This window comes from Gordonia alkanivorans NBRC 16433 (genome assembly GCF_000225505.1).
GTDB lineage: Bacteria > Actinomycetota > Actinomycetes > Mycobacteriales > Mycobacteriaceae > Gordonia > Gordonia alkanivorans.
In genome coordinates, this window is record NZ_BACI01000015.1 from 1 (window position 1) to 49,323 (window position 49,323).

Genomic DNA, 49,323 nt, shown 5'->3' on the forward strand with positions numbered 1-49,323 from the left:
CGCTTGCGCACCTTCTTGATCGCGCGGGAGTTGAAGAACTTGAACAGCTTGAGCTGCTGATCGGTCATCTTCGAGTCCTTTGCCAGGAACGGCGGGGACATCATCTCGGCGACGGTGAGCGGCAGCGTCGAGAACGCGACCGCGCGGGCGTGGCTGAAGGTCTCGAAACCGGTCTTGCCGTGGTAGCCGCCCATACCGGAACGTCCGACGCCACCGAACGGCAGGTCGCCGCTGAACAGGTGGATGGCGAAGTCGTTGCCGTTGATCGAACCGCTACGGGTGTTGTCGGCCAGCTTCTCGAAGCGGTCGTTGCGATCGCCGCACCAGTACATGGTCAGCGGATGCGGGTGCGACGCGATGTGACTAATGACCTCGGACAGCTCGCGGTACGGGTACACGGTCAGCACCGGACCGAAGACCTCGTCCTCCTCGATCTTCATGCCGGCCTTGACGCCGGTGAGCAGCGTCGGCGGGATCTTGCGACGCTCGGCGTTCGGCAGCGGCTCCCCACCGGGGATGACCTGACGCTTCTCGGCGCCCAGCTCGACGGCGTCGTCGATCAGGCCGACGATGCGGTCGAAGTTCTTCTGGTTGATCGTCGCCGTGTACTGGTCGTTGTCGTAGATCGTCGGGAAGTGCTCGGTCCAGCGGGCGATGACCTTGTCGGTGAACTCGCCGAGCTTGGCCTCCGGGACGAAGACGTAGTCGGGGCACAGGCACACCTGGCCGCCGTTGACCAGGCGGGCGTCGGCGAGCATGTTCGCGGCCTTGTCGATGTCTGCGTCGAGGTCGACGACGGCCGGGTTCTTGCCGCCCAGCTCCAGGGTTACCGGGATCAGGTTCTTGGCGGCTTCCTGGGCCACCGAGGCACCGACCTCGGGTGAACCGGTGAAGAACATGTGGTCGACCTTCAGCTTCGCGAAGTCCGAGCCCGAACCGTGCTTCGAGGTGGCGATGGCCAGTTCCTCGATCGAGAAGTAGTCGGGCGCGTACTTGGCGAGCACCTCGGTGGTCTTGGCGGTGATCGACGACGGGCGCATGACCACGCGGTTACCCGCGGCGAAGGCCGATCCGGCGGGGACGATCGTCAGCTGCAGCGGGAAGTTCCAGGGGCCCATGATGCCGACGACGCCGAGCGGGTCGTGGCGGACGCTCTGCTTGTAGCCCAGCAGGCCCTGGACCTTGGCGTACTTGGTCTCGCCCATCCACTCCTTGACGCCACGACGCTGGTGCGTGAGGTCGATCATGCAGCCGGCGACGTCGGCGGCCAGCGACAGCTCGCGCGGACGTGAACCGTAGTCCTCGGTGAGCGCGGCGGCGATCTCGTCCGAGTGGTCGAGCAGCAGCGCGGCCAGACGGGTGATGCGGTCGATGCGGGTGTCGGCGTCGGGAATGCCGTCACGGAGGAACGCGGCTCGCTGGATCTCGACCAACTCGGTCAGTGTGTGCTCTTCGGACGAGACGCCGCGCTTCGCGATCGGCGCCCCGGTGCTGGTGTGCTCAGCAGGCTTGGTCATCGAGATCCCCTCAGGTAGTTCTTGCTGCAGGTCGGACTTGCGGCGATGTGGACTTTGAAACAAAAACGTCCGCTTGTCCCACACCATAGTATGCGCCAGATCACAAGTACATGTGGGCACGTCGGTTGCCAGAAGGGTACGACCGGTACGGCGAAAGGTCGAGACCTCGCCCGAGGGGATGTCCGGGGAGGTCCCGACCTTTCGGTTGGAACGTGTCAGTTCGCGCTGGGAGTCAGCTGAGCCGTTCGATGATGGTGACGTTGGCGGTCCCGCCGCCCTCACACCCGCGGCTGACCGCCTGTCTCAGCTGAGCCGTTCGATGATGGTGACGTTGGCGGTCCCGCCGCCCTCACACATCGTCTGGAGGCCGTAGCGGCCGCCGGTGCGTTCGAGTTCGTTGAGCATGGTGGCGAACAGTTTGGCACCGGTGGCACCGAGCGGGTGACCGAGAGCGATGGCACCGCCGTTGGGGTTGACCTTGGCCGGGTCGGCGCCGGTCTCCTTGAGCCAGGCGAGCACGACCGGCGCGAAGGCCTCGTTGATCTCGACGACGTCGATGTCGTCGATGGACAGGCCGGCTTTGCCGAGGGCGTACTTGGTGGCGGGGATCGGCGCGGACAGCATCATCACCGGGTCGTCACCACGGACGGACATGTGGTGGATGCGGGCGCGCGGGGTGAGGTTGTGTTCTTTGAGAGCGCGTTCGGAGACCACGAGGGTGGCCGACGAGCCGTCGCAGATCTGCGAGGCGACGGCCGCGGTGAGGCGGGAGCCCTCGGCGAGGGGCTGCAGTCCGGCCATCTTCTCCAACGAGGTCTCACGAGGGCATTCGTCGACGACGCAGTCGCCGAGTGCGACGTTCTCGTTGTCGAAGCGGCCGGCGGCGATGGCCGCGCGGGCACGCTCGTGGGACTGCAGGGCCCAGTGCTCCATGTCCTCGCGGCTGATGTCCCATTTCTCGGCCATCATGCCTGCGCCGACGAACTGGGAGACCTCGGCGTCGCCGAAGCGCTCGCGCCAGCGCGCCGATTCTGCGGTGGGCGTGGTGAATCCGAATTCCTGGCCGGCGATCATGGCCTGGGAGATCGGGATCGCGCTCATGTTCTGCACGCCGCCGGCGACGACGACGTCCTGGGTGCCGCTCATGACGCCCTGTGCGGCGAAGTGGATGGCCTGCTGGCTCGATCCGCACTGTCGATCGACGGTGGTGCCGGGGATGTCGAGCGGCAGGCCTGCGGCCAGCCACGCGGTGCGGGCGATGTTGCCGGCCTGGGGGCCGATGGCGTCGACGCAGCCGAACACGACGTCGTCGACGACGTTGGGGTCGATCCCGGTCCGCTCGACGAGTGCGGAGATGATGTGTGCGCCGAGGTCGGCGGGGTGGACCTTGGCGAGCGAACCGTTGCGTTTGCCGACGGGGGTGCGGATGGCGTCGACGATGTAGGCCTGCGGTGTGGTCATGGGCGGTACTCCTTGGGGTGGGCGGCGCTGGAGGGCAACCGGTTCAGGCTCGCTGGCTGGAGATCGAGATGACCTCGCCGGTGAGGTAGGTGGTGTAGTCGCTGGCGAGCATGGCGACGGTCGCGGCGACCTCCCACACCTCGGCGGCACGACCGTAGGCCTCCTTCGAGGCCAGTTCGTCGAGCAGGTCGTCGCTGGTGACCTTCGCGAGGAAGGGGTGTTTGGCGATCGACGGCGCGATCGCGTTGATCCGCACCCCCATGTCGGCGGCTTCGAGGGCCGAGCACCGGGTCAGGGCCATGACGCCGGCCTTCGCCGCCGCGTAGTGCGCCTGTCCGCGCTGGGCGCGCCAGCCGAGGACCGAGGCGTTGTTGACGATGACGCCGTTGTGTTCGACCGACCCGAAGTAGCGGAGTGCGGCTCGGGTGGCGCGGAAGGTGCCGGTGAGGGTGATGTCGAGAACTCGGTCCCACTCCTCGTCGGTCATCTCGGCGACCGGCGTCTCCCCGCCCAGTCCGGCATTGTTGACCAGGACGTCGATGCGGCCGAGTTCGGTTGCGGCGTCGGCGATCAGGGCGTCGACCTCGGCGGTGACCTGGACGTTGCAGGTGCGCTGGGCGATCGTGCGTTCGGGGAATTCGGCCGCGAGCTTCTCGGCGGCCTCACCGAGGCGGCGTTCGTGCCAGTCGCTGATGAGGACGTCGGCGCCTTCGAGGAGCGCACGACGCGCGGAGGCGAATCCGATGCCGGTGCCTGCGGCGGCGGTGACCACGACCTTCTTGCCCAGCAACAGGTTGTGGCCGGGGATCTCGGCTGGCGGGGTGGCGAGCGGTGAGATCAATGGGGTACCTGCATCCGTTGCGGTCATTCAGCGTGCCTCTCGGGGAAGGCCGAGCACCCGCTCGGCGATGATGTTGCGCTGCACCTCGTTCGAGCCGCCGTAGATGGTGTCGGCGCGCGTGAACAGGTAGAGCCGTTGCCATTCGTCGAGTTCGACGTGTTCGGGGTCGGCGATGTCGTTGGGCTGCCCCTCCGCGGTGGCGTCGGGTCCGATCAGCGCCGGCGCACCGACGACGTCCATCGCCAGTTCGCCGAGGTCGCGATGCCAGTTGGCCCACAACAGCTTCGACACCGACGCCGCACCTGCTTGCGAGGTGACGTCACCGTCGAGCGTCCGCTGGGCATGTGCCCGCATGACTTTCAGTCCGATGTCGGCGCGGGCCAGACGTGAGGCGAGTTCGGGATCGGCGACCGCGCCACTGGCCCGGGCCACCTCGGTCAGGTTCTCCAGCTCGCGGGCGAAACCGACCTGCTGGCCCAGCGTCGACACGCCGCGTTCGAACTGGAGCAGACCCATGGCGACCTTCCAGCCGTCGCCCGGTTCGCCCACGATCAGATCGGCGTCGGTCGTCGCGTCGTCGAAGAAGACCTCGTTGAATTCCGATGTGCCGGTGAGCTGTTGGATGGGGCGCACGGTGACGCCGGGCTGCTCGAGCGGGACCAGGAGGAAGCTGAGGCCGGCGTGCCGCGCCGATCCCTTCTCGGTACGCGCGATCACGAACACCCACTGCGCCACGTGAGCGAGCGAGGTCCAGATCTTCTGCCCGTTGATGATCCACTTGCCGTCGTCCAGGCGAGCGGAGGTCGAGACGCCCGCGAGGTCGGAGCCTGCGCCGGGTTCGGAGTAGCCCTGCGACCACAGTTCGGTGACGTCGACGATGCCCGGCAGGAACCGCTCCTTCTGCTCGTCGGTGCCGTACTCGATGAGCGTCGGGCCGAGGAGTTCCTCGCCCAGGTGGTTCACGCGGGCGGGCGCGTTCGCGCGGGCGTACTCGCGGTGGAAGATGATGCGCTGCTCGAGCGTCGCACCGCGGCCGCCGTATTCGGTGGGCCAGCCGATGCAGGTCCAGCCCGCGCTCGCGAGGTGCCGGTCCCATGCGAGCCGCTCGGCGAAGAACTCGTGCTCGCTGCCCGGTCCGCCGCGCCCCTTCAGGTGGGCGAAGTCGCCCGTGAGGTTCTCGTCGAGCCAGGACCGCACCGCGGCGGCGAACTCGTCGGCGGCGTTCGGTGTCGACTTGGCCCATTCACCCAGGTCGACACCACGATCCGCAAGGTTGATCGAGGTCATGGCGCTAGCATAACCCACCAAGCAAGTGCTAGGTTGGGCCGCATGGCGCAGACCTCCCGGGCAGGGACTCTCTCCGTGACGACGACGCCGGCCGCGTTGCAGCGCGCAGCGCGCAGCTGGCCTGACGGTATCGCCATCGTCGACGGCCAGTGGCTCCCTTCGACAGATCCGCAGCTCGAACTCACGTGGGCGCAGTTCCACGACGCGGTGCGCACCTTCGCCGCGGCGCTGGTCGCCTCGGGTATCGAGGCGGGCGACCGGGTGGCCATCTGGTCGCCGAACAGCTTCCACTGGCCGATCGCGGCCCTCGGCGTCCACTACGCCGGCGCGACGCTGGTCCCCCTCAACACCCGCTACACCGCGGGCGAGGCCGTCGAGATCGTCGAGCGCTCCGCCGCGCGCGGGCTCGTCGTGTCCGGTGAGTTCCTGGGTGCCGACCACGCGGCCGAACTCCTGCGCGACCATCGCGGCAAGCTGCCGGATCTGGTGATCCGGGTGCCTCTGTCGGGCGGGTCGTCGACCCCCGACGGCGCGGTGGACTGGGACGACTTCCTCGGACGCCAGACCGACGAGGCGCTGACCGAGGCGGATCGTCGAGCCGCCGCCGTCTCCCCCGACGACATCTCCGACATCCTGTTCACCTCCGGCACCACCGGGAAGTCCAAGGGAGTGTTGGCGACCCACCGCCAGACGCTCAACGGGTCGCACGGGTGGGGCTCCAACGCAGGCCTGCACCCCGGCGACCGGTACCTGATGGTCAACCCGTATTTCCACACCTTCGGCTACAAGGCGGGCATCCTGCCGTGCGTGCTCTTCGGCGTCACCATGCTGCCGCTCGCGGTGTACTCGCCGACCGAGGCGATGAAGCTCGTCTCCGACGAACGCGCGACGGTCTTCCCCGGCGCGCCGACGATCTTCCAGACCATCCTCGACGACCCGAAGCGCTCCGATCACGACCTGTCCAGCCTGCGCATCGTGATCACCGGGGCGTCGATCGTGCCGGTCGTCCTCGTACAACGACTGCAGAACGACCTCGGCGTCGACACCGTCATCACCGCCTACGGCCTGACCGAGGCCAGCGGGTTCGTCTCCACGTGTACCCCCGACGACGACGATGAGACCGTCGCCAACACCTGCGGCCGAGCCTTCCCCGGCATGGAGATCAAACTCTCCGACGTCGGGGAGGTCCTCGCACGCGGCGAGAACGTGATGGTCGGGTACCTCGACGACCCGCAGGCGACCGCCGAGACCATCGACGCCGACGGCTGGCTGCACACCGGCGACATCGGCACCCTCGACGAGCACGGCAACCTCACGATCACCGACCGGCTCAAGGACATGTACATCTGCGGCGGCTTCAACGTGTACCCCGCCGAGATCGAGCAGACTCTCGCACGCCTCGACGGTGTCACCGAATCGGCCGTCGTCGGCGTCCCCGACGACCGGCTCGGCGAGGTGGGACGGGCCTACCTCACCGTCCACGACGGCGCCGACCTCGACGAGGCGAAGGTCATCGCCTTCGCCAAGCAGCATCTCGCGAACTTCAAGGTGCCCCGGTCGGTGGTGTTCGTCGACCAGTTCCCGCGCAACGCGTCGGGCAAGATCCTCAAGCGGAATCTCACCTAGCCGTTCTATAGCTCGAACTCGCGCTCACCGCGGGTTCGAGCTATGACTTGCGGGGAGGGAACCGGACGCCGGTCTGCCGCGTCGAAGTTGCGTGCCCGACTTCGACAAGTTCCGCGAGCTGGTCGCCGCTCACGACGGCGTGTTCACGTCCGCCGACGTCACTGCCTGCGCCATCAGCTCCGACACCGCGTTCCGGCGGGTGAAATCGGGCGAGTGGGTTCGGGTCTGGCGCGGCGTCTATCACGTCGGAGACCGCAGCCTCGACGACCGCATGCGCGCCCGCATCGCGGTGTTGTCGACGTCGCCACGAGCGGCGTTGTGTTCCGAATCCGCCTACTGGTGGCACGGCTTCACCACGAAGGCGCCCAAGCAGATCCATGTCGTCACGCCGCAGGGACGCCACGGACGCGCCATCGACGGCGTTCGCATCTGGCATCGGACGGTCGCACCGCAAGACCTCACCGAGGTCGACGGACTCCAGATCACGACGAAAGCACTGACCGTGCTCGACGCGGCCGTCGACGGCGGTTCCCGCCTGCTGGATTCGGCCCTGCTGCGCGAGCACACGAAGGTGGCCGACGTCGTCGACGCCCAGATCCGCAACAGCGGTCGACGCGGGTCGCGGAGGTCTCGCGAGATGGTCGCCGCGATCACGGACGGCTCCCGCTCCGAGGCCGAGAGGAAGGCGCTCGCCTTGCTCCGGTCCGCGGAGATCACCGGCTGGACTGCCAACGCGAAGGTGTGCGGCTATGTGGTCGACATCGCTTTCATCGACCAGAAGGTCGCCGTCGAGATCGACGGCTTCGCCTTCCACAGCGACGCGGCGTCGTTCCAGCACGACCGCACGCGGCAGAACGTCCTCATCGCCAACGGATGGACCGTGCTGCGGTTCACCTGGCAGGACATCACCGGCCAGCCGGCGTCGGTGCTGGCCAACGTGCGCAGATCGATAGCTCGAAGCCGCGGTGAGCGCGGTTTCGAGCTATAAAACGGCTAGGTGCGGGGCTTCACCAGCGGGAACAGGATGGTCTCGCGGATGCCGAGGCCGGTGAGGGCCATCAACAGGCGGTCGATGCCCATGCCGGTGCCGGTGGTCGGGGGCATTCCGTATTCCATCGCGGCGAGGAACTCCTCGTCGAGGACCATCGCCTCGTCGTCGCCGGCGGCGGCCAGGCGGGCCTGGTCGACGAAGCGCTCGCGCTGGATGACGGGGTCGACGAGCTCGGAGTAGCCGGTGGCCAGCTCGAAGCCGCGGACGTAGAGGTCCCACTTCTCGACCACACCCTTGACCGACCGGTGGGAGCGCACCAGCGGCGAGGTCTCGACCGGGAAGTCGCGGATGAACACCGGCTCGCTCAGCTTCTCGCCGACCATGTGCTCCCACAGCTCCTCGACGAGCTTGCCGTGGCCGTACCCCTTGTCCTTGGGAACCTCCAGGCCGACGCGCTTGGCGATCGCCAGCAGCTGCTCGACGGTGGTCTCCCCCGGATTGCCGGCGGGCACGATCTCCTCGCCGAGCGCCTCCGACAGCGACGGGTACATCTCGAGGGAGGTCCACTCGCCGGAGAGGTCGTAGGTCGAACCGTCGGGCATGGTCGGGGTCTGGGTGCCCAGCGCAGCCTGCGAAACCTCTTGCACGAGTTCGCGGATCATTCTCGCGGAGTCGTCGTAGGTGCCGTAGGCCTGATAGGTCTCGAGCATCGCGAACTCGGGCGAGTGCGTGGAGTCGGCGCCCTCGTTGCGGAAGTTGCGGTTGATCTCGAAGACCCGCTCGATGCCGCCGACGACGCACCGCTTGAGGAACAGCTCCGGCGCTATACGCAGGAACAGATCCATGTCGAAGGCGTTGGAGTGCGTCACGAACGGACGCGCCGCGGCACCGCCGTGCAGTGTCTGCAGCATCGGGGTCTCGACCTCGAGGAAGCCCCGACGATCCAGTGCCGCACGGAGTTCGGCGACCACCGACACGCGCGTGCGGGCGATACTGCGGGCCTCCGGACGCATGATGAGGTCGACGTAGCGCTGCCGCACCCGGGTCTCCTCGTTCATGTCCTTGTGGGCAACGGGCAACGGACGCAAAGACTTCGACGCCATCTGCCAGCCGTCGGCCATCACCGACAGCTCACCGGTACGGGAGCTGATCACCTCACCGGAGATGAAGACGATGTCGCCGAGGTCGACGTCGGACTTCCAGCGGCCCAGCGCATCCTCGCCGACGCCGTTGAAGCTGATCATCGCCTGGAGCTGCGTGCCGTCGCCCTCCTGCAGGGTTGCGAAGCACAGCTTGCCCTTGTTCCGCAGAAAGATGACGCGCCCGGAGACACCGACGTGCTGACCGGTCTCGGTGCCGGCCTCGAGATCGGGGTAGGCGGCGCGGATCTCGCCGAGAGAGTGGGTGCGCGGAATCGAGACCGGATACGCCTCGCGACCCTCGGACAGGATGCGCTCGCGCTTCTCGCGTCGGATTCGCAGCTGTTCGGGAGTCTGGTCGTCGGCGTCCGTGGTCGTCTCGGCCGCGGTGGAGGCGGTGCTGGTCGGGCTGTCACTCACCCCACGCACACTATCGGGGCCGGTCACCGACTCCCAACTCGCCGCACCTGCTGTGACAGCGGTGACAGGGACGGACGGGGCGGTTCAGCTCTCGTGCGCGGAGATCATGGCGAGCTCGTCCGGATGGATGCGGCCGTTGACCTTGGCCTGGCGCATCCGACGATGCCCGCCGACGACGAACACCGCACCGTGGACGCCCCGCGCCTGCAGGTGCCACGCCAGCCACTCGGCCTCGTGGCCGTCCTCGCTGACGAGAATCCAGCGGGAGTCGGCGCGGGCCGCGGTCAGCGACTCGGAGGTGCCGGGGGTGAGCCGGTCGAGTACCTCGACGGCGTCGATGGCGAGCGCGCCGAACAGTGCGCCGTCGATCTGGCGTCGGCGATGGGAGCGGACGTCCACCGGCGTGGCGCCTTCTGCGACAGCATTCGCATAGTCGCTGACCTGCAGGGACAGCGGTGCGGCAGGTGCCGGGGCGACGGTCGGCGCGGTCGCGGCGAAGATGGTGCGGGAAACGACAGAGGTGGCAACCGAAGCGGTCATGAGAGGGAGTCCTCAGGTGATCGAAAACGAGCGGGGAGCGCGAAGTAGGGCAGCCGCAGATGCGGTACTAGCCCTGACAACACTCCTGACAGCTCTTGATCACGGCGACGAGTATGCCACAGCTCCACGCCCGGGACCAGACTCCGGTGACGATCACCGCACGGGCGGTTGCCAATCCTGAATACGCCGCAACTGTCTGTTGAGCGCCGCGTCGGGAGCGGCCCGCATCGCCAGATCGCGCAGCCGGACCGCGGGTGCCGACCGCCACTGCCCGACCTTCCCGATGGCCGACGCCTGGCGCGCGATGCGTTGGGTACGACGCCGACGCAGACGGTCGTAGGTACGCAGAGCGTCGTCGACATCCATCCCTGCGCTGCCCAGCAGCGCGGTGAGGGTCGCCGCGTCCTCCATCGCCTGGTTCGCCCCCTGCCCGAGGTTCGGGGTCATCGCATGAGCGGCGTCGCCGACGAGCACGCATCGGCCCCGCACGAAGGTGGGGAGGGGGCGCGCCAGTTCCTCGATGGGCAGCACCCCGACGTCCGCCGGATCGGTCACCTCGAGGATCTCCCCGATCGGCGCGTGCCATCCCGAGAAACGTTCTCGCACTTCGTCGATGCCGCCCGTTTCGACACCCTCGTCATAGTTGACCGCGGCGAACCAGTAGACGTGCCCGTCCGGTAGCGGCGCGATACCGAACCGTTGCCCGTGCCCCATCGTCTCGCCCGCCGCGTCGAGGTCGACCGGCCGCGCGGTGATGGCCCGCCAGGCGACGTAGCCGCTGTAGGCCGCGCCCGGGTCGTGGGTGACGGCGGGACGCACCCGACTCCGCAGACCGTCCGCTCCGACGATCACGTCGCAGCCATCGATCGTGGTGTCGTCGTCGAGCTGGACGGTCCCGCCGCGCACCTCGCGCACGCCGGTTCCGGTCCGGATCTCCACGCCCGATCCGACCCGGCCGAGGAGTGCCTCGTGGAGGTCGGTCCGCCGCACCACCCGGAGTTGCTCGATGGCCGACGGGTCGAAGCGGGTGAGCCATCGCCCATCAGGACGGCGGGTTCCGTTCAGGGTGGGCGAAACCCCTCGGGCGCCGGAAACCACAGATCGGAGACCGAGCGATTCGAGCGCTCGGAACCCGTTGCCGAACAGGCTGAGCCCCGACCCTCCCCCACGAACCTCGGACGCACGCTCGAGCACGATGACCTCCGCGCCCGACGACGACAGCCCGGCCGCCGTACACAGACCGGCGATGCCCGCGCCGACCACGGCGACCTTCACGACGTTCTCCTCCGCATGGAGAAGAGGCTAGATCGCCGAACGCCGACCACGATCCTGCTCGGGCTACCGCACATGTTCGGCCGACCCCGACGACGTACTGCCGGGTTCGATCAGTTCGTCGCCGAGCGCCCTCAGATGGCCGGCCAACTCGTCCACGCCCGGTTGCTCGACCGGGAAGTGACCGCAGCCGGTGAGCAGGTGGATGTCGGTTCGCGCTGCGATCCGTTGTGCGAACCGGATGCTGATGTCCGGCGGCGTCCAGGTGTCGGCCGCCGGATGGACCAGCACCACCCGCGGCCCCCGATAGTCCTCCGGCACGGGAACCTCGTGGGTCATCAGGTCCGCCAGGAACCCCAGAGAGACAACCGAGCCCGCCCCACGCGGATCGTCGATGCAGGCCTGCGACACCGCGGGGTCGTTACTGATCCGCGCCATCGGCGCGACCCACCTGATCGGGAACCGCAGCCGAGCCGGCACCCCGATCCGCGCCGTGGCCGGTATCAGCGGGATGAAGCGCGCCAGGGCAGGCGTGCGGGCGACTGCTCGACGCGCCGCCGGATCGCCGGCGAGGTCGAGGAAGCAGGTGGCCACAACCGCGGCGACCCGCGCACCCCGTGCCGCGACGTCGTAGCCGAGCATGCCGCCGAGACTCGCACCGAACACGACGATCGGCCGGGGATCGCGCTCGGTCTCCGCGGCGATCAGATCACCGACCAGATCGATCCAGTCCCGGTACCGCACGCGACCGGGATCGGCGACGCGCGTCCGTCCGTACTGCGGGAGGTCTGGTGCCAGCACGTCGTACCCCTCCCCCGCGAGCACGGCACCCAGTGGCCAGACCAGCGCGCTGTGCCCACCACCGCCGTGAAGCAGGAGCACCCGTAGCGGCGCCGCCGGCCGCGACGCCCGCAGGATGTGGACGTCCACCGGGCCCGACGCGCGCGTCTCACTCGCCGGCCACCGCCACCACGACGACGTGGCATCGATGCCCGCGGCGGCCGAACGCCAGGGTTCGGGTAGGAAGCGTAGGTACGATCCGTAAGTCACCCATCAATCGTCGAGCGCCCGCGAACCCGGCACAACTCGCATTCACCGGAGACCTCGGACATGCGCAAAAGACCACGACAGCAACGATCTTCGTTCACCGTCGAGGTGATCCTGGAGGCGACGACTCAGCTTCTGGACACCGAGGGCGCAGCGCTCACGACCAATCGGATCGCCGAGACCGCCGGCGTCTCGGTCGGTTCGATCTATCAGTACTTCGGTGACAAACAGGCGATCCTCGACGAGCTCGCCGCCCGCCATCTCGCGGAGGCAGAAGCGCGGATGGTCGCGGTCCTCGACGCCCACCCGGTCCAATCGGCAGCCTGGCCGACCGTGCTGCGCGAGGTGGTCGCGGCTGCGGTGGCGGAGAACTCGAGTCATGGACGGGCACACGGCCGGCTGCGCGAACTGGCGAGCCCCACCGTTGTCGGAGACCTCTACACCGCCTTCGCGCAACGCCTCATCACCCGACTGGCCGACTATCTCGTGGCCGACGGTTGGACACCCGACGACGCGCAGGCCGACCTACGCCTCACGTTCCCCGCGCTCGACGCACAGATCCACCAACTGGCCGGCACCGGTCTCGACAAGCACGAGCTCACCGACCGGATCGCGGCGTACACCGAAGGGGCGCTGCGGAGCCGACGGTGAGGCGAGTCCTACTTGCCCCGCCGCGGACTGGCCTTGGACCGTTCGTGCACCAGTCGCAGCCCTTCGAGGGTGAGGTGCGGGTGGTGGTCGGTGAGGGACCGGCATTCGTCGTACATGAGCGGGGCGAGGTATCCGGTGGCGACCACGGTGACGTCGTCGCCGTCGAAGCCCGGCACGGTGTCGCAGACGCGGTCGACGAGGGCGTCGACCTGGCCGGCGAAGCCGTACAGGATGCCCGACTGCAGGGCCTCGACCGTGTTCTTGCCGAGCACGCTGCGCGGCGGCATCAACTCGACCTTTCGCACGGTCACGGTGTGCTCCGACAGGGCCTCGACCGCCAGGTTCACGCCCGGCGCGATGGCGCCGCCGAGGAACTCGCCCTTCGCCGACACGGCGTCGACGACGGTCGCGGTGCCGAAGGCCACCACGATGCAGGGTCCGCCGTATTCGTGATGTGCGGCAAGGCAATTGGAGACGCGGTCGGTGCCCACCTCTTTCGGGTTGTCCACGAGCAGCGGCACCCCGGTACGCACGCCGGGCTCGAGCAGGACGTGCGGGCCGTCGCCGAAGTAGCGGGGCAGCATGACCCGCAACTCCCGCAGCAACGACGGCACCGTCGACAGGGCACTGACGCCGGTGACCTGCTCGATGTCCGAGCCGAGCATGCCGCGGAAGACCCAGGCGAGTTCGTCGGCGGTGTAGTGCGGGTCGGTGTGGATGCGCCAATCACGCACCAGCCGTGCGTGATCCCCGGTCCCGGCATACGCGCCGAGGTGGATGTTGGTGTTGCCGACGTCGACGGTGAGCAGCATCGATGGGCTCCGTGTCGTTCGCCGGCGTCAGACCGTCGCGTCGGCGAAGACCGGGCCGTCGAGCTGCCGCGGGTCGAGGAGACCCGAGCCCTCGGGTGCGTGTGCCGGGTCGTCGCCGGATTCGAGGATGCGGTTGTGGTCGTCGACGAAGACGACGTTCGGCGCATACTCCTCGAGCTCGGCCTCGTTCAGCATGCCGTAGGCGATGATGATGACGAGGTCGCCGGGGTGCACGAGATGTGCGGCGGCGCCGTTGATCCCGATGACACCGCTGCCGCGTTCACCGGCGATCGCGTAGGTGACGAGACGGGCACCGTTGTCGATGTCGACGATCGTGACCTGTTCACCCTCGAGCAGTCCCGCGGCGTCGAGCAGATCCTGGTCGATCGTCACCGAGCCGACGTAGTGCAGATCCGCCTGGGTCACGGTGGCGCGGTGGATCTTCGAGGTCATCATGGTGCGCAGCATGGTCATCGTCCCTCTGTCGTGGTGGTGGCGGCGTTGTTCCAGGCGATTTCTTCTTCGAGTGCGGCGAGACCGCCGACGTTCACGCCGACGTTGTCGATGAGACGCGCCGTTCCGAGGCGCGCGGCGACGAGCAACCGGGCGGCCCCCTTCTCCGGCGCCTCCTCCAACTGACGGCCGCGAAGAGCAAGGTATTCGACGTCGATCTCGGGCACGGTGTCGAGCACGGCCCGCGCCGCCGCGACGATCGCGTCCCGGCCGCCCTCGGCGGAATGGGCGCCGGCGACCAGCGCTGCCGACAGCGTCGTGGCCAGCTCGCGCTGCTCGGGGGTCAGGTAGCGGTTGCGCGACGACATCGCCAGCCCGTCGGATTCGCGGACGGTCGGGACGCCGACGATCTCGACGTCGAGATCGAGGTCGGTGACCATCTGCTTGATCAGGACGAGCTGCTGATAGTCCTTCTCGCCGAAGAAGGCGGCATTCGGTCCGACGATGTTGAGCAGTTTGAGGACCACCGTCAGCATCCCGGCGAAATGCGTCGGGCGCGAGACGCCGTCGAGGATTCCGCCCGCCTCACCGGGGTGCACCATCGTCCGCTGCCCGTTGGGGTACATCGACGCGGCGTTCGGCGCGAAGACGAGTTCGACGCCGAGGGGCTCGAGCAACGCGAGGTCGGCGTCGAGGGTGCGCGGGTACGCGTCGAGGTCCTCGTTGGCGCCGAACTGCAGCGGGTTGACGAAGATCGAGACGACGACCACCGTGTTGCCCTTGGCCTTCGCCGCCCGTACGAGTTGCAGGTGGCCGGCGTGCAGAGCGCCCATCGTCGGGACCAAGACCACTCGCTTGCCCGCGGCGCGCAGCGCCCGGGTCACCCGGGTCAGGGTCGCCGGTTCGCGGTGCACGGTCATCTGACCGGCCTTGTAGGTCGGCGTCTCATCGGGCGGGGCGCTCACGGCATCTCCTTTGATCGGCGGTGTCGGATGGGTGGTCTGGCTCATCGCTCCTCCAAGAGGTCGAGGAGTGCGGCCGGGGCGTCGGTCCGCTCGGCGGCCCGGCGGGCGAGGGTCCGATAGGCCTCGGCGATCCCGTGCTCGCCGGACCCGCCGGGCACGGCACGGAGCGCGGCGAGGTGCTTGCGGACGGCCTCGGCGTCGCCGCGCGCCACCGGACCGGTGAGCGCCGACGGGCCGAGATCGAGCACGTTGTTCAACGACGCGGTGACGAGTGGGGTGAGGATGCGTTCGGCGAGGCGCGTGCCACTGCCGTCGACGGTCGCGACGTCGCGTCCGGAGTGGTCGATCGCGGCGTTCAGCGCGGCCACTGCGTCGGAGATCAGTGCGATCAGGTGATTCGCGCCGTGGGCGAGTGCCGCGTGGTAGAGCGTGCGGTCGGCTTCGGCGATCCGTACCGGTTCCCCGCCCATCTCCAGGACGAGCGACGACGCGATGGCCTCGCCGACGGGGTCGGCGGCGGTGATCGCGAAGCAGGCGTTGGTCAGACGCGCGGTGTCCTCCGCGCTGCCGACGAAGGTCATCGCGGGATGCAGGGCCAGTCCGAGAGCGCCGCGTGCGGTCACCGGCGCGAGGATGTCGACGCCCTGGGCGCCGGCGGTGTGCGCGACGATCGTGCCGGGACGCAGCGCGCCCGACGCCGCGATCTCGTCGATCACCGCGCTCAGCCGGGCGTCCGGCACGCTCAGCAGCAGCAGCTCCGAACGGGCGACGACGGCGTCGAGGGCGAGGATCTCCGAATCGGGGAGACGCTGGGCGGCGCGGGCCCGGGACTGCGGCGACCGGGCGACGACCGCGCCGACGACGTGCCCGGCCTTCTCGAGAGCCTCGCCGAGCGCGGTCCCCACACGGCCGGCCGAGACGATGCCGACCGTGAGGCGGGCGGGTGCAGGCAGGTTCGAGGTACCGGGAAAAGGATCGGACCGGACCGGATACGGGCGGTCACCGAAAGCGTCCGCGGCAGTGCTGCCGTGGGCGTCGTCGCCACCGGCCTGCCGTGCGAACGGCACGCCGGGATCACCGGTCGGTGAGGTCACCGCTGTCCTCCATGGTTCGTTCCAGTCCCGCCTTCGCCGGATTCCGCGTGGACGGAGTTCTCTCCACGGCGGCCTCGGCACGGGTACCAGACGTTGCAGAGCAAGGGTAGGACTCTCACCGCGGTCCGGGCCAACTGTGTGACAGGTGTCACCCGGGGCTCTCGTCCGCCGCCGACGGCGAGTCGACGGCCGTCGATGTCCATCGGCCGACAGACCCAGCTGTGACCTGGGCCGAACCGGCGTACGCTGAGGCCGTCCGAGGCGTTCATCGCTCCATCGCCCGACCTCAGGGGGTCCGCAGATGAGCCTGGAAGCGGGTACCCAGTTCGCCGGCTACACGATCGTGCGCAAGATCGGCGCCGGCGGCATGGGCGCGGTCTACCTCGCGCAACACCCTCGACTCCCCCGCCTCGACGTCATCAAGGTGCTCGCCGAGCACGTGTCCAACGATCCGACGTTCCGCGCGCGATTCACCCGCGAAGCCGACCTGGCCGCCCAACTCGACCATCCGTGCATCGTCAGCGTCTACGACCGCGGCGAGGTCGACGGCCGGCTGTGGATCTCGATGCAGTACGTGGCCGGAACCGATGCGGCAGCCCTCGTCAAGGCGTCCCCCGGAGGCCTTCCGCTCGACGACGTCGCGGCGGTGAGCGACTCGATCGGCGCCGCCCTCGACCATGCCCATCGCCACGGACTGCTGCACCGCGACGTGAAGCCCGCCAACATCCTCATCAGCGCAGCCGAATCCGACACCGGGGGCCCCGAGGAGCGTCGTATCCGGTTGGCCGACTTCGGAATCGCGCGGCAGACCGACGGGGGCACGTCGCTGACATCGGCCAACCTGGTGCTCGGTTCGTTCCCCTATTCCTCACCCGAACAACTCTCGGCGGAGGCCCTCGACGCCCGCAGCGACGTCTACTCGCTGGCCTGCTCGACCTTCGAACTACTCACGGGCACAGTCCCGTTCACCGCCCGTACACCGATGATGATGATCCATCACCACCTCACGACACCCCCGCCGGACGTGTCGTCCCTGCGGCCCGGTCTCCCGCCGGCCGTGTCGGAGGCGGTGCGCCACGGGCTCGCCAAGAATCCCGCGGACCGGCCGCCCTCGGCGGGCGCGTTCGCCGCCGAGTTCCGGTACGCGGTCGACACCACCGGCTTCTTTCCCGCCCCCGGCCCACGGCCTGCTGCCGCGGCACCGCCCCGAGCACGGCCGGGTGCTGGTACTCCGATCCCACCGCAGACCCGGACGATGCGTGTCCGCGGCGCCTTGCCGCCGACCGAGGCCGCGGGCCTGCGCACCTCGCCGGTGGAAGGGACACCCCGATCGCGGCCTGCCGACACCGGGCACGTACCCCCGGCTTCTTCACACGGTCACGGGTTCCCCGCGGCCACGGCGTACTCGGAACTCCCGGGTCAGACGGTTCCCGGTTCCGCCCTGGAGTCGACGATAATCCGGGCCTCCGGCGACCTGCACGTGATCGAACCTCCCCCGCCCGAGACCGACCCGGCACGATTCACCACGGCGTCGCTGGCCTGCGGCATCGCGGCGGTGCCACTCAGCGTCGTCGGGGGCCTCGGCCTGCCTGTGGGCGTTGCAGGCTGGTACCTCGCCGGACGCGGCCGCGCCTCGTCGGCGGCGCGACTGGCCCGAACCCTGTGCGTCCTGGGAATGCTCCTGAGCCTCGGATTGCTCGGGTTCACCATCGTCCGCGCCATCGTCCTGCAGTTCTGACGGCCCACCGGTGCGTCGGGTCAGTGTTCGTCGATCGAGTAGGTCGTCGGCTCGGGTCGGTCCTGTCGCGCCAGGGCACCGATCACCGCGTCGACGATCCACAGCGTCAGCACGCCGGCGATGATGTCGACTGCGTCGTCGAACGGCGATCGAAAACGGGGAGAGAAGGGATCGAGAACCTCGGCCGCGGGAACCCCCAGCAGATCGCCGGTGCCATCGACGATCGTGTCCACCGGATTCGTCGCCCACCCTTCGTAGGCATTGATCGCGAGCAACGCGATGACCGGAACTGCGAGAACCCACCAGAAATGTCGCCGGCGCGCGATCGACCACGCGACGATCAGCAACACGACCCACGCCGGCATGTGCTCGGAACAGAGATTGAGAATCCCGTACTCGCCCGACCGCACCAGCACCGGGACCTGACCGCCCCAGAAACCGAGTGCCCCGATCGCCCCGATCGGGACCGCGATCGCCGCTCGAACCATACTGCGTGACCAGAACGCGAGCACCAGGACAATGTAGACGGGCATCAACGCGGTGAGCGCCCAGATCAGGATCAGGCTCGTCGCCGGCCCGTTGGCGACATAGTCCGCGTAATACTCCGGGAACGGGGTCTCGTTGAGCGGATCGAAGGTGAACAGCCACAACACCATCGGCCACCATGCGAGCAGCGGCAGGAACAACGACGCACTGACCAGTGACCGTTTGATCGCGGTTCCGCGGTCGGTGTGGCGGAGCGGCACGTAGGGGGTGCCGGCCCGGTCGACCAGACCGGGCTCACCGCCTGCCAGAGCTCCGCTCATGCGGGCAGTCTAGGTCGACCGTCCAACTTCTACGGCGCGAATAAGCACCTACGTCACAGAACTGATCCAACCGGATGACGAAGCCGATACGAATTCGACGAATCGTCTGTCGACGGCAGAAGCGCGGCTGTCATCAGTCGCGTCGCCGGCGACCACCGCCGGTGGTCCCGGACTGCTGACGCAGCTGGTTGAGCAGTTCCGAGACGGGCAGGCCCGCCGAGTGCGCGGACTCGGAGTCGTCGTCGGCCGCTCGCCGACGGCGACCACCACCGAAGGTCGAGGCGGGGCGTCCGGCGTTTCCTTCGTGACGACCGGCGGCACCGAGGAACGCGGGGGCCTCGACGTCGGAGGTCGCGGTCTCTTCCTCTTCCGGTGCGGCGCCGGTCTCGCCGGTCTCGGCCGGAGCTTCGGCGCTCGCTCCGGTCGCCCACTCGTCGGTCGGCGTCTCGTCGGTGTAGGCGGCCGACTCGTCCGCACCGCGCGAATCGTCGACGACCTCCGCATCCGACACGTCCTCGGCGTCGGCGGTCCGGGACTCATCGGCGCGTGGGGCGAACGGCGTCGAACCGGCGGAGTGCTGGTCGACCTCCTCGACGGGAACCTCGGTGGCGATCCGACCGGAGATCGGATCGTCGGTGATGACGGGGATCACCTCGGTCATCTCGTTCGGGTCGACGGGCCCGGTGTGGCGGCCGTCGTCCGCGGTCGGCGCGGTGGCCGCGAAGTCGCGTGCGGCGCGCAGACCGTCGTCGTCATATGTCGAGCGGTAGGGCGGGACGCCGCCGAACTCTCCGCCGAAGGACCCCGCGTGGGCACCCGACAGACCGGAGGCCAGCTCACGCATCTTCTCGCTCGACAGCGCGGCACGCTGATCCGGGAGCGGTTCCCCGAGAAGCATTTCGAGACTCGACCGCAGTGCGAGCACCTGGGCCTTGAGCTCGGAGAGTTCCTCGTTGGATTCGGCGGTGATCTCCTTGCGGATGGTCGTCTCGACGTCGAGCTCGTACTGACGACGCGCGGCGATCTCCCGCTCGAGTTGCAGTTCGTAGACCAGTCGGAGGTCGCGGCTCTTGGCTTCCGCACTCTCGGCCTGCCGCCGGAACTTGGTCACGAGGATCGCGCCGATGACCGCCGCCCACAGGGCAGCGATGACCGCCAGCGAACCGAGGATCGACAGGCGATCGGTGAAGACCATCAGTACGCTGGCCGCCAGGGCGAGCACGATCAGCAGACCGAGCAGCCATTGCGCCGCCGACCGACTTGAGCGTCGCGAGTCGGCAGAACGGCCGTTCGAGGTCGTCATGATCGTGAACTTACCCGCTGTCAGTACATTCACACGCGAACCGGGTTCGGAGTTTCTCAGATCGGCGACGTGTTACGTCGCCCATATTTCGCCGTGTGCGCCGGAGTCGGTTCGGGTCCCCCATGCCGAGAATTCCTCTGTGGTGGCCGACGAGCGATGTCAGGAATCGCCGACGGCGGGCGGGTCCTCGGGCGCCCGGCAGCAGTACTCGAGCCACATCGCCGCGCATACCAACAACACGCCCCCGATCAGGCCCACGATCGCGCCGGGTCGGTCCTGGTCGGCGGCCGTCACGTTCTGCTGACCGAGGAGGAAGACGAGCAGTCCGGTCCACACGCCCACGGCGATCGCCCCGAGGATGGCAGAAGCCTTGGCGAGGGCCAGCACTCGTGCCGCGGTGAGCGGATGGAGCTGTCCGCGAGCACGACCCACGTCCCGGGACTCGACCCTCGACCGGACGACGAAGGCGATGACGACCTCGAGAGCGGCGAGCACGTAGAGCACGATCCCGGCCAGCAGCGGCAGCGGCGGGAAGTCGTTGTAGTTGTAGCGCACCAGAATCCACGCGGCGATCGCGGTGACGGCGGCGATGACGACGAGGTCGCGGAGCCGGGTGGGACCGAGGCCGGTCTCCTCGTCGTCCTGCCCCGGACGGCGTGGGTCGGGAAGCGTCATGACCCGCCACCCCCGCCCGGCCCGAGTCGCTCGACGGCACGCACCGCGTCCCGTTCGGCGGCGTCGAGGGCATCGATCAGCTCACGCACCGGCCGCTCCCCCTCCGGCGTCCACAAAGTGGCCTCCGGTTCGATCTCCAACCACGGGATGAGGACGAAAGCACGCTGCGCCGCCCGCGGGTGCGGAAGCGTCAGCACCGGGTCGTCGTCGACGACGACGCCCCCGGCCTCCGTGACGGAGATGACGTCGACATCGAGAGTTCGCGGCCCCCAACGGACTTCACGGGTACGGTCGGCGGCCTGCTCCAGTTCGTTGCCCCGGTCCAGCCATTGCCGCGCGCTCAGCGGCCCGTCGACGATGAGGGTGATGTTGAGGAAGTCGTCTTGTTCGATACCGCCCCAGGGTGGGGTCGCGTACACCGCGGACACCGCGACGAGTTCGTCTCCGAAACCCTCGACCACCGACCGCAGATGGCCCAGTGAATCCCCGACATTGGAGCCGGCCGAGAGAACCGCGCGACTCATCGCATGCCCTTCCTGGAGCGGCGGGTCACCACCGCGACGTCGTCGAAGGTCAGCGGGATCGGTGCCGACGGCTTGTGCACGGTGACCTCGCAGGCGGAGATGCGTTGGTCGGCCATGATCGTGTCCGCGACCTCCGCACCGACCGTCTCGATCAGGTTGCGGGGCTCGCCCCCGACGATCGCCGCGACCTGCTGGGCGAGTGCGCCGTAGTCGACCGTCTCGGCGAGGTCGTCGGTGTCGGCGGCGGCACGCAGGTCGAGCCACAGGGTGACGTCGATGAAGAAGTCCTGGCCGTCCTCGCGCTCGTGGTCGAAGACCCCGTGATTCCCACGGACCTTCAGTCCGCGTAGTTCGATCCGGTCAGCCATGCGACCCTCCTGCTCCGAATGTGGTGCGTGAGCCGCCCGCACGCCAGGCCTCGGCGACGGTCACGGCGTCGTAGGTGCTCGCCACATCGTGGACGCGGACGCCCCAAGCGCCGGCCGCGGCGGTGAGCGCCGAGATCGACGCGGTCGCGATGTCGCGGCCCGCGGGCGGACGGTCGACGCCGTCGCGACCGAGAAGTGTGCCGAGGAACCGTTTGCGGGAGGCACCGACGAGGACGGGGAAACCCAGCCCGATGAAGGTCGGGAGCGCATGCAGCAGAGCCCAGTTGTGTTCGGCCGTCTTGGCGAAGCCGAGTCCCGGATCGAGGATGAGCTGATCCGGGTCGACGCCTGCGGAGACCGCGGCGTCGACCTGCGCCAGCAACTCACCGCTGACCTCGGCGACCACGTCGCGGTACCCACCGACATCACCGATGCGGTGGGTGAACCGACGATCCGTGCTCTCCCCCGCCGGCCGCCAGTGCATCAGGATCCAGGGCAGTCGGGCGTCGGCGACCACGCGCGCCATGTCGGCGTCGGCACGACCGCCGGAGACGTCGTTGACGATCGAGGCACCGGCCTCGATGGCGGCGGCCGCGACCTCGGAGCGCATGGTGTCGACCGAGACGACGACGCCGTGTGAGGCGAGGGCTGCGATGACCGGGGCGACGCGCTTCGCCTCGAGGTCGGGGTCGACGCGGATGGCGCCCGGACGGGTCGACTCACCACCGACGTCGATGAGGTCGGCGCCCTGCTCGATCAGCTGGAGTCCGTGCGCGACCGCTGCGTCGGTGTCGAGGTAGCGACCGCCGTCGGAGAAGGAGTCCGCGGTGACGTTCAGGACGCCCATCACCAGCGTCCGGTGGTTCCCACCACCGGCCGGGACCGCGCTCGAGGGAGTCATCGGAGGATCGGCCGGGGTCACCGGGTGATCAGGTCGAGGGCTTCGCCGCGGGATACCGCACTGGTCTTGAAGATTCCCCGGACGGCCGACGTCGTGGTGGTCGCCCCCGGCTTCCGGATGCCCCGCATCGCCATGCACAGGTGCTCGGCCTCGATGACGACGATGACGCCGCGGGGTTCGAGCTTACGCATGACCGCGTCGGCGATCTGACTGGTCAGCCGCTCCTGGACCTGCGGGCGCTTGGCGTACAGGTCGACGAGCCGCGCCAGCTTCGACAGGCCGGTGACCCGGCCGGACGTCCCCGGGATGTACCCGACGTGCGCGACACCGTGGAAGGACACCAGATGGTGCTCGCAGGTGGAGTACATCGGAATGTCCTTCACCAGCACCAGTTCGTCGTGGTCCTCGTCGAAGGTGGTCGCGAGGACCTCGTCGGGGTCGGTGTACAGGCCGGCGAACATCTCGCGGTAGGCGTTGGCCACCCGCGTCGGGGTGCGGACCAGACCTTCACGGTCGGGGTCCTCGCCGATCGCCAGCAGCAGCTCGCGGACCGCGGCCTCGGCACGTGCCTGATCGAACTCCGACCGGTGCCCATTCACCACGGCGTCGCGCCCCTCGCTGATCGTCATGCGTCAAACCTTACGAGCTTCGCCCGTCATCACCCTCACCGGCACTGTCCGTCCGGGCATTCCCGTTGTCGCCGTGCCGGCCCCAGCCGTTGGTCCCGTTGGGGGCGGGACGATCGGCCGAGGGCTGCTCCGGCGGCCATCCCGGTGCCGACCAGTCGCGCGGCGCACCGTAATCCGGGCGGGTGCCGCCGGTGTACGGACCACCGGGCGGCGGAGCCGACTGACCGGGGTTCGGGTACTGGGGATTCGGATACCGGGGAGCCGGATTCTGCGCACCCGGATACTGCGCACCCGGGTACTGGGGGTCGGGGTACTGGGGATTCGGGTACTGGGGATTCGGGCTCCCCGATCCAGGCGGAACCGGTCCGCCCTGGGTACCCGGCTCGGGGTAGGTGGGCGGGTAGTTCGGGACCTGCCCCGGAACCTGCGAACCACCCGGGTAGCCCGCACCGACGGGCTCGGGGATCTTTGCCGCCTCCGGTGGGGGCCACGGCTCGCCGCGCTCGATGGCGAGCTCACCCGGAGTCTTCACCGGCGGCTTGTCGCTCGGGGTCCGCTCACCGAAGTCGTTGAAGGCGGTGATCCGCGGACGCTTGACGACGTCGGAGAAGATCTTCTCCAGGTCCTTGCGGGTCAGCGTCTCCTTCTCGAGGAGCTCGGTCGCGAGCACGTCGAGGGTGTCGCGGTACTCGGTGAGGATCGCCCACGCCTCGGTGTGCGCCGCCTCGATGAGACGCCGGACCTCGTCGTCGATCTCGCTGGCGATCTCCGCCGAGTAGGCCGACTGGGCACCCATCGAGCGGCCCAGGAACGGATCGCCCTGGTCCTGGCCGTACCGTACGGCGCCGAGCTTGGCGCTCATGCCGTATTCGGTGACCATCGCGCGGGCGATCTTGGTGGCCTGGTCGATGTCCGACGACGCGCCGGTGGTCGGCTCGTGGAAGACGAGTTCCTCGGCGGCGCGGCCGCCCATGGCCATCACCAGGCGCGCGATCATCTCCGACCGCGTCATCAGGTCCTTGTCCTGCTCGGGCACGGCGAGGGCGTGACCGCCGGTGCGACCGCGCGCGAGGATCGTGACCTTGTAGATCGGGTCCAGGTCGGGCATCGCCCACGCGGCCAGGGTGTGCCCACCCTCGTGGTACGCCACGACCTTGCGTTCGTGCTCGCTGATGATCCGGCCCTTGCGCCGCGGCCCGCCGATGACCCGGTCGACGGCTTCTTCGAGCGCCTCGGCCGTGATGGTCTGCTTGTTCTCACGTGCAGTGAGCAGAGCGGCCTCGTTGACGACGTTCGCCAGATCGGCGCCGGACATACCCGGCGTGCGCTTGGCCAGACCGTCGAGGTCGGCGTCCGAGTCGATCGGCTTGCCCTTGGCGTGCACCTTGAGGATCGCGCGGCGCCCGGCCATGTCGGGATTGCCGACCGGGATCTGACGGTCGAAGCGGCCAGGGCGCAGCAGTGCCGGGTCGAGGATGTCGGGACGGTTGGTCGCCGCGATCAGGATAACGCCCGACCGGTCGCCGAAGCCGTCCATCTCGACGAGCAGCTGGTTCAGCGTCTGCTCACGCTCGTCGTGGCCACCGCCGAGGCCCGCACCACGCTGGCGGCCGACGGCGTCGATCTCGTCGACGAAGATGATGCACGGACTGTTGTTCTTGGCCTGCTCGAACAGGTCTCGGACGCGGGACGCACCTACACCGACGAACATCTCGACGAAGTCGGAGCCGGAGATGGTGAAGAACGGCACCCCGGCCTCACCGGCGACCGCACGCGCAAGCAGGGTCTTACCGGTTCCGGGCGGGCCGAACAGCAGCACGCCGCGCGGGATCTTGGCGCCCAGGGCCTGGTAGCGGGCCGGATTCTGGAGGAAGTCCTTGATCTCGTAGAGCTCTTCAACGGCCTCGTCGGCGCCGGCGACATCGGCGAAGGTCGTCTTCGGCATGTCCTTGCTGAGCTGCTTGGCCTTCGACTTGCCGAAGCCCATGACGCCGCCGCGGCCACCACCCTGCATGCGGCTCATCACGAAGAAGAACAGACCGAACAGCAGGATCATCGGCAGGACGAAGATGAGGATCTGCCAGAGCACCGACTGCTCGTTGACGTTCGTCGTGTACTTGGTGCCGGTCTCCTGGACCGCGTCGAAGATCTGTTCGCCGGCCTGGGCGGGGTACTTGGTGCTGATCTTGTCCGCGTCGGCGTCGTCGACCTTGATCGGCGAGTTGAGCTCGATGCGCAGCTGCTGCTCGCGGTCGTCGATGCTGATGAACTTGGTGTTCTTCTTGTTCAGCTGCTCCAGCGCGACGGAGGTGTCGACGCCCCGGTACTCGCGGTCGGAGTCGCTCATCACGCTCCAGCCCCACAGTGCGAGCAGGACGAGCGCCAGGATGGCGAGGTTGCGGAAGACTGTCTTACGGTTCATGCCAGTTGGTGGGGGTTCGACCGGCGTGCGGGATCGAGTCCCGGCGCCCACTCCGTTCCCATGTCCTTCCCATCGACGTACACATTGAGGCTACCGGTCAACGATCATGCTGGTGAAACCGTTCCCGTCGCCGTTCCACCGCTTGGCGCGCAGGTCGCGGGCGGATTCGCGCTTTCGAAGGATCAGCTGCTGTAGACCGCGGGCTTGAGGCGCCCGATGTAGGGCAGGTCCCGGTAGCGCTCGGCGTAGTCGAGGCCGTATCCGACGACGAACTCGTTGGGGATGTCGAAGCCCACCTCCGCGACACGCACCGGTGACCGCACGGCCTCGGGCTTGCGGAGCAGGGTGCACACCTCGAGGCTGCGGGGCGAACGCGTGGCGAGGTTCTTCATCAGCCACGACAGGGTGAGACCCGAGTCGATGATGTCCTCGACGATCAGGACGTCGCGGCCCTCGATGTCGCGGTCGAGGTCCTTGAGGATCCGCACGACGCCGGACGACGAGGTCGACGAGCCGTAGCTCGACACCGCCATGAACTCCAGCTGGGACGGGATCGGGAGGGCGCGCGCGAAATCGGTCATGAACATGACCGCTCCCTTGAGCACCCCGATCAGGACCAGGTCGTCCTCGATGGCGGTGTACCGGGCGGCGACGGAGTGGGCTAGCTCGACGGTGCGCTGCTTGATCTGTTCCTCGGTGATCAGAACAGCGTCGATGTCAGCGGCATAGGGGTCAGCGGACTGCACCGTTACAGCTTGTCATGTTTCGCGCATCACATGGCCGATGGGTGGGACCGCCGACGGAAATTACTTCCGAGTAGCGAGTAGACCGTTCGGACCAATTTGCCGCTCCGGATCGTTCGATTACATAACAGTGAGATAACGAAATTTAACATTCGTCTCATGTGAAACATTTTTGGACATTTGTTTTGCCAGGTTTGTGACCGTTGGTGAACCCGCCAGCAACGTGGGTAGCAGGGGCAATTCGACCTGTGAATATGATCGATCACAGTTCCCCTATTCCCTTCCTCGGGGAACTTCCCTTCATGGAAAGAATTCCTTCATGTCAACTGAACGACAGGACGGGGCCTTGTCGCGCAAATACACGCGCACATTGGTCGCTGTTGCCATATCCCTTGCCACGGTTGTGATCACGGCACTCGCCGGGACCGCACAGGCCGCCCCCAAGCAATTCGGGCCGGCCACCTACGATGCGACCTGGAATCAGTCGTCGCTGACCCTCACCCTGCACAACGCCTCGGCGAGCACCGAAAACGGATCGCTGACGATTCGCGATTTCGCCGGTGCGGAAGTCTTCCGTATGCCTCTTGCATATCGCATGGAGGACCGCCAGTTCCCGATCGACGCACGTCAGGCCGGCAACAAGGTGACGCTCATTCCGTCGCGCAACAACGCGCGTTCCGTGCAGGTCAACCCGACCGAGGTCAACAGGTTGCGCGGCATCGCCAAGCATCAGGTCGCAGCCCCGGAGACCCGGCAGGAGCGAGACGACCAGGCGCTGGTTCGCTTCCAGCAGCAGCTCAATACCGGTATGACCATCTCGTCGCTGGTCGGAACGATCATTGGCGGCATCGCTGGCGGAGCACTGGGCTGTGCAGTCACCGCAGTAGCCCTCACTCCGATCGGATGCGTGCTCGTCGGCATTCCCGTGGGAGCGGCTGCGGGCGCGATTGCCGGCTTGGCGCTTGGCGGCAGCGGCACCCTGATCGGTGCAGCTATCCAGTACTTCGAAACGATCAACTCGCCGTTCAAGGCACCCAAGAAGTAGGTCACAGACCTTTCCTGACGGTCCGTCTCACCTCGCGGTGAGGCGGACCGTCAGCGTTTCGCCGCTTCGTGCCACGACGGTCCGCACGCCCGGGTCGCCGCCGATCGCCACCTGGGCGCGCCCCGTTCCGGATTTCACGACGAGCCGGTCGACCGCCGCGATCACCCGATGCGTCGGTTCGGTGGCCCCGACGTCGAGCAACCAGCGTCGGATGACCCTGGTACGCACGGCCCTCGGCAGGTCGTGCAGCGGCGCGATCGCCAGACCATCGGGAGTCCCGGCACTCCGCCACACCGCCTCCGCCCAGCCGTCGAGGGCGTCGTTGTCGTCCTGGAGCGCCTCTGCGGTCCGGCCCAGCGCGTCCACGACGCCGCCGCGGACCACATCGTCGAGCAACGGCAACACCTCCGCACGCAACCGCACCCGAGTGAACCGGGGGTCGCGATTGTGCGGGTCGTGGTGCACGGCCAGCCCGAGTTCGGTACACACCGCGAGCGTCTGCATCCGACGCACTCGCAGCAGTGGCCGACCCCACGGGGCCTTCCACGCACGCATGCCGGCGATCGAACGCGCCCCCGAACCGCGTGCGAGTCCGAGCAGCACGGTCTCGGCCTGGTCGTCGGCGGTGTGCGCGAGAAGCACCGGGCGACCGTCCCGGGCGGCGTCGAGCGCCGTGTACCGCGCGTCCCGGGCAGCGGCTTCGAGTCCCCCGCGGGTCCCGACCCTGACCTCGAGCACGCGCGCGTGGGCGCCGAGTTCGCGTGCGGTCGTGGCGGCCCGGCCGGCCACGTGGTCCGAACCCTCCTGGAGTCCGTGGTCGACGACCAGTGCGGTGACGTCGAGTCCCGCGCGAACGGCCGTCGCGGTGAGGGCGAGCGAGTCCGCACCGCCGGAGAGGCCGACGCAGACGGAGGCGTGCGGGTCGTCGAGAACGGTGGTCGCGAAGTCCGCGACCACCCGCGTCACAGCACGCGTCGAATCCATGCCTGCGGCGTGTCGATCTCGTCCGGCAGCGGCATCGTCTCGGGCGATGTCCACACCGTGTTGAACCGCTCCATGCCGACGGTCTCGACCACCTCGTCGACGAAGGCCTTGCCGCGGATGTACTGCGCGATCTTGGCGTCCATGCCGATGAGGGCGCGGATGATGCGCTGCACCGGGTTCTGCGGCGCCTTGCGTCGCTTGTCGAAGGCGGTGCGGATGTGGGCGACGGACGGGACGTGCGCCGGTCCGACGGCATCCATCACGTGGTCGGCGTGACCCTCGAGCAGCGTGCCGAGAACCATCATCCGATGGAAGGCGTCGAACTGCTCGGGGCTCTGCAGCAGCTGCATCGCGCCGAGGATGCCCTTCTCGCGGGATTCGGAGCCCTTGAGCGTCTTGGTCATCCGCGTGACGATCTCGGTGGTCGACTCACCGGTCTCGGAGGTGAGCACGGCAACGTTGTCCTGCATGTAGTCGCGTAGCCACGGGTTGGCCGAGAACTGCACGCGGTGGGTCACCTCATGCAGGCACACCCACAGGCGGAAGTCCGACGGCACGACCTTCAGCTGGCGTTCGACGTTGATGATGTTGGGCGTCACGACCATCAGCACGCCGGGTTCACCGGTTTCCGGGTCCGGCGTGAACGGGTCGTACTGGCCGAGGATCGCAGTGGAGAGGAAGGCGAGCAGACCACCGGCCTGAACCCCGCCGAACTTGGCGGCGAGGCCGGGCGATGACAGGTCGGCGTCGGCCTCGGACCCCAGCATCGAACGCATCGAGTCGGAGGCCGCGTCGATCCAGCCCGACCGGTCGAGGATTCGAGTCGTCGGGATGCGGAGTCCGTCGGCGAGACCGGTGACCTCCCGGACCGGCGCCTCCGCACGCGTCGCCGCGTCCGCGAGCTCGGCCTGCGCGGCTTCGTAGGTGTAGGCCGTGGTCTTGGGGCCGGGTCGGACGAGCCGTTTCGCGGTCGACGCCGCGAGCGGCCAGTCGATCTGCGATCCGATGCTCAGGCGGGTGTCGTCACCCACCGGCTCGACCGCGGCCCTGCTGTCGGTTCCTGACATGCTCATCGGCACCCGCACTCTCTGAGTTGACCCACCACGGCGTCCAGGGCGGGTCTCGCGTCCGCCGGCGAGGTGCCGCCGGACATGAGGGCGAACGACAGCACGCGGCCATCGATCGTTTGGACTATGCCGGTCAACGAACTGACCCCGGTGAGTGTTCCGGTCTTCGCGCGCACCCACCCGGCACCGGGTGTGGTGGCGACCGGGAAACGGTCGGCGAGGGTGCCCGTGCCGGCGGCGATGGGCAGACCGTCGAGCATCGGTCGCAGCTTCGGTCGCGAGGGTCCGCTGGCCGCGGTCATCACCGCGTCGAGCAGCGCAGGCGTCGTGCGGTTGGCATAGGAGATGCCCGACGCGTCGGCCAGCGTGGTGCCCTTCCACTGCTCAGGGAAGGTGGTGGACAGGACCTGCTCGACCGCGTCGACTCCGGCGGCGAGGGTCGCGGGTCCGCCGCGATGCACCGACAGTTCGATCGACAGGGTCTCGGCGAGCACGTTGTCGCTGTACCGGAGCATGTCGTTGACCCGGGTCACCAGCGGCGCGGACTCGACCTTCGCCACGACGCGGTCGCCGGCGGGTGCGGGTACCTCGGTCACCGGCGCATCGACGTCGAGCGCCGCGGCCAGCGCCTCACCGGCCATGATCCCGGGCGTCGCGGATCGCGGCGAATACTCGTCGAGCGGCTCGAGGCGGGCGCCGTCGACCATCAGCGACTCGATCGGCGCGATGTCGCCGCCCTGGATGTCCCGGCGGTCCCAGGTCCGGTCCATCGTCGGGCCCGAGAAGGCGCTGAGGTCCACCGCGACCGAGGTGACCGGGATGCCGGCCTGCTTGATCTGTTCGGCGAGGTCTGCGATGCGGGCGGGCTCGCTGTAGAAGGTGTCGGCATCGGCCGGCTGCGCCGACAGGGTCGGATCGCCGGCCCCCTTGAGGATCACCTGCCCGTTCGACCCCGCGACGACCGTCGTGGTGAGGCGCGCGTCGTGCGGCATGGCCTCGAGGAAGGCCGCGGCCGAGAGCACCTTGTCGTTCGACGCGGGGATGCGCGGACGACCGGGGTTGCGCGACCACAGGACCTCGCCGGTCAGCGAGTCGGAGATCATGCCGCTCAGGACACCGAGCGCCGGATTCCGCAGTGCGGGGGCGATCGCGCGGGACACCCCGGCGGGCGTCGGGGCCGGTGCGGTGGCGGCGACCGGGTCGATCTGCGGGTCGGGGGAGATCGCGGCGGGCTGCGGCGGTATCCCCGGCGGCAGCTCGGCTTCCGTGTCCAGGCGGAGAGCCACGACCACGGCGGCGGTCGACACCAGCGCGAGGACCACGACGGCGACGATCGTCCACCAGAGGAGTCTGCGACTGCGGGGTCTGCCATCACGACCTGCGGGTCTGGTGGTTGCGCCCACGAAGCCTCCGGATCTCTCGCACTGCCCTTACCGATACTGCACTGACCGACCGATACGCCACTGGCCGAAATGTCGGATATGCGCGACCGAGATCCGAAACACCCGCGAACTGCGGGGGTACGAAGCCCGAGGTCGTGGGACTAACAGTATCGTTGTTGCGACGCGCGGCCATCTGGGCCGTCCGGCGATCACACCCCCGATCCGCAACTGCCAGGAGGAACAGTGGAATTCGATGTGACCATCGAGATCCCCAAAGGTGGCCGAAACAAGTACGAGGTCGACCACGAGACGGGGAAGGTCTACCTCGACCGCTACCTGTACACCTCGATGGGCTACCCGGCCGACTACGGCTACATCGACGGCACCCTCGGTGAGGACGGCGACCCGCTCGACGCGATGGTCCTGCTGCCCGAGTCGGTCTTCCCCGGCATCATCGTGCGCGCCCGCATCGTCGGCATGTACACGATGACCGACGAGGCAGGCGGCGACGACAAGCTGCTGTGCGTGCCCGCCGGTGACGTGCGCTGGGACCACATCAAGGACATCTCCGACGTGTCGGAGTACGAGCTGGGTCCGATCTCGCACTTCTTCGAGCACTACAAGGACCTCGAGCCCGGCAAGGAGGTCCAGCCGGGCGGTTGGGTCGGCCGCGAGGCCGCCGAGAAGGTCGCCCAGGAGGCCATCGATCGTCTCGCCGCTCACCCCGACGAGGCCAACGAGCCCTCGCGCGGCTGACGCCACCCGAGCAGTCACTCACCGACCGCCGACGACACATGCTGTCGTCGGCGGTTCGTGGTCTACGGCAGAAGCACGAGCGCAGCGCACCCACCCGCCGCCTTCAGGCGTGAGCGCAGCGAGCCCCGAAGGCCTCAGGCCACCCGGTGACGCACGTCGGCGAAGACCGGCAGCACCTGCTCGCGGATTCGATTGCCGGTGGCCGAACCGTCGATCGGGACCAGGATCACCGCGTCGGCGACCTCGGCCGCGTAGATGTCACGCAGCAGCGTGATCAGGCCGTGGGTCGTGCCGATGTAGCGGATGGTCTCCGAGCTGTCGGCGGCGACTCCGGCCCGCTCGACGGCGGCGCGTGCCGATGCCGCGTGCGGCGCGATCGCGACCTCGATCTCGAGGGCCACGACGAAGTTCGCCTGGTCGTGGGTGCCGGCCCGCAGCAGCGAGCGCGCCCGTTGGGCGTCCCGCAGGGTCTCGCGACGCACGACGATCGGGAAGGTCTGTGCGACAGCATCTCCCGCGATCGCGACCTGGAAGCCGGGACGGCCGATGGTGACGGCGGTGCGCGGAGTGTCGATGTGGACGGTCATGCGGGATACCCCTCGTCGAGTTCTGGTCGGGCGGTGGTCGTTCCAGCGCTGAGTGCGCCGAGTGCGTCGAGCAGGCGGTCGACGTCGTCGGAGGTGGTGCCCGCACCGAAGCTGGCGCGGACGGCCCCTTCGGGATGACCGAGCCGCTTGAGCAACGGGTGGGCGCAGAACTTGCCGTCCCGCACACCGATTCCGTGCTCGCTGCTCAGATATTCGGCGACGGCCCGCGGCGCGAAGCCGTCGATCGTGAAGCCGGCGATGCCGACGCGGTCGGTCGAGTCGGTGAAGATCCGCAGCGGACGGACACCGTCGATGCGAGCGAGACCGGCGTCGAGCCGCTCACCGAGCCGGAGCTCGTGAAGGCCGATGACCTCCGGACCCAACTCGGCGAGCGCGGCGCACGCCTGGGCGATCGACACGGCGCCGAGCACGTTCGGCGAGCCGGCCTCGTGGCGGGCGGTTCCGGTGTGCCAGGTGGTCCCGGCCGAGTTCTCGTCACCGCACAGGTCGACGTCGGCGGTCGCTCCCCCGCCGGCGAGGTACGGGTCGGCGGCGTCGAACCAGTCGGAGCGCCCGATCAGGACGCCGGCGCCGAACGGTGCGTAGGCCTTGTGACCGGAGAACGCCAGATAGTCGATACCGTGGCTGACGATCGAGATGGGGCGATGTGCGACGAGCTGCGCCGCGTCGACCAGGATGCGTGCGCCGTGGCGATGGGCGATCGAGGCCAGCCTGCTGATCGGGAGGACCTCACCGGTGACGTTCGACGCGGCGGTCACCGCGAGCAGCGACGCCGGCTTGGACGCGAGCTCCGCCTCGATCGCGACGAGGGTGTCCTCGATCGTGGCGCGGGCGGTGACCACGCGAGCCCGGTTGCGACCGTCCTTCGGCGCACACCACGGCAACAGGTTGGCATGGTGCTCGATGTCGAGGACCACGACGTCGCCGGGCGTGATGTGGGCGGCGAGGTTGATCGCGTCGGTGGTGTTGCGGGTGAAGACGACGGAGTCGTCGACGCGGCCGCGGACGAAGCCGCGCACGGTCTCGCGGGCCGCTTCGTACCGACGGGTGGTGACCTGCGAGAGGTGGCCGGCGCCGCGGTGCACGCTCGCGTACTCGCCGAGGGCCCCGGCGACCTGCGCGGCGACCGACGCCAGCGCCGGCGCGCTCGCCGCGTAGTCGAGATTGGCGTACCCGACTCGGTGACCTGCGGCGACGGGTACCTGCGCATCCGCGCCGACGACCGGCGCCAGCGCGGGGATGAAGGGTGCCCGGTCGGCGATGGCGGCGGACACCACGGCACGGGTCGGGCGGACGGTTGTGACGGGTGCCGAAAGCACAGCAGTCATGACAAGGGCTCCTCGAGAATCCACACTTGCCGCGTTCGGGTTCGACCGCAGCCAGGTCGTCACCCGGAGCACCCCACCGTGGAGGAGGGTTGCCGACCAGCGAGCCGGGGCTTGTCACTGGCACTCATGACCTGCGACAAGGTTCGCGGATCCCGGCGAAGGGTGTCAATTTAGATTCACCGTGATTCCTAGTTAGGACAGGCTTACCTGTACCCTGGCTGTCGTGGCATCGAGTGAGGTCTTCGTGTTGTCGCGCCCGCACGGCACCGTGCGGGGCGAAGGGGTGGTCCGGTCGTTCACCGACGTCGACGAGGCATCCGCCGCACTGCGGGCGGGCGAGGTCGGGGCGTTGACCGGGGCGATCCCCTTCGACCTCCGCGACCCCGCCGCGCTGGTCGCTCCCGTCCGGCTCCGGACCGGCGAAGCACCGCTGCCCGGGACCGGGCCGCTGTCACGGCGAGCGGTGTCGACCGTGAGCCACCCGGCTCGGGATGAGCACCGCGAGCGCATCGCACATGCGGTCAAGCGCATCGTCGCCGGCGACGTCGGGAAGGTAGTGCTCGCACGCAGCGTCGACCTGGTGCTCGACGAACAGGTCCGGCCGGCGGAATTCCTCGATGCACTCGCCGGCGGCAACGCCGACCACAACGCCTTCGCGGTCGACCTCGGCGCCGCGACGGGTTCGGGCTCGTGGTTGCTCGGCGCGAGTCCCGAAGCACTGCTGCGCAAGTCGGGATCGACGGTGACCTGTCATCCCTACGCGGGTTCGGCACCACGATCCGCCGACCCGACCGTCGACCGTGCGACCGCCGCCGAACTGGCCGCTTCGACAAAGGACCTCGCCGAGCACGCCTTCGTCGTCGATCATCTGCGCGAGCGCCTGGGACATCTCTGCGACGACGTCGACGCGCCGTCGACCCCACAGCTCGAGTCGACCGGCGAGATGTGGCACCTGGCCACCCCGATCCGCGCGACGCTGCGCGATCCGGCGACCACCGCACTCGACCTCGCCCTACTCCTCGGACCCACCCCCGCAGTGTGCGGCACCCCCAGTGACGTTGCCGCACAGATCATTCGAGACGCGGAGGGAGATCGTGGCTTCTACGCAGGCGCGGTCGGCTGGTGCGACGCCGCGGGCGACGGCGAATGGATGGTCACCATCCGGTGCGCCGAGCTCGCGGCCGACGGTCGGAGTCTGCGCACCTGGGCGGGCGGCGGCATCGTCGAACACTCCGACCCGCAGGCCGAGCTGGACGAAACCGCATTCAAACTGCGGACCGTGCTGAACGCGCTCGGGATTGCAGAGCTGTCGTAGCGCACAAACCCAGCCTTCTTCGGCAAACCCAGCACCCCGAAGGGTGGTGATTCTGCCGAAAAGTGGTGGGTCTACACGTCAGCCGAGCGCCTGATCCAGATCCGCGAGCAGGTCGTCGATGCCCTCCAGCCCGACCGACAGGCGCACGACCGCGTCACTGAGACCGATCGCGGCACGCCCCTCGGGCCCCATCGCGCGGTGCGTGGTGGTGGCCGGGTGGGTGATCAGCGACTTGGAGTCACCGAGGTTGTTGGAGATGTCGATGACCTGCAGCGCGTTGAGGACCTCGAAGGCGCGCTTCTTGCCGTCGATGCCGTCGTGGTCGTTGAGCTCGAAGGTCACCACGGTGCCGCCACCGGACATCTGGCTCTTGGCCAGCTCGAACTGCGGATGCGACTGCAGGAACGGGTATTTCACCCAGCGGACCCGCGGGTCGGCTTCCAGGAACCCGGCGATGCGCAGCGCCGAGGCCACCGAGGCGTCGACACGAAGGCGCATGGTCTCCAGGCCCTTCAGCAGGGTCCAAGCGTTGAACGGGCTCAGCGCCGGGCCGGTGTGGCGCATCAGCTGCTGCACCGGGCCCTCGATGTACTCCTTGGTGCCGAGGACGGCACCGCCCATGACGCGACCCTGGCCGTCGATGTGCTTGGTACCCGAGTAGACGATGACGTCGGCACCGAGATCGAGGCCGCGCTGCAGCAGCGGGGTCGCGAAGACGTTGTCCAGCACCACCTTCGCGCCCGCGGCATGCGCCAGTTCGGACACCTTGGCGACGTCGACGAGCGTCTGCATCGGATTGGACGGGGTCTCGAAGAAGACGGCGTCGGCCGGCTTCGACAGTGCACGCTCCCACTGTTCGAGGTCTTCGCCGTCGACGAACTCGGTCTCGACACCCCAGCGCGGCAGGATCTCGTTGCACACCACGAAGCACGAGCCGAACAAGCTGCGGGCGGCGACGAGCCGGTCGCCGGCCTTGAGCAGGGCGCCGAGCGCGACGAACACCGCGGCCATGCCGCTGGCCGTCGCGAAGCAGGCCTCGGCACCTTCGAGCTGACGCAGCCGCTCCTGGAACATGTGGACCGTCGGATTGCCGTACCGGGAGTAGACGAACCGCTGGTCCTCGCCGGTGAAGGCGCGCTCGGCGGCCTCGGCGGAGTCGTAGACGTATCCGCTGGTCAGGTACAGCGCCTCGGTGGTCTCGTAGAAGCCGGAGCGGGCGAGGCCACCGCGGACGGCGATGGTGTCGGGTGAAAGACCCTCCGGCAGTTCACGACCCACGGACAAATCAGGACTCACGATTGCCTCCACGGCAGATTCTCGGCGCGCCATCCCGACGCACCTCGATGGTCGTTCTCGTCGAGGGCACCCTCGAACCCGTCGACCACGTTGTATGCCTTGCCGATTCCGTCGGCGGTCGCCGCCTCGGCCGCACCGATCGACCGGTGCCCCGAGCGGCAGAGGAAGATGACCTCGTGGTCATCGGTGACCCCGGCGCCGCGCAACTGTTCGACGAACTGCTCGTTGCGGCGCCCCTCGGGGAACGTCGTCCACTCGGCGAAGATCGTCCGCTTGCCCAGCACCTCGAGGTCGGGGACGCCGACGAAGGACCATTCGGCCTGCGTCCGACAGTCGACGAGGACCGCGTCGGGATTGTTCTCGAGCTTCTCCCACGCTTCCCGCGGGGTCAGGTCGCCGGCATAGGTCATGAGGAGCACACCTTCCATTCGCCGTTCTCGCGCACCACGATCGTCTCCACGACCTGCTTGGCATCGGCCTTGTCCTTATAGTGCCAATGGACCTTGGCGGTCGCCCGGTCACCGTCGACCACCAGGTCGGTGATCTCGGGGATCTCGATGCGGCCGTTCTGGTCCAGCGACGCCTGGTTCTCCGCGACGAACTGCGCCTCGGAGGGGAAACCGGTCTTGTCCAGGTCGGCATCGCAGGTGTTGGCGCGATACTCGGCGTAGTTCAGGCCGTTCTTCGCCGTGTAGAGGTCGTTGATGGCGTACTGGACCCGCGCGTCGTCGCTGACGCGTTCCTCGGACGGCCGCGAGATGCTCGAGAGCACGATCCCCAGCACGAGGAGCGCGACGACACCCGCCGCCACGAAGAACGGCCACGCGTTCTTCCAGTTCGGTGGCCCTTCCTCGACGAGGGCGGCGTCGACGTCGTCGTTCGACGTTGCCTTGCCGAGGGCAGACTTCTTCGAGGACGCGGCGCCCCGAGAGGTGTTCCGGGATGCGGCGCCCTTACCGGAGGGCTTGTCGGGGCCCCCGCCTGCAGCTTTGGCCATGGCGCGAAGTGTAACGACAGGCCGGGTGTGACCTCCGTCCGGATTCTCCGGCCGCCATCGCGTCGAATCGCGTGGGCACCGAATCCGCGCTCGGTAAGGTGGGCCTAACCTAACGCCGACCGCCGAGGAACCACATGCGTCTGCTTTCCCATCGACTGTCCGGAATCGTGCTCGCGACGACCGTGGCGGCCCTCGTGGTGAGCTCCTGCGCCGCTCCCGAGGAGAAGGTCGCCGACGATTCGGCGTCCGTCCCGGCTCCCGAGACCGGCTCGATTCCCGTCACCGTTCAGCAGGCCTATGCCCCGGCGGTCGTGGAGAAGGCACCCACGCGGATCGCCGCGCTGGGCGTGGGTGACGGCGACACGCTGCTCGCCCTCGGCGTCATGCCGACGACGATCGCCCCGTTCGCCGATCCCGACCAGGCGACCGCGCCGTGGAACGCCGACCTGATCGGCGACTCGCAACCGGTGGTCCTCGCCAATACTTCGGCAGCTCTCGGGAACGAGATCCCCAAGGCGCTCGCCACGAGCCCCGACCTGATCACCGCCGTCGGCGCCGATCCCACCCGCGACCAGTTCGACCTGCTCACCAAGACCGCACCCACCATCCTCCGCCCCGCCCAGTACAAGCCGTGGCAGGTGCCGTGGAATGCGCAGACCATCCAGATCGGCACCGCGATCGGGCAACCCGACCTCGCCCGGCGCAAGATCGCCGAGACCGAGGCGTTCCTCGCGGGCATCAGGGCGAAGAATCCGCAGTTCGCGGGCAAGACCGCCGTCGTGGTGACCGCGAGCCCGACCGGCGGGGTCTCGGTGTACGGACCCGAAGACGGCCGGGCGCAGACCGTCGCGGGCTACGGCCTCACGTTCCCGCCGGTCCTCCGCGACACGATCACCAGCGGGTTCTACGGCGAACTACCGGCCGAGAGCCTCGACCGGCTCGACGCGGCCGACATCGTCGTCGCCGTCGACTGGGAGGGTTCGAACGACAAGCTGCGGTCGAACCCGGCGTTCACCCGGCTCGAGGTGGCGCGTTCGGGACGGGTCGCCTACCTGCCGCAGGAGGTCGGCAGTGCCATGTCGGTGCCGACCCTGCTGACGATCCCGTGGGTGGCCGATCAGGCCGTCGGACCCCTCGCCGAAGCTGCCGGCTCACGCTGACGCGCGTCGCACCGCGTCATCGCGATGACGTCGAGAAGTGAGGATTACCTCACAGCTAATTTTGGGAGTGGACACCAAGCGCCTACCGTAGAAGGGATAGGCCTTATCCAAGCGTGTCGACACCAGAATCAAGGGTTTCGGATCCGGTTCCTGTGGCGGGGCGCGCCGAGCAACGGAAGACACCTACTCCATGAGCGAGAACAGCCGCCCGCTTCGGGTTGCGATCGTCGGTGCGGGTCCCGCCGGGATCTACGCCGCCGACGCGTTGATGAAGTCCGACACCGTGAAGGATCGCGGCGTCAGCATCGACCTCTACGAGCGTATGCCGGCCCCGTTCGGTCTGATCCGTTACGGCGTCGCGCCTGATCACCCGCGCATCAAGGGCATCATCACCGCGCTGCACAAGGTGCTCGACAAGCCGCAGGTCCGCCTGCTCGGCAACGTCGACTACGGCACCGACATCTCGCTCGACGAGCTGAAGTCGCACTACGACGCGATCATCTTCTCCACCGGCGCCACCGACGACCGCGCGCTCGACATCCCGGGCATCGACCTCGAGGGCAGCTACGGCGCCGCGCAGTTCGTCGCCTGGTACGACGGCCACCCCGACTTCCCGCGCACCTGGCCGCTCGAGCAGGAGAAGGTAGCCGTCATCGGCGTCGGCAACGTCGCCCTCGACGTGGCGCGCGTTCTCGCCAAGACCGGCGACGAGCTGCTGCCCACCGAGATCCCGGCCAACGTCTACGAGGGTCTCAAGGCCAACAAGGCCATCGAGGTGCACGTCTTCGGTCGCCGCGGACCGGCGCAGGCCAAGTTCACCCCGCTCGAGCTCAAGGAGCTCGACCACTCGCCGAACATCGAGGTCATCGTCAATCCCGAGGACATCGACTACGACGAGGGTTCGACCGTCGCCCGCCGCGGCTCGAAGATCACCGACCAGGTCGCGACGATCATCGAGAACTACGCGATCCGCGAGCCCAAGCAGGGTGCGATCCACAAGCTCTTCCTGCACTTCTTCGAGAGCCCCACCGAGATCCTCGGCGAGGACGGCAAGGTCGTCGGCCTGCGCACCGAGCGCACCCAGCTCGACGGCACCGGCAACGTCAAGCCCACCGGCAAGATCACCGACTGGGAGGTCGGAGCGGTCTACCGTGCGGTCGGCTACCTGTCGGACAACCTGCCCGGCATCCCCTTCGACTCGCAGGCGGGGGTCATCCCCAACGAGGCCGGACGCGTGTTCGACGAGGGTGAGCAGCTCACCGGCGTCTACACCACCGGCTGGGTCAAGCGTGGTCCGGTCGGTCTCATCGGCCACACCAAGGGCGACGCCAACGAGACCGTCGACTGCATCCTCAAGGACATGGAGGCCGAGAAGCTGCTCGAGCCCGCCGCTCCGGCCGAGGACGCCATCATCGAGCTGCTCGAGTCGAAGAACATCCCGTTCACCACGTGGGACGGTTGGTACCGCCTCGACGAGCATGAGCGCGCACTCGGTGCCGCCGAGGGCCGCGAGCGCGTGAAGGTCGTCGAGCGTGAGGACATGCTCGCCGCGTCGGAGCCCCACAAGGTGGCGCGGCCGTCGGCCTGAGACGACCTCTGGAGATCGACGACGAGGGGCGACCGGTTCTCACCGGTCGCCCCTCGTCGTCTGTTCTCTACGGACTCAGCGCCCGGGGATGGTGGGCACTCCCTTGACCGTGTTGCCGCCGCCGGTCAGCGCGGACGCCGACGCGGACGAGCCCGTGCCGAACCGGTCGAACGGGTTGTCGATGCGTCGCACGTTCCACCAGAAGCCGACGTTGTCGGTCAGGTTCTCGGCGTAGTCGGAGATCGCGTACCCGGAGATCGACGACGGGAAGCAGCCGAACCAGGTGGTCTTGATCAGCAGGGATTCGTTCTTCTTCAGCAGCGGCTTGAACTTCGTCGCGCCGCCGCTCTCCTGCAGGGTGACGTTGCGGAAATCGCCGTCACGCGCCGTGACACGCATGAACCGGGTCATGCTCCACGCCTGGTTCCACGGGGTACCCGGGGCTCCGAACTGGCAGTAGACCCCACCCGTCATCTGCAGGTTGGGGACGGCGGCCTGCGCGGGCGCGGCACCCACGAGTGTGCCCGCCGCGATGCTTCCCGCAGCCAACACTCCGACAACGGCCCGTTTGAATGACTTCATCGATCCTCCTGTTTTCAGAACCCTCGAAACACTGGGCATATCGATCCGAGCTCATCGCAGTGTTACCGAAGACACAGCCTCCACTAACTCCGGTGCGGTCTTTCGTTACCCGAACGACATCCACGGTGCCGCGCCGCGAGAGTCGCCGACCAGCGTTGGTAAGGTAACCCTTCGTGCGCCGCTCCCTTCGTGTTCTCGGCATTCCCGTGCTGGTCGCGGCTCTGGTGGGGCTGGTCGTGGCCTCCGTGCTGTTCGGTACCCGCCCCGTCCCGCTCGACGAGGTGTGGACGAGTTTCGCCGCCGGGATCACCGAGGTCTGGGCCGCCCTCCTCGATCTCCGGCTGCCGGAGATCACCAAGGACACCGACGTCGACGGCATCGTCTGGGATCTCCGCGTCCCGCGAACCCTGCTCGGATTGTTCGCCGGTCTGGCCGTCGGCGCCGCCGGTGCCATCACCCAGGGACACACGCGCAACCCCATCGCCGATCCCGGCATGCTCGGCGTCAACGCCGGAGCCGCGTGCGCGGTCGTGGCCGGGATCTACCTGCTCGGGATCACCAGCCCCGTCGCCTTCATGTTCTTCGGACTGCTCGGCGCGATCATCGCCGCGACCGTCGTCTTCGGGCTGTCGGCACTGAGCGGCTCGAGTCCGCTGACCCTGATCCTCGCGGGAACGGGACTGACGGCGATGCTCACCGCGATCACATCATCGATCGTGCTCGTCGACACCAACTCGCTCGACCAGTGGCGATTCTGGAGCGTCGGTTCGACCGCCGGCCGTGGCATCGACGTGTTCTGGGCGAGCCTGCCGTTCATCAGCGTCGGACTCGTGTTCGCGCTGGCGAGCGGTTTCTTCCTGAATGTCCTGAGCCTCGGTGACGACATGACCAAGGCCCTGGGCTCGCGGGTGATCCTCATCCGCGCGCTCGGCATCCTGACGATCACTCTGCTGATCGGCGCCGCCACCGCGGCCTGCGGGCCCATCGTGTTCCTCGGACTGGTGGTACCGCACATCGCGCGTGCGTTCGTCGGCGCCGACTATCGCTGGATCATTCCGTACTCGGCACTGCTCGGCGGGATACTCCTCGTCGGCTGCGACATCCTCGGCCGCGTCGTCGCGCGTCCGGGTGAGGTCCAGGTGGGCGTCATGCTGGCCCTGGTCGGCGCTCCGTTCCTGATCTTCCTGGTCCGTCGGCAGAGGTTGGCAACCGTATGAACTCCTCCGACGTGAAGACGCCCGAGCCCCGTGCTCGTGGCCTCGCAGCACGTACCCGCAGCGTCGCCCCGCATCCCGGGGGCTACCGCCTCGCGATCGAGCCGGTGTCGTTCGTCGTGCGTCCGCGCATGCTGGTCGTCGCGCTCGTCTCGGCGGCACTCGCGGTGGTGCTGTTCCTGACCGGCGTCGGCGTCAGCGACTTCCCTCTCACCCCGATCGACGTCGCGCGCATCCTGCTGGGCGGCGGCACCCGCATCGAGAACGTCGTCGTCTTCGACGTCGCGCTCCCCCGGGCCCTCGTCGGCCTGCTGGTGGGCATCGGGCTCGGGTTCTCCGGCTCCATCACCCAGCTGATCTCCCAGAACCCCCTCGCCACCCCGGACATCCTCGGCATCACCGCCGGTGCGAGTGCGGCGGCGGTCGCGGCAATCGCCTTCTCGACCACGAGCTGGGGCAGCTGGTTCGGCGACCTCGGCGTCCCGGCGTCGGCGATGATCGGCGCCCTCCTGACCGCGGCGCTCATGTACGTGCTCGCCTGGCCCGGCCGCAAGGCGAACAGCGGCATCAACCCGTTCCGCCTCGTGCTGATCGGCGTCGGCATGACCTGGATGTTGCAGGCGCTGACCAACTTCCTGCTCACCCGTGCCGACATTCGCGACGTCGGGCGTGCCCAGGTGTGGCTGGTCGGCTCGGTCGCCAACGTGGGCTGGTCCAATGTCTGGCCGGTGGTCGGTGGGGTCGTCTTCGGGATCGTGGTGATCGTCGTGTTCTCGCGGCAGATCGGCATGCTCAGCCTCGGACCGGATCTCGCACGCGGACTCGGCGTCCGGACCGGCGCGGTGTCCGCGACACTGCTGCTGACCGCGGTCCTGGTCAGTGCGCTGTGCGTGTCCGCCGCCGGACCGATCGCCTTCGTCGCGTTGCTCGCCCCACAGATCGCGCTGCGGCTGGCCCGCACCGCGGTTCCGACGCCGTTGTTGTCCGGCCTGGTCGGTGCGTCCCTCGTGCTCGGCGGAGATCTGTTGTGCCGCACTGTGCTGCCCGGCGGCCTACCCGTGGGCATAGTCACCGCCGCGATCGGCGGACCGTTCCTCATCTACCTGATGATCGCGATGTCCCGGAAGGCGACCGTATGACCATCTCCCCCACCGAGAACGCCCCGCAGACGACGGCCCGGCTTCGCGGCAGCGGACTCACCGTCGGCTACGACCAGCGAGTGGTGATCGACGGTCTCGACATCGACATCCCCGACGGCCGGGTCACGACCATCATCGGCTCCAACGGCTGCGGCAAGTCGACGCTCCTGCGATGCCTCGCCCGGTTGCTGCCGCCAAAGGCGGGCACCGTGTTCCTCGACGGCGAGGACATCGCGCACGTGCGGCCCAAGCAGGTCGCCCGGACCCTGGCGATCCTGCCCCAGAACCCGGTGGCGCCCGAGGGTCTCACCGTCGCCGACCTGGTCGGGCGGGGCCGGCATCCGCATCAGCGGTGGTACCAGCAGGCAACCGCCGCCGACGAGGCCGCGGTGGCCGAGGCGATGGAGATGACCGACACCCTCGAACTCGCCGACCGTACCCTCGACGCGCTCTCCGGCGGTCAGCGCCAGCGGGTCTGGATCGCACTCACGCTCGCGCAGGGCACCGACCTCATCCTGCTCGACGAGCCGACCACCTACCTCGACCTCGCACACTCGATCGACGTCCTCGACCTGGTCCGTCGTCTCCGCGACGATCACGGCAAGACCGTGGTCATGGTCCTTCACGACCTCAATCTCGCGGCCCGCTACAGCGATTCACTGGTGGTCATGAAGAACGGCGCCATCGTCACCACGGGCGCCCCGGCCCAGGTCATCGACGCCGCGATGCTCGACGAAGCCTTCGGCCTGCGGGCACATGTGATGACGGACCCGATCTCGGGCGGACCGCTGATCGTGCCGCTCGGCGCGCACACGCGTACCTTCTAGGCGCCCGAATCCCGTTCGCGGGAAGCGTCGTTGGCGAGCATCTGTTCGCGCAGCGAGTCGTAGACGGGCGGGGTCCCGGAGAGATGTGCCACGAGCACGGCCGCCGCGGTCGCGGCGAGCATGGGGACCGCCACCGTCGTCGTCGCGCTCATCTCCATCACGACGACCATGCCGGTGAGCGGCGCCCGGACCACCGCACCGAACAGTGCGGCCATGCCCGCGAGCACCAGGGCGTCGCGCAGCGTCGAATCCGGTTGCGGGATCACGGCGTCGAGGCCCGCGGCGAACAGGACACCCCACAGCGCACCGAGCGCGAGCATCGGGGCGAACAGACCTCCCGGTGTGCCCGCGGCATAGGACAGCGGTCCGGCGACGAACCGAACGATGAACAGTGCGGCGACCACCGGCAGGACCACCGAGCCGTCGAAGATCTGTTGCGCCAGGTTGTCTCCGCCCCCGGCGGCATCGGTGTCGACGGCCATCAGCCCGCCGACGATCGCACCGATGATCGCGGCCTTCGCGATCGCCGGGACGCGGGTGATCCCGCGTACCCCCTGGATCGCGCCGAGAACCGCTCTCCCGTAGGCGATCCCGACGAGGCCACTGAGCAGACCGAAGACCACGAACACCGGCAGCAGGGTGATCGAGGGTGGGGCCACCACGCCGACGAGGAAGTCGGGCCGGTCGCCGAGGATCACGTGACCGCAGGCCACCGCAGCAGCGACTGCGAGGATGGTCGGTATGACCACCCGCAGCCGGAATGAGTGCGTCACCTCCTCGAGCGCGAAGAGCGCGCCACCCACCGGCGCGGTGAAGGCGACCGCGAGGCCGGCCCCGCTGAGGGAGGTCTGCATGACGCGGAGGTCGAATTGGTCGAGTCCGGCACGGCGTCCGGTCTCGGAGCCGACGGCGGCACCCATGTGCACGGTCGGGCCCTCTCGCCCGAGGATGAGACCCGAACCGATCGCGGCCAGTCCACCGAAGAATCGTGCGGGGATGACACGTAGCGGCGCCGGCTCCGCCTCACCACGTTCGACGGCCTCCACATGCTGGATGCCGCTACCCGCCGCGGTCGGCACCAGGTGCGAGACGAGCGCCCCGAAGGCCGCGCCCGCGGCTGTCACCGCGACCGGGATGAACCATCCCGGGGCGCCGAGACCGTCCGCCCAGTCCAGCATCTCGAACCGCCACCGGTTGAGATGGTCGAGGCACCACCGGAAAGCCCCGCCGAGGACGCCGGTCACGCAGCCGGCGAGGACAGCGAGCACGCACAACCGCACCAGGCCCTGGTTGTCGGTCGTCGGCGAGGTCACAGAAGGAAGTTACCGTGCACCACGCCCCCAGCCGGTACTTCCGAACGGCAGATTCGTGTCACCGAGGCCAATCGGGGTCAGACGGGCTGAATCAGCCGCCCCTGCACCACGAGTGACGCGTTCTGCTTCAGCCGCCGGACACGGATGCTGACCGAGTAGCCAAGAATCCCTTCCATCGCACCGATTCTGGTGCGCAGATAGCGGTAGAAATCGTCGGCGTTCCGGCAGATCACCGAGACCATGAGGTTGTGTTCGCCGCTGATCGCGGCCGCGAACGCCACCTCGTCGTGCGCGGCGACCGCCTCACCCACCGCATCGATCGCGCCCGGCGACACCTCGAGCCACAGTGTGGCACTCAGATCGAAACCCAGTCGCTCGGGCAGGATCTCGACGTCGTACTGCAGTGCGCCGCCCTGCTCCAGCGTCCGCAACCGTCGACGCACACGCCCCACCGTCCACCCGCAGACACGTGCCAGCTCCCGATGCGGCAGACGGCCGTCCTGTGTCAGCGCGGCGATGAGCGGCGCGTCGTCGTCGGTCAGGCGCGCGTTCTCGACGGCCCCGCCGTCGACCGCCTCCTCCTCGACACCGGCGGCACCGGAGGCCGCCGCGGCCACCAGCGCCCGGGACTCCTCCGGCAGGCACCCGCCGAAACCGGTCCACTTCGACGCCGAACCCGGGTTGAATGCGTGCAACAGGAGATCGACGCGAAGGTCGAGGACCGCCGCACGCGACGGCAGCGCCGCCAGCAGCGCATCGTCGCCGACGGCCACGATCGGTGCCCGGACGATGCAGACGATCTCGGTTCCGCCGGAGACGACGTAGGCGAAGACCACATCTCGGCGCCGAGCGAGGGACGCGGCGAGCGGTTCCAGCCGGTCCGGACGGCACCGAACGCGCACCACCCACTCCGCATCGCCACGCACCGCCGGCCGGACGACGCCGACGACTCTGGTCACCCCGGCGCGACGCAGGGCCTGATACCGCCTCGCCGCGGTCTGCTCGGAGATCCCGGCGACCTCGCCGAGCAGGCGGAACGATGCCCGCGGATAGACCTGGAGAGCGCGGAGGATTGTTCCGTCGGTGTCGTCCATCATGGAGGAATACTACGCGTGATCATTACCTCAACCGACAAATGTTCCGCACAGAGTGATCCGGCTGCCGTTTTTGTACACGTGCACCGGACAATTGGGTTCTGCGCTTCATCGCGCGGCAACCATCGCATCGCCGAGGCCCCTCCCGAGACGACGACCCGTGGTCGCGTCCGATCACCGGGCCGTGCCCGGTCACCCCCGACATCGAAAGCGAGAGTGCGTGACCACCACGTCCACCACCCTTCCCGCTCCCCCGGAGCACCGGACGGCCACCATCGTGATGGCCTGCCTCGGCGTCTTCGTGGCCTACCTGCCCATCACCAGCGTCGCGGTCAGCCTGCCGGCGATCGGCAACGCCCTCGGCGCATCGACAGCGCAGCTGTCCTGGGTGCAGGACGCCTTCGTGCTGCCGATGGCGGCATTCATCCTGACCGCCGGCGTCTTCGGCGACGTCCACGGCCGCCGCAAGGTCTATCTGACCGGTCTCGTGCTGTCCACCCTTGGTGCCGTCGTCGCGCTCTCCGCGCAGTCGATCGAGTTCGTGTGGGTCGGACAGGCCCTGGCGGGCACCGGTGCCGCCGCGCTGCTGCCGACGACCCTTGCGCTCATCAGCCACGCGGTCCCCGACTTCCGTGAACGCGGAAAGTTCATCGGCATCTGGGCCTCGTCGCTGATGCTGGCGCTCACCGTGGGTCCGCTGATCGCCGGACCGGTGGCCGAGAACATGGGCTGGCGCTTCATCTACGTGCTGCCCATCCCGTTCGCCGTCGCCGCCTTCGCGATCGCCCTGACGGCGCTTCCGGAGTCGCGTGCCCCGCACACCCGACGTCTCGACTGGCCCGGTCAGGTGACCGCGGCCGTCGCGGTCACCGCACTGGTCTTCGGCGTGATCGAGGCCGGCGTCAACGGACCGGGCGACCCCCGCGTGATCACCGCCCTGATCATCGCGGTTCTCTCAGGTGCGGCCTTCGTTGCGGTCGAGCGCCGTTCGGACAGCCCGATGCTCGACCTCGCACTGTTCCGCAGCCGCGCCTTCACCGTCACCACGCTGATCGCGATGATCAGCTTCCTGTCGCTGATCGGCTTCATCTTCGTGCTCAGCATGTACTTCGGCATGGTGCAGCAGCTCGGCACCATCGAGGCCGGCTGGCGCCTCGCGCTGATGAACGGCGCATCCATGATCGTGGGTGCGCTCGCGGGCAAGATGATGCACCAGGTTCAGGCGCGTTTCCTGATCGGCGGCGGTCTGGCCGCGGTCGCGGCGGCGCAGTTCGCGCTGCTCACCATCGATGCCGGCACCTCGTTCGCCGCGATCGGGTGGCGCCTGGTCGTCCTCGGCCTGGGTATGGGCTTCGTGATGGCCCCGATGACCGCGACCGCGGTCTCCGCGGTGCCCTATCGGCTTGCGGGCATGGCGGCGGCCGGCAACAACGCCTTCCGTCAGGTCGGCGGCGCGCTCGGTCCGGCCGTCCTCGGCGCCCTGCTCACCGCGGGCGCGGTGGACTCGCTGCCCGGGCAGCTCGCCGACGCGGGTGTCGACGGCGAGATGCGCGAGCGCGTCGTCGACGCGGTGGACGGTCAGGGCCTCGGTGCGGTGACAGGTCTCGATCTCGGCGCGGACACCCCGACTGTCATGAACGCCGTGGGCGACGCCTTCCTCGACGGTATGCAGCTGTGCCTGATCTTCTCGGGCATCCTCACTGCGGCAGCCGCCGTGCTGTGCCTGGTGATGCTCAAGCCCGGGGCAGACGCCTCCCACTGATCACCGAGGACTTGCGGCAGCTGGTTCCGGATTCCGGAATCAACTGCCGCAATGTCGTTTTCGGGGGAGATCAGGTGAACGCTGCGGCGACGTCCGCCGCGCGTCGGAGCTGGTCGGGGTCCGAACTCGTCGGGATGAGCTGCACTTCGTCGGTGCCGACGTCGGCGAAGCGGCGCAGCACCTCCCCGAGTTCGGCCTCGGTACCCGACCACCCCGTTGTGGGTGCGATGGCGTCGACGAACTCCGTCGGAATCCAGTTCATGTAGTGGTGCAGGTGCCGGGTCACCTGCGCCCGAGGTGCGTCGCCCTCGCCGATGGCGAACCAGAACGACGTCGCGAGATGCGGTGCGGGACGCCCGGCTTCGGCCCATGCCGAACGCGCGACGTCGAACAGTTCGTTCTGCTTCGACGCGTCGAGATCGAGGGTGACCCCGGCGATGCCGTCGGCCCAGTCGACGGCGCTGCGGATCGTCTTGGGCCCGGTGGTCCCGACGTGCAGCGACGGACCGCCCTTGCGATGCGGCAGCGGTCCGACCGGAAGCACCGACTCGGTCAGCTTCTCGCCCGCCCAGACCCGTTTCATCGTCTCGGCACGTTCGGCGAGCTGCCGCATGGTCTGGGTGGACGGGTCGGCGCGGACGGCCCGGTAATCCTCGTGTCGGCCGCCGACCCCGAGCGCCACGGTGAGCCGGCCCTCCGACAGCATGTCTCCGGTGGCCAGCGCCTTCGCGAGCATGACCGGGTCGTGCAGCTGGGGCACGACGACGGTCATCACCAACGGCACGCGCCGGGTCCACGCGGCTGCCGCACCGAGGAACGTCAGGCATTCGGGGTTGTCGAACGCTATCCGCTCACCCCAGCACAGGGAGCTGAACGGGCCGTCGTCAATGGTGGTGGCCCATGAGTGGAGCGTTCCTGCGTCGAGGTCCGGCTCCATCACGGGCATCGTCATCCCGATGCGCACAGGCGCCATTCTGGCACGCGGAGGTCGCGCGTATCCCGTTCTCGGAGAACGGGCCTCACCAGACGAATGCGCCACCCGTCCAGATGCTGGTGGCGACGAGCGCGAAGAGCAGTTCGATGCCGATCGTCTTGGCCGCCGCCTTGAGTGCGGCCACCGCGCCGCGCCAAGCCAACTCGAGACTCTGGGTACGCACGAGTTCGGCGGCCACCGCACCCACGACGAAGCCGAGCAGCAGACCGATCACGGGCACGACGAAGAAACCGACGATCCCGACGAGACCGCCGACCACGACGGTCCGGTTCGGAATACCGTCCGTGCGCAACGACTTTCCGGCGACGAGGTATTTGATCACCTCGCCGACCACGAGCGCGAGGAGGGCCGCGGCGAACACCGACCAGGCCCAACCGCCCACGACGATCGCCCAGACGAGGAGCGCGGAGGCGATCAGCAGCGTTCCCGGCAGGATCGGGACGACGATCCCGACCAGACCGACGAAGATGACGGCCGCGACAAGCAGCTCACCCCAGAGCGGCACCTGTTCGACGCCCGGTCACTCGCCCGCGACGGGCGACCGGGGGGCCGGCTCGTCGGCGGGATCGCCGGTCTTCACCAGCGACGCCATGACCGGGGACTGTCCCGGGGCCGCCGGACGGGGAGGACCTGCGGGACGGGGTGCC

The 49,323-nt window shown here is 68.6% G+C and carries 47 protein-coding genes and 1 riboswitch; of the genes, 13 read left to right on the forward strand and 34 right to left on the reverse strand.

The genetic code is table 11. The features are described 5' to 3' along the window. The 4 genes from GOALK_RS01500 to GOALK_RS01515 all read right to left on the reverse strand — a co-directional run. Positions 1-1,517 (reverse strand): aldehyde dehydrogenase family protein (locus tag GOALK_RS01500; protein WP_006357008.1); only part of this gene is annotated, 1,517 nt, incomplete at its 3' end. Positions 1,518-1,820: 303 nt separating this feature from the next. Then, positions 1,821-2,978, reverse strand: coding sequence for an acetyl-CoA C-acetyltransferase (locus GOALK_RS01505; protein WP_006357009.1), 1,158 nt, complete (start codon positions 2,976-2,978; stop codon positions 1,821-1,823). A 43-nt stretch (positions 2,979-3,021) separates the two neighbouring features. Next, positions 3,022-3,846 carry an SDR family oxidoreductase gene (locus GOALK_RS01510; protein ID WP_006357010.1) on the reverse strand — a complete coding sequence of 275 codons (825 nt, stop codon included), beginning with the start codon at positions 3,844-3,846 and terminating at the stop codon, positions 3,022-3,024. Further along, positions 3,847-5,106, reverse strand: a complete 1,260-nt coding sequence (locus GOALK_RS01515) for an acyl-CoA dehydrogenase family protein (RefSeq protein ID WP_006357011.1) — start codon at positions 5,104-5,106, stop codon at positions 3,847-3,849. A 42-nt stretch (positions 5,107-5,148) separates the two neighbouring features. On the opposite strand from GOALK_RS01515, the gene GOALK_RS01520 reads away from it, so the two are divergent. Together GOALK_RS01520 and GOALK_RS01525 are read left to right on the forward strand one after the other, a co-directional pair. Beyond that, positions 5,149-6,732: a FadD3 family acyl-CoA ligase gene (locus GOALK_RS01520; protein WP_006357012.1), complete on the forward strand. Its 1,584-nt coding sequence runs from the start codon at positions 5,149-5,151 to the stop codon at positions 6,730-6,732. 91 nt (positions 6,733-6,823) lie between these two features. Then, on the forward strand, positions 6,824-7,720 hold the full coding sequence (locus GOALK_RS01525; RefSeq protein WP_006357013.1) for a DUF559 domain-containing protein: 897 nt from the start codon (positions 6,824-6,826) through the stop codon (positions 7,718-7,720). A 5-nt stretch (positions 7,721-7,725) separates the two neighbouring features. Here GOALK_RS01525 and lysS read toward each other — a convergent pair whose 3' ends face one another. The 4 genes from lysS to GOALK_RS01545 form a co-directional block, all read right to left on the reverse strand. Further along, a complete protein-coding gene (gene lysS, locus GOALK_RS01530) occupies positions 7,726-9,309 on the reverse strand; it encodes a lysine--tRNA ligase (RefSeq protein WP_006357014.1) in 1,584 nt (527 codons plus the stop codon). A gap of 57 nt (positions 9,310-9,366) precedes the next feature. Then, on the reverse strand, positions 9,367-9,822 hold the full coding sequence (locus tag GOALK_RS01535; protein ID WP_006357015.1) for a hypothetical protein: 456 nt from the start codon (positions 9,820-9,822) through the stop codon (positions 9,367-9,369). 153 nt (positions 9,823-9,975) lie between these two features. Beyond that, positions 9,976-11,097, reverse strand: a complete 1,122-nt coding sequence (locus tag GOALK_RS01540; protein ID WP_006357016.1) for an FAD-dependent monooxygenase — start codon at positions 11,095-11,097, stop codon at positions 9,976-9,978. Between the two features lie 63 nt (positions 11,098-11,160). Next, positions 11,161-12,144: an alpha/beta hydrolase gene (locus GOALK_RS01545; RefSeq protein ID WP_040003922.1), complete on the reverse strand. Its 984-nt coding sequence runs from the start codon at positions 12,142-12,144 to the stop codon at positions 11,161-11,163. 60 nt (positions 12,145-12,204) lie between these two features. On the opposite strand from GOALK_RS01545, the gene GOALK_RS01550 reads away from it, so the two are divergent. Beyond that, positions 12,205-12,792, forward strand: a complete 588-nt coding sequence (locus GOALK_RS01550) for a TetR/AcrR family transcriptional regulator (protein ID WP_040003923.1) — start codon at positions 12,205-12,207, stop codon at positions 12,790-12,792. A gap of 8 nt (positions 12,793-12,800) precedes the next feature. Here GOALK_RS01550 and GOALK_RS01555 read toward each other — a convergent pair whose 3' ends face one another. The 4 genes from GOALK_RS01555 to GOALK_RS01570 form a co-directional block, all read right to left on the reverse strand. Beyond that, positions 12,801-13,604 (reverse strand): type III pantothenate kinase, encoded by an 804-nt coding sequence (locus tag GOALK_RS01555; RefSeq protein WP_006357019.1) that lies wholly within the window; start codon positions 13,602-13,604, stop codon positions 12,801-12,803. 27 nt (positions 13,605-13,631) lie between these two features. Further along, positions 13,632-14,072, reverse strand: coding sequence for an aspartate 1-decarboxylase (panD, locus tag GOALK_RS01560; protein WP_035754598.1), 441 nt, complete (start codon positions 14,070-14,072; stop codon positions 13,632-13,634). Positions 14,073-14,074: 2 nt separating this feature from the next. Then, positions 14,075-14,977, reverse strand: coding sequence for a pantoate--beta-alanine ligase (panC, locus tag GOALK_RS01565; RefSeq protein ID WP_373278700.1), 903 nt, complete (start codon positions 14,975-14,977; stop codon positions 14,075-14,077). Between the two features lie 86 nt (positions 14,978-15,063). Continuing rightward, the gene (locus GOALK_RS01570) at positions 15,064-16,116 is read right to left on the reverse strand and encodes a Rossmann-like and DUF2520 domain-containing protein (RefSeq protein ID WP_006357022.1); all 1,053 of its coding nucleotides are present in this window, start codon (positions 16,114-16,116) and stop codon (positions 15,064-15,066) included. Positions 16,117-16,417: 301 nt separating this feature from the next. On the opposite strand from GOALK_RS01570, the gene GOALK_RS01575 reads away from it, so the two are divergent. After that, on the forward strand, positions 16,418-17,854 hold the full coding sequence (locus tag GOALK_RS01575) for a serine/threonine-protein kinase (RefSeq protein ID WP_006357023.1): 1,437 nt from the start codon (positions 16,418-16,420) through the stop codon (positions 17,852-17,854). Positions 17,855-17,874: 20 nt separating this feature from the next. Here the strand turns inward: GOALK_RS01575 and GOALK_RS01580 are convergent, their stop codons facing one another. The 9 genes from GOALK_RS01580 to hpt all read right to left on the reverse strand — a co-directional run bounded on the left by GOALK_RS01580 (position 17,875) and on the right by hpt (position 26,228). Next, positions 17,875-18,660 (reverse strand): hypothetical protein, encoded by a 786-nt coding sequence (locus tag GOALK_RS01580; protein WP_006357024.1) that lies wholly within the window; start codon positions 18,658-18,660, stop codon positions 17,875-17,877. Between the two features lie 133 nt (positions 18,661-18,793). Further along, on the reverse strand, positions 18,794-19,963 hold the full coding sequence (locus GOALK_RS01585) for a DUF6779 domain-containing protein (RefSeq protein WP_006357025.1): 1,170 nt from the start codon (positions 19,961-19,963) through the stop codon (positions 18,794-18,796). Between the two features lie 159 nt (positions 19,964-20,122). Further along, on the reverse strand, positions 20,123-20,638 hold the full coding sequence (locus tag GOALK_RS01590; protein ID WP_006357026.1) for a DUF3180 domain-containing protein: 516 nt from the start codon (positions 20,636-20,638) through the stop codon (positions 20,123-20,125). Next, positions 20,635-21,162: a 2-amino-4-hydroxy-6-hydroxymethyldihydropteridine diphosphokinase gene (folK, locus tag GOALK_RS01595; RefSeq protein WP_006357027.1), complete on the reverse strand. Its 528-nt coding sequence runs from the start codon at positions 21,160-21,162 to the stop codon at positions 20,635-20,637. Before folK ends, GOALK_RS01590 begins: the two co-directional genes overlap by 4 nt. Further along, positions 21,159-21,530 carry a dihydroneopterin aldolase gene (folB, locus tag GOALK_RS01600; RefSeq protein WP_006357028.1) on the reverse strand — a complete coding sequence of 124 codons (372 nt, stop codon included), beginning with the start codon at positions 21,528-21,530 and terminating at the stop codon, positions 21,159-21,161. The genes folK and folB overlap by 4 nt, the downstream gene beginning before the upstream one ends. After that, entirely contained in the window at positions 21,523-22,431 is a 909-nt protein-coding gene (gene folP, locus GOALK_RS01605; protein WP_444542574.1) for a dihydropteroate synthase, read from the reverse strand. The genes folB and folP overlap by 8 nt, the downstream gene beginning before the upstream one ends. Before the next feature lie 17 nt (positions 22,432-22,448). Next, positions 22,449-23,060, reverse strand: coding sequence for a GTP cyclohydrolase I FolE (gene folE / locus GOALK_RS01610; RefSeq protein ID WP_006357030.1), 612 nt, complete (start codon positions 23,058-23,060; stop codon positions 22,449-22,451). 10 nt (positions 23,061-23,070) lie between these two features. Then, positions 23,071-25,482, reverse strand: a complete 2,412-nt coding sequence (gene ftsH, locus GOALK_RS01615) for an ATP-dependent zinc metalloprotease FtsH (protein WP_006357031.1) — start codon at positions 25,480-25,482, stop codon at positions 23,071-23,073. Positions 25,483-25,664: 182 nt separating this feature from the next. After that, entirely contained in the window at positions 25,665-26,228 is a 564-nt protein-coding gene (hpt, locus tag GOALK_RS01620; protein ID WP_006357032.1) for a hypoxanthine phosphoribosyltransferase, read from the reverse strand. Positions 26,229-26,544: 316 nt separating this feature from the next. Here hpt and GOALK_RS01625 point away from each other — a divergent pair, with 316 nt between their 5' ends. Next, positions 26,545-27,270, forward strand: a complete 726-nt coding sequence (locus tag GOALK_RS01625) for a DUF8020 domain-containing protein (protein ID WP_006357033.1) — start codon at positions 26,545-26,547, stop codon at positions 27,268-27,270. Between the two features lie 27 nt (positions 27,271-27,297). Here GOALK_RS01625 and tilS read toward each other — a convergent pair whose 3' ends face one another. Genes tilS through dacB form a run of 3 tightly spaced genes read right to left on the reverse strand, consistent with a single transcriptional unit; the run spans position 27,298 to position 30,724 of the window. Then, positions 27,298-28,254: a tRNA lysidine(34) synthetase TilS gene (gene tilS / locus GOALK_RS01630; RefSeq protein ID WP_040003924.1), complete on the reverse strand. Its 957-nt coding sequence runs from the start codon at positions 28,252-28,254 to the stop codon at positions 27,298-27,300. Then, positions 28,233-29,327, reverse strand: coding sequence for an Rv3626c family coenzyme F420 biosynthesis-associated protein (locus GOALK_RS01635; protein WP_006357035.1), 1,095 nt, complete (start codon positions 29,325-29,327; stop codon positions 28,233-28,235). The genes tilS and GOALK_RS01635 overlap by 22 nt, the downstream gene beginning before the upstream one ends. After that, complete coding sequence (gene dacB, locus GOALK_RS01640) at positions 29,324-30,724, reverse strand: D-alanyl-D-alanine carboxypeptidase/D-alanyl-D-alanine endopeptidase (RefSeq protein ID WP_506256287.1); 1,401 nt, start codon at positions 30,722-30,724, stop codon at positions 29,324-29,326. The genes GOALK_RS01635 and dacB overlap by 4 nt, the downstream gene beginning before the upstream one ends. Before the next feature lie 222 nt (positions 30,725-30,946). On the opposite strand from dacB, the gene GOALK_RS01645 reads away from it, so the two are divergent. Beyond that, complete coding sequence (locus tag GOALK_RS01645) at positions 30,947-31,459, forward strand: inorganic diphosphatase (protein ID WP_006357037.1); 513 nt, start codon at positions 30,947-30,949, stop codon at positions 31,457-31,459. Between the two features lie 134 nt (positions 31,460-31,593). Here the strand turns inward: GOALK_RS01645 and GOALK_RS01650 are convergent, their stop codons facing one another. Both GOALK_RS01650 and GOALK_RS01655 read right to left on the reverse strand, forming a co-directional pair. Continuing rightward, positions 31,594-32,046, reverse strand: a complete 453-nt coding sequence (locus GOALK_RS01650) for a hypothetical protein (protein WP_006357038.1) — start codon at positions 32,044-32,046, stop codon at positions 31,594-31,596. After that, positions 32,043-33,395 carry an aminotransferase class V-fold PLP-dependent enzyme gene (locus GOALK_RS01655; protein WP_040003925.1) on the reverse strand — a complete coding sequence of 451 codons (1,353 nt, stop codon included), beginning with the start codon at positions 33,393-33,395 and terminating at the stop codon, positions 32,043-32,045. The genes GOALK_RS01650 and GOALK_RS01655 overlap by 4 nt, the downstream gene beginning before the upstream one ends. A gap of 17 nt (positions 33,396-33,412) precedes the next feature. Beyond that, a riboswitch (SAM riboswitch) is annotated at positions 33,413-33,527 on the reverse strand. A gap of 112 nt (positions 33,528-33,639) precedes the next feature. Between GOALK_RS01655 and GOALK_RS01660 the strand changes: the two genes are divergently transcribed. Further along, a complete protein-coding gene (locus GOALK_RS01660; RefSeq protein WP_006357040.1) occupies positions 33,640-34,710 on the forward strand; it encodes an isochorismate synthase in 1,071 nt (356 codons plus the stop codon). A gap of 78 nt (positions 34,711-34,788) precedes the next feature. On the opposite strand, the gene GOALK_RS01665 is transcribed toward GOALK_RS01660, so the two are convergent. Genes GOALK_RS01665 through GOALK_RS01675 form a run of 3 tightly spaced genes read right to left on the reverse strand, consistent with a single transcriptional unit; the run spans position 34,789 to position 37,003 of the window. Further along, complete coding sequence (locus GOALK_RS01665; protein WP_006357041.1) at positions 34,789-36,039, reverse strand: O-succinylhomoserine sulfhydrylase; 1,251 nt, start codon at positions 36,037-36,039, stop codon at positions 34,789-34,791. After that, complete coding sequence (locus GOALK_RS01670; protein WP_006357042.1) at positions 36,003-36,416, reverse strand: rhodanese-like domain-containing protein; 414 nt, start codon at positions 36,414-36,416, stop codon at positions 36,003-36,005. Before GOALK_RS01670 ends, GOALK_RS01665 begins: the two co-directional genes overlap by 37 nt. Next, positions 36,413-37,003, reverse strand: a complete 591-nt coding sequence (locus tag GOALK_RS01675; RefSeq protein ID WP_006357043.1) for an Rv0361 family membrane protein — start codon at positions 37,001-37,003, stop codon at positions 36,413-36,415. Before GOALK_RS01675 ends, GOALK_RS01670 begins: the two co-directional genes overlap by 4 nt. A 134-nt stretch (positions 37,004-37,137) precedes the next feature. Between GOALK_RS01675 and GOALK_RS01680 the strand changes: the two genes are divergently transcribed. Beyond that, entirely contained in the window at positions 37,138-38,163 is a 1,026-nt protein-coding gene (locus GOALK_RS01680) for an ABC transporter substrate-binding protein (protein ID WP_006357044.1), read from the forward strand. A 190-nt stretch (positions 38,164-38,353) separates the two neighbouring features. Continuing rightward, positions 38,354-39,751, forward strand: a complete 1,398-nt coding sequence (locus tag GOALK_RS01685) for an FAD-dependent oxidoreductase (protein ID WP_006357045.1) — start codon at positions 38,354-38,356, stop codon at positions 39,749-39,751. A 75-nt stretch (positions 39,752-39,826) separates the two neighbouring features. Here the strand turns inward: GOALK_RS01685 and GOALK_RS01690 are convergent, their stop codons facing one another. After that, positions 39,827-40,333: a hypothetical protein gene (locus GOALK_RS01690; RefSeq protein WP_006357046.1), complete on the reverse strand. Its 507-nt coding sequence runs from the start codon at positions 40,331-40,333 to the stop codon at positions 39,827-39,829. Between the two features lie 173 nt (positions 40,334-40,506). Between GOALK_RS01690 and GOALK_RS01695 the strand changes: the two genes are divergently transcribed. Genes GOALK_RS01695 through GOALK_RS01705 form a run of 3 tightly spaced genes read left to right on the forward strand, consistent with a single transcriptional unit; the run spans position 40,507 to position 43,513 of the window. Then, on the forward strand, positions 40,507-41,550 hold the full coding sequence (locus GOALK_RS01695) for a FecCD family ABC transporter permease (RefSeq protein WP_006357047.1): 1,044 nt from the start codon (positions 40,507-40,509) through the stop codon (positions 41,548-41,550). Then, positions 41,547-42,686: a FecCD family ABC transporter permease gene (locus GOALK_RS01700; protein WP_006357048.1), complete on the forward strand. Its 1,140-nt coding sequence runs from the start codon at positions 41,547-41,549 to the stop codon at positions 42,684-42,686. Before GOALK_RS01695 ends, GOALK_RS01700 begins: the two co-directional genes overlap by 4 nt. Beyond that, complete coding sequence (locus tag GOALK_RS01705; protein ID WP_006357049.1) at positions 42,683-43,513, forward strand: ABC transporter ATP-binding protein; 831 nt, start codon at positions 42,683-42,685, stop codon at positions 43,511-43,513. The genes GOALK_RS01700 and GOALK_RS01705 overlap by 4 nt, the downstream gene beginning before the upstream one ends. Here the strand turns inward: GOALK_RS01705 and GOALK_RS01710 are convergent. Together GOALK_RS01710 and GOALK_RS01715 are read right to left on the reverse strand one after the other, a co-directional pair. After that, complete coding sequence (locus GOALK_RS01710) at positions 43,510-44,826, reverse strand: ClC family H(+)/Cl(-) exchange transporter (protein ID WP_006357050.1); 1,317 nt, start codon at positions 44,824-44,826, stop codon at positions 43,510-43,512. The genes GOALK_RS01705 and GOALK_RS01710 overlap by 4 nt on opposite strands. A 77-nt stretch (positions 44,827-44,903) precedes the next feature. Next, the gene (locus tag GOALK_RS01715) at positions 44,904-45,920 is read right to left on the reverse strand and encodes an Lrp/AsnC family transcriptional regulator (protein ID WP_081474296.1); all 1,017 of its coding nucleotides are present in this window, start codon (positions 45,918-45,920) and stop codon (positions 44,904-44,906) included. A 280-nt stretch (positions 45,921-46,200) separates the two neighbouring features. Between GOALK_RS01715 and GOALK_RS01720 the strand changes: the two genes are divergently transcribed. Beyond that, positions 46,201-47,682: an MFS transporter gene (locus GOALK_RS01720; RefSeq protein ID WP_281430803.1), complete on the forward strand. Its 1,482-nt coding sequence runs from the start codon at positions 46,201-46,203 to the stop codon at positions 47,680-47,682. Positions 47,683-47,752: 70 nt separating this feature from the next. Here GOALK_RS01720 and GOALK_RS01725 read toward each other — a convergent pair whose 3' ends face one another. Next, positions 47,753-48,655 (reverse strand): LLM class flavin-dependent oxidoreductase, encoded by a 903-nt coding sequence (locus GOALK_RS01725; protein ID WP_006357053.1) that lies wholly within the window; start codon positions 48,653-48,655, stop codon positions 47,753-47,755. A 46-nt stretch (positions 48,656-48,701) separates the two neighbouring features. Beyond that, complete coding sequence (locus tag GOALK_RS01730) at positions 48,702-49,181, reverse strand: DUF456 domain-containing protein (protein ID WP_006357054.1); 480 nt, start codon at positions 49,179-49,181, stop codon at positions 48,702-48,704. Positions 49,182-49,323: the final 142 nt, after the last annotated feature.

Bases quoted from the DNA above. Each gene is read 5' to 3' on its own strand.
- GOALK_RS01685 (WP_006357045.1), top strand. From the start codon at position 38,354: ATGAGCGAGAACAGCCGCCCGCTTCGGGTTGCGATCGTCGGTGCGGGT.
- GOALK_RS01515 (WP_006357011.1), bottom strand. From the start codon at position 5,106: ATGACCTCGATCAACCTTGCGGATCGTGGTGTCGACCTGGGTGAATGG.
- GOALK_RS01520 (WP_006357012.1), top strand. From the start codon at position 5,149: ATGGCGCAGACCTCCCGGGCAGGGACTCTCTCCGTGACGACGACGCCG.
- folP (WP_444542574.1), bottom strand. From the start codon at position 22,431: ATGACTCCCTCGAGCGCGGTCCCGGCCGGTGGTGGGAACCACCGGACG.
- folK (WP_006357027.1), bottom strand. From the start codon at position 21,162: ATGAGTCGCGCGGTTCTCTCGGCCGGCTCCAATGTCGGGGATTCACTG.
- GOALK_RS01505 (WP_006357009.1), bottom strand. From the start codon at position 2,978: ATGACCACACCGCAGGCCTACATCGTCGACGCCATCCGCACCCCCGTC.
- GOALK_RS01720 (WP_281430803.1), top strand. From the start codon at position 46,201: ATGGCCTGCCTCGGCGTCTTCGTGGCCTACCTGCCCATCACCAGCGTC.
- GOALK_RS01635 (WP_006357035.1), bottom strand. From the start codon at position 29,327: ATGAGCATGTCAGGAACCGACAGCAGGGCCGCGGTCGAGCCGGTGGGT.
- GOALK_RS01625 (WP_006357033.1), top strand. From the start codon at position 26,545: ATGTCAACTGAACGACAGGACGGGGCCTTGTCGCGCAAATACACGCGC.
- GOALK_RS01690 (WP_006357046.1), bottom strand. From the start codon at position 40,333: ATGAAGTCATTCAAACGGGCCGTTGTCGGAGTGTTGGCTGCGGGAAGC.
- GOALK_RS01650 (WP_006357038.1), bottom strand. From the start codon at position 32,046: ATGACCGTCCACATCGACACTCCGCGCACCGCCGTCACCATCGGCCGT.
- GOALK_RS01555 (WP_006357019.1), bottom strand. From the start codon at position 13,604: ATGCTGCTCACCGTCGACGTCGGCAACACCAACATCCACCTCGGCGCG.
- GOALK_RS01700 (WP_006357048.1), top strand. From the start codon at position 41,547: ATGAACTCCTCCGACGTGAAGACGCCCGAGCCCCGTGCTCGTGGCCTC.
- GOALK_RS01665 (WP_006357041.1), bottom strand. From the start codon at position 36,039: ATGGCGCGCCGAGAATCTGCCGTGGAGGCAATCGTGAGTCCTGATTTG.
- GOALK_RS01655 (WP_040003925.1), bottom strand. From the start codon at position 33,395: ATGACTGCTGTGCTTTCGGCACCCGTCACAACCGTCCGCCCGACCCGT.
- GOALK_RS01580 (WP_006357024.1), bottom strand. From the start codon at position 18,660: ATGAGCGGAGCTCTGGCAGGCGGTGAGCCCGGTCTGGTCGACCGGGCC.
- GOALK_RS01550 (WP_040003923.1), top strand. From the start codon at position 12,205: ATGCGCAAAAGACCACGACAGCAACGATCTTCGTTCACCGTCGAGGTG.
- tilS (WP_040003924.1), bottom strand. From the start codon at position 28,254: ATGGATTCGACGCGTGCTGTGACGCGGGTGGTCGCGGACTTCGCGACC.
- GOALK_RS01725 (WP_006357053.1), bottom strand. From the start codon at position 48,655: ATGGCGCCTGTGCGCATCGGGATGACGATGCCCGTGATGGAGCCGGAC.
- GOALK_RS01510 (WP_006357010.1), bottom strand. From the start codon at position 3,846: ATGACCGCAACGGATGCAGGTACCCCATTGATCTCACCGCTCGCCACC.
- GOALK_RS01535 (WP_006357015.1), bottom strand. From the start codon at position 9,822: ATGACCGCTTCGGTTGCCACCTCTGTCGTTTCCCGCACCATCTTCGCC.
- GOALK_RS01575 (WP_006357023.1), top strand. From the start codon at position 16,418: ATGAGCCTGGAAGCGGGTACCCAGTTCGCCGGCTACACGATCGTGCGC.
- panD (WP_035754598.1), bottom strand. From the start codon at position 14,072: ATGCTGCGCACCATGATGACCTCGAAGATCCACCGCGCCACCGTGACC.
- GOALK_RS01585 (WP_006357025.1), bottom strand. From the start codon at position 19,963: ATGACGACCTCGAACGGCCGTTCTGCCGACTCGCGACGCTCAAGTCGG.
- folB (WP_006357028.1), bottom strand. From the start codon at position 21,530: ATGGCTGACCGGATCGAACTACGCGGACTGAAGGTCCGTGGGAATCAC.
- ftsH (WP_006357031.1), bottom strand. From the start codon at position 25,482: ATGAACCGTAAGACAGTCTTCCGCAACCTCGCCATCCTGGCGCTCGTC.
- GOALK_RS01705 (WP_006357049.1), top strand. From the start codon at position 42,683: ATGACCATCTCCCCCACCGAGAACGCCCCGCAGACGACGGCCCGGCTT.
- GOALK_RS01715 (WP_081474296.1), bottom strand. From the start codon at position 45,920: ATGGACGACACCGACGGAACAATCCTCCGCGCTCTCCAGGTCTATCCG.
- panC (WP_373278700.1), bottom strand. From the start codon at position 14,977: ATGACCGTGCACCGCGAACCGGCGACCCTGACCCGGGTGACCCGGGCG.
- GOALK_RS01680 (WP_006357044.1), top strand. From the start codon at position 37,138: ATGCGTCTGCTTTCCCATCGACTGTCCGGAATCGTGCTCGCGACGACC.
- GOALK_RS01670 (WP_006357042.1), bottom strand. From the start codon at position 36,416: ATGACCTATGCCGGCGACCTGACCCCGCGGGAAGCGTGGGAGAAGCTC.
- GOALK_RS01590 (WP_006357026.1), bottom strand. From the start codon at position 20,638: ATGACGCTTCCCGACCCACGCCGTCCGGGGCAGGACGACGAGGAGACC.
- GOALK_RS01675 (WP_006357043.1), bottom strand. From the start codon at position 37,003: ATGGCCAAAGCTGCAGGCGGGGGCCCCGACAAGCCCTCCGGTAAGGGC.
- folE (WP_006357030.1), bottom strand. From the start codon at position 23,060: ATGACGATCAGCGAGGGGCGCGACGCCGTGGTGAATGGGCACCGGTCG.